The following is a 57,671-nucleotide window of genomic DNA, read 5'->3' as shown; positions in this document are numbered from 1 at the left end:
GACCGCGAATGGCGCCCATAGCAATGGTTTGCGCACCGTCGAACAGTTCGAACCACGCGGCCACCGCCAACAGGCTCATGGCTAGTTCAAACACCGGGCGGAACGCCAGATTGTCGTAATCGAGCAACAAACCGACCAACTCTTTAGGCCACACCAGAAACACAAACGAAAAGCACAACATGGTCGCCGCGCCAAAACCGATGCCCACCCGGCCTGCGAGTCGCGCCCGTAGCAAGTCGCCACCCCCATAATGCTGGCCAATGCGCATGGTGATGGCATACGACATGCCCGCCGGGACCATGAACGCCGCTGACACGATCTGCAACGCGATTTGATGCGCTGCCAGTTGCGTGCTGCCCATCGTGCCCATGCACAACGCTGCGAAGGCAAACAGGCCGACTTCGACGGCGTAGGTGCCGCCAATCGGTAAACCCAGGCGCCACAGCTCGCGCAGGTAGGTCAGGTTAATACGCGACAACCCCTTGCGAAGGGGATACGCGTCGTAGGCCGGATGCCGGTGAATATGCCAGGCAAGGCCCAGCGCCATGCAAGTCGCCACAATGGCCGTGACCAGCCCGATGCCCATCAAACCCAACTTGGGCAAGCCGAACATCCCGGTGATCAGCGCGTAGTTGAGTAAAAAGTTCGCCACCGTGCCGATTACGCTGATGACCATGACCGGCATCGGCCGACCCATCGCGCTGGTGAAGCCGCGCAAGGCCATGAATGTCATGTAGCCGGGCAGGGCGAAGGGCAGCAGCAACAGAAACTGCCCGGCCATCTCGACGTTGCTCGGGGTTTGCCCGAATAACAGCAACACCGGCTTGATGTTCCACAGGATCAGCGCCGCGCCCAGCGCCAGCCCCCACGCCAGCCACACACCGGCCTGGGTCAGACGGGTAGCGCCCTCGATATCTCCCGCGCCCTGGCGGATCGACACCAGCGTGCCCACCGCCGCAATCACCCCCAGGCAGAAGATCGACACAAACGAGTAGCTGGCCGCCCCCAGACTGCCGCCTGCCAAAGCCTCGGGGCTCAGGCGCGCCATCATCAGCGTGTCGGTGAGCACCATCAACATGTGCGCCAACTGCGAGGCGATCAGCGGCCCGGCCAACCGCATGATGGCCTTGAGTTCAATAGCGGCAGAATGCTGTTTGGTCATCGGTTCGATTTCTTAAGATACGTTCAAAGGCTGGATTCTCGGCGCCTTGCGTGTTTTAAGCAAAGGGATAAAAACGATCCATAACATGATAAAAACTCATACCTGATGCCGTCATATAAGTCCTGATCCGGTGTATTCAAGGAATATTCCTCATGTCGCGTAGCCTTCCTCCTCTGTATGCCTTGCGCGCCTTCGAAGCGGCAGCCCGCCACAGTTCGTTTACCCGTGCGGCAGACGAATTGTCGATCACACAAAGTGCGGTAAGCCGCCATATCAAAACCCTCGAAGCGCACTTTGCCTGTCGGTTGTTTCAGCGCAATGGCCGCCACTTGCAACTGACCGAAGCCGCCCGTTTGCTGGTGCCGGGGGTGCGTGAAGGGTTTATCGCGCTGGAACGCGCCTGCACCACGTTGCGCGCCGAAGATGACATCTTGCGCATGAAGGCGCCTTCGACCCTGACCATGCGCTGGTTACTGGCGCGGCTGAGCCGCTTTCGGCACTTGCAGGCGGGCAATGAAGTGCAACTGACCAGCGCGTGGATGGACATCGACCACGTCGACTTCAATCAGGAACCGTTCGACTGCGCCGTGCTGCTGAGCAACGGGCATTTCCCGCCTGACTGGGAAGCAACGTTGCTGTTTCCTGAAATGTTGATTCCGGTGGGCGCGCCCCATTTGCTCACAGATCAGCCCTGGAATATTCAACGTCTGGCCACCACCGAGTTGCTGCACCCGACCCCCGACCGGCGTGACTGGCGCCGCTGGCTCGACTGCCAGGGCTTGACCGGGCAGGTATCGCTCAAAGGCGGACAGGTGTTCGACACCCTGGAACTGGGCATGATCGCGGCCGCACGCGGGTACGGCATTTCGATGGGCGACTTGCTGATGGTGGCCGAAGACGTGGCGCAGGGCCGTCTGAGTTTGCCGTTCCGCACGGCGGTGGCCAGTGGCGAAAATTACTACTTGGTGTGGCCAAAAACCCGCCCCGGCGGTGAGCGCTTGCGCCGCCTGAGTGACTTTTTGCAACAGGAAGTCCAGGCCATGCACCTGCCTGAGGTACAGCGCTTAACGTAACCGCCGCTGGCGCTGGCTGCGAACGTTTAAATCAAACGCTCGCAGTGGGCGGCAGCGCCTGCGCGTTAATCACATTCTGAAACGGCCTCGGTCGCGTTTTTCAGGGCGTTGGCCAAGTCGCTGGCGTTGCGGCTGGAGTAGATGCTGCCACCGGTGTTTTCTGCAATGCAGTTGGACAACGAGCTGTCGCCGATATTGACCACGTTGACCCGCAGACGAGGTTGTTCGATGGCAATGTTTTGCGCCACTTTGCAGACGTTTTCGTTGCAGCCATCGTCGCCGTCGACAAACATCACGATCACCGCATCGCGGTCTCGGCCATTGACCTGCCTGGCGGCTTTTTTCAGGCTCGACGCCAACGGCGTGCCTTCATTGGCGGTCAATCCTTGAATGCCCGCGATCAGTTGCGGGCGCTGCGCGGCGTTAAATACGCCGTGATCCGGTTGACGGAAACACCCGGCAAACGTCATCAACCGCGTGTCGATGTCCGGGTGCAAGTTGTTGATCATCCCGGTCAGCGACGCCTTGGCCACATCCAGACGGGTTTGCGCCGCGAAAATTTTGACCGTGCGCGGGTCATCGTCTTCGGGTTGCGGACGGCTCTTGAAGTACCAGTCCTCATCGTCCTTGGTGGCGTCGATGTTGAGGTTCATCGACCCCGAAGTGTCGAGGATGACCACAAACTCTGGCGGCAACTCGCTGCCCACCGGCGTTTTGGCGCGGCAAACGTGGTTGTTCTGGCTCGGCAACAGGTTCATCGCCGGCAGACGCCAATGCCATAACGCCCACAGCAACAGGCCCAGCAACAACAACCCGAGCAGCAACCACAGCCAGCCGCGCCACACGCGGCGCACCACCACCGGGCGCGGCACAGGCGGCGGGGTGGGCGCGGGCGGCGGCGCGACCACCGGCTCCGGCGCCAGGCCCCAGCGCACCACCACCGGATCGCCATTGATGCTGTAAAGATTGTTGAGGTCTGGCGGGCCAATCAGCGTGCGCAAACTGGCCGCCTGCTCCGACTGGCCACGGGTGACCAACTCATCGGCCAACAGCCCCAGGGTTTCCTGGCGCTGGTGGTAACGCTCCAGCAACGCGACCTGCCGGTCTTCGTCCAGCTCATGAAAGCGCGTGGGCTGGCCGCCCAACTCGGTCCACCACTCCACCACATCGCCGCTGCCCAGCCGCGGGATCGCGTAGACACTCGCCACCGAAGGTGGAAAGTGCTTGAGGATCAAGGCGATCTTGGCTTTGAGCGCGTCCAGCCCTGCTGAGGTGGCGTGCTCGTCCCGGGTAATGCGCTGCATGCAGTGAGTTCCTGAAAATGACGTCGGCGGCGCAAGGCCGCCGACTGAATGCACCCGAAGGGGTTATTCGTAACCGAGGCTAAATTGCAGCTGGTTAACCTTCTTTTGCAGCGCTTTGAGTTCTGCCTGCTTGGCCGCCAATTGCTTGGGGTTAGTGCTGCTGGCAGGTTTGGCTTGCGCGGCCTTGAGCTGCTGTTCAAGGCTGGCGATCTGCTGCTGAACCTGCGCCTTGTTACCTTTGCGGGCCTTGAGCGAGCCGAGCAATTGGCTCAGCGACTGGTTCAACGCCGCCTGAGATTTTTGCTGCGCTTGCAGGTCAGTGCGCGAGGCCGCTTGTTGCGCGGCAATGTCTTGATAGACCTGATGGAACATCGCGTTTTCTTGCTGCGACTTGGCCAGCTCCGTTTCGTTTTGGCGAATCTGCTCGCTGTAACCGCCGCCCGCGTCGCAGTTCACTTTGGTGAACAGGCTCGCGTCTCGGTTGTTGGCGTCACATTCACCCGGTTGGGTGGCGCAGCCAGACAGCGCCAATAAAGCAGCAAAACCCAGAATCAATCGTGTATTCATGGTCTTAACCCAACGTGATCGCGGAGCGCTGGCTGTACAAACCATCGACTTCTTTTTGCAGGCTGGCCACTTTCTGGTTCATCTTCGAAATGTTGGCATCCATTTGCTTAAGCTCAGGCGCATTGCCCTGGGCGCGCTCGACTTTCACCACGTCGTTGTAGCCTGCGACTTTGGTCTTCATGTTGTTCACTTCGTTACGCAACTGCGCGATGTTGCTGTCGATGACCGCAATCTGCTGCTGTGCCTGGGCCTTGTCGATTTTCTTGCTGGCCAGGTCGCGTTTGATCTGAGCGATCTGCTGCTTGTCATCGTTGATCACTTGCTGGGCCGTGGCGGTACGGGTCACGACTTTTTGCGTGTCCAGTTGTACGTCGCTGTTGTACTTCTGCAAACGCTGCGAGGTGTTGGCGTATTCGCTGCGACGCTGATCCACGTAATAGTTGGCGCCCATCGCCACACCACACGCTGCCACACCGGCGGCCACCATGCACACCGCTTTGTTGCCGGAGTTAGACAGAGTGCAGGCCAGAATTGCCGCGCCCGCGCCCATCGCGCACGCCTGATAACCCGACTTGCTGAAGAACTCGGCATCGGTGCCCTGAGTCAGGCGTGGGTCCGGTGCCGGAGCGCCCGCCCCCAACATGCCGCTGCCGGTGCTGGCGCAACCCCCCAGCAGCAGGCTGCCTGTGAGTACAAAACTGATCAGTAATTTGGATGAGGACCACAGGCTGCGCATCATCGTATTGCTCCTTGTTGAAACAGGTGTTGGGCTTATTGGGTGACCGACTTGCAGCTTTTCAGCCAGGCGTCAGTGTCGATCTTCTGCTTTTGCAGGTAGGTCTTCTGATTCGCCCAGTGGGTGCGCAGGTAAGGTTTGAGTTCTTGCAGTTGTTTGTTCTGGCTGATGATTTCTTCCATCACCGGCACTTGTGGCTCCAGCAGCGGCTGGCCATACAACGAGGCGGATTCCACCAGGCTGCTGGCGTAGTAGCGGCTGAGTTTGTGCAGACGGTCTTTTTGCTCCTCCAGCTTGCCTTTACGCATGTCGCAGCTGGGGTCTTTGTCTTCGGATTCGCAGTTAAGCGCGTAGTTTTTCTGCAAGAAGTCCAGGTACTGGCCGTCGTCGAGCATCTTGGTGCACAAAAAGGCGCCCAGATTGAGGCTGGCGCGAATCGCCTGATCGCGGGTTTCTTCCTGCTGCTGGTTGCTGGCACGCAGCTGGTTCTCCAAGGCTTGCAGCTTCTCTTTGAGGGCTTTGTCTTCGACCGCCGACGCCAGGTTGTTCAATTCTTGAACAGCGCCTTTGTCTTTGGCTTGATCGCCTTCTTGAGTCCCGGTGCCGAGTTTTTTCCAGCTCTTCTCGATGCTGCCCACGCGTTCGCGCGAGGTCAGCGTGGGCGAGACCAGCACCAGCCGCAGGCCGGTGGTTTTGTTTTTAACCTGGCCGTCAGCGTTGTAGTACGGCTCTTCCTTGCGCAGCGCTGTGCGCAGGTCCGCTTGCGGCGTCAGGTAGTTGCCGCCGCGCACCACGTAGCCGCCAGCCTGACCGTGCTGGCGGTCGAGTTTATTCAGGCGGAACGGTTCAAACATCATTTCATCGGCGTTGCCGAGCATGTCATGCAGGCCCAGCGGGTTGGGCTCTTGCAGGCCCGTGAGTTGCAACTTGCCGTTGGACGATTGCGCGCCGCCGAACCATTCGTAGGCGTTCAGGCCCTCGGGCATCGGGTAGCGCGTGTCGCTGAACTCAGCCGCGCCGACTTCCAGCCCGCCACGGGCAGCAAACTCCCACTCGGTTTCAGTCGGCAGGCGCAAAAAGCCCAGCGCGCCGTCTTCTTTGGGCAACTTGTCGGCCGCATGTTTGCGCAACCACAGGTTGTATTTGTCGCTGGCGTCGATGGCTTGCACCCAGCTCACGGCCACTTGCGCCAAGCGCAGTTTGTTGGACGGTGCGGGGCAGGTCTCGGCGGTCAGTGCCTGGTATTGCAACTGACTCATTTCGTACTTGGCCATCAAGTAGTAACGCGACTTGTCGCTCTTGGCGCCGGTAAAGCTACCCGCAATGAACGAGGGGCGCTTTTGCTCGACGTAACCCCACTCCGGGCTGTCCTGACCAATGTTGATCGGGTAGTCGTCCAGCGGACCGGTCACCGGGATGAACACCTTGCGAAACACCATTGCACCGTCGCACGGCATTGGCAGCACCACGTCATTGGCGTCGGGCGCGGGGTTGTAATACTTCTCGTCCCAGCCCGCCGCCGAGGCGTTGAGCAGGTAGCCAAGGCTTAAGGATGCGATCAACACAACACGTTTATAGCTCACGCAGACTCTCCGCAGGTTGGATGCTGATGGCCCGTAGCGCGCCGATAATGGCGACCAGTGCTGCGACCAATAAAGCAATCAGCAGGGCTGCCAGCCCGTGCCAGACAGTGATGTGACAAACAAAGGTGCCAGTGGCCTGACTGCTGCCGAGCAAGTGGTCGAACAGCAGGCTGCCGACCCCATAAAATGCGAGACCGCCGACATAGCCCACCAGGCTCAACAACAACGCTTGGGCGATGACGAATCCGGCCACCGCCGGGCTGGTAAAACCGAGCAAGCGCAGCACCGCGAGGCTTTTGCGCTTGCGGTCGATGTTGGCCAAAAAGGCGCCGATCATCGAGGCAATACAGCCGATCAGCGCCGCCGCGGCAATCACGCCGAAGATCAGGCCCAGCACATGGTTGATGGCTTTAACGTTGTCGATATCGGCCAAACGGCTGGCGGTTTCGATGTTTTGTTGGTTGAGCCAGCGCTCCAGCGGCGCGACCGCATCGATGTCGCGGGCATACACGCGAGCACGGGCGTAAAGCGGTTGCAGCTCCCCCTGCGGCTTACCGGTGTCAAGGCCAAACGCGGGCACCTGATAGCCGTCGCGAAAACGCTCAAGTTGCAGCAGCAACGGCGGCGCGACAAAACCTGCGGCGCGGCCAAAGCGTGCGGCATCGAGCACGGCCACCACCTGCACATTCAGTTCGCCGCGCTCATTGATCCCGTCTAGACGCCGTGAGACGCGCAAACGCACGTTATCACCGACCTTGGCCTGCAAACGCTGGGCGGCGCGATCACTGAGAATCACTTGTTGGCCGTCGAGGCGGATCTGCGGCAGGTTAAGCAGCGGGTCGCCCGCATCGCTGGGAATGATTTCGGCGTTTTCGACAAAACGCTGCATGCCCACCAACAGGTCAGCCTGCGTATTAAGCGAGCGGGTCTGGCCGATGGCAAAACCGACCTCAGGTTGCAGGCGCAAACGCTCGATCCACGCCGTGTCGTAATTGCCGCTGCTGAGCATTTTCACTTCAAGGTTGCGCGGATCGCTCAGCAGTTCGTTCTGCAACTGGCTGACCACCCCGTGTTTGAGTCCGAACAGCAGCAACAGCGGCGCGATCACCGCCACCAGCGAGGCGGCGATACAGAATGACACTTTGCGGTCGTGCCAGAGGTCCTGGACCGCCAGCGAACCGAGCAGGCCGAGGCGGCTAATCCATCGCTTCAAACAGTGTTTCTCCCTGACGGCTGACCGCGCCCAGGCGCGGCAAGCCAAAGTCGCGCACCAGCGCCCAGTCGTGGGACACCACCAGCGCGCTCAAGCCCAACTCGTTAACCAGGCTGAGCAACAACTCAAACAGACGCTTGGCGCTGTGCGGATCGAGTGAAGCCGTGGGTTCGTCAGCCAGCAGCAATTGCGGTTCATGGGCGATGGCCCGCACACACGCCACACGCTGGCGCTCACCGATGGACAAGGCCTGCGGCAGTTTGCCGAGCAAGCCGTCGAGGCGCAGGGCGTGGACCGCGCGATCTACCTGCGCACTCTCTGCTGGCATGCCCAACAAACGCCGGGGCAGGCTGATGTTGTCGCGCACGCTCAAAAACGGCAGCAGGCCGCCACTCTGCAAGATGAAACCCAAGTGCCGCGAACGCACCTGCGACAGCGCCGGTTGGTCGTTGCCCGCCAGCATCTGCGCGATGTCCAGCGAGGCGCGCGGCGGGCCGAGGCTGAAACGCCCCAGCTCAACCGGTTGCAGCAACAGGCCGATGGCTTCGAGCAAGGTGCTTTTGCCGCAGCCACTTTCACCGGTGATGGCCAGAATTTCTCCGGGCTTCACCTGCAAGGTCGCCAAGCGCACGCTGTGCGCCTGCGCGCCGCTGCCACGGCGCACGAGCATGTCTTGAATGTCGAGCATGCGCGCCCCGTTACGGCATCATTTCCAGCGGCACCGGGTACACGTTGTCCCGTGCATCGCTGTCTTTGGCCAAGGCCACCCAACGGTCCACGTCCGCGTTGTAACGCTGGTAGTGGCGCAGCTTGGTGCTCAGGTTACGAATGAAGCGCTCTTGGGCCAGACCGTCCCAGCTCTTCCAGGTTTCTTCGTCCAGGTTGAGCACTTCGCTCTGGTAGGGCAGGTCTTCGAGGTATTCGCCGAGCACGCCCATGTCAGCCAGTTTGGCGTTGCCGTTTTGCTTGAGCTGATTAGGATCGGCGCCCATCGTCGCGGCCACCGAACGCAAGCGATCAAACATCTCGGTGGGAGAGATCAGACCTTCGTTGGCGGCGTCGAGAATCTGTTTCATCACGTCGCTCAAGTCGCTGAGCTGGGCCTTGGTCAGCAGCACCCGCACATCGGTGGTGGGGATGTTTTGCTTGATCAAGTCACGGTCGGTGATCCACGCCTTAAACACCGGCGGTGCCTGGCTGTTGGTTTTTTCACCCAGATACGCCAACTGCATGGCGTGGCCGATCAGCGCTGCGTCAGCGAGCATTTTCTGTTCAGCCGGGTCTTTTTTGGCGACCACGTCCTGCTTGGCATTCAGCGCGCTGCCGATAGCGTCGTCGCCCATGTAAGCGGCTTTCACCTGCGCGGTGATAGCGCCTGCCAGCGCATCGACTTTCTGCCCGAACGCTTGCACGTCACCGGCATTGACCGGGTAGTACAGCGAGGTGTTGGTGCCGGGGTAAGTCGACAGGTTCTGGTACTGCGCCTCGGCTTTGCCGTGGTCTTTGATACCGGCCGGGGTTTTGAGGTGCAGGGTGTAAATCGCCACGCCAGGGTTGGCCGCTTCGAGCCGCACCTGATCGGCGCTCAGGCCGGTGCTGCTGAGTTTGTCGTCCCCCTCAAGGGCGCCCGCGTCGGTGATCAGCACCACGTAACGGGCACCGAACTGCGACCAGTCCACCTTCTCGATGCTGTGCATCACGCCCGCATACGAGTCTTCGTCGAAGCTTTTGCTGGAGACTTTGGCTTGTTTGAGGTCAGCCACTTTGGCCAAAAAATCGTCACTGCCCGTGACCTTGTTCGGGTCTGCGTACATTTTGGTCACGTACTCAAGCCCCGGCACCGCCTGGGTGTTGGAGCGAAACGCGACCAGACCGAACTTGACCTGATTGCCCAGGTTCTCACTTTCGATTTGCTTGTAGACCTTGCGAATCGCTTCGCGGGTGCGGTCGATGTACGGGTCCATCGAGATGGTGGAGTCGATGACGAACACCACCGCCGCGCTGAATTCCTTCAACTGACTGGTTTTCACCGCGCCAGCATCGGGCGCATTGGCTGCGCCGGCCTGCACCGGCTTGTCTTCGGCTTTACTCACCGAGGCCACGTTGAGCAGGCGGGTGCGAAAGCCTTCTTCGGTCATGACTTCTTCGCCGCTGAGCACCGGCAGCAGGTAGAACTGCTTGTGCAGGTCGACGAAGTATTCCGGCTCTTGCGCCAACACGCCTGGCGCCAGCGTGCCTTGCTTGAGCTTGGCGCGCAGCGGGGCGACCTGGCTCACCGGGTCCGGGGCATCAAGGATGCCTTCGAGGGTGGCGCGGTCTTTGAAGAACATCAGCCGGTCGCGGTTGGCCGGGTTGGTGAAGGCCAGCGTGAGCTGCATCTTCCAGTCGGTGGTGCAGCTGGCCGGTAGCCAGCCGATGGTTTTGCCGTAGCTGTCGGGGCCGACTTTGAGCCATTGCGCATTCGCCGCCTGCGCCCGCTCGTACACGTAAAAGCGGCTGAAGGTTGGCTGCGCGGCGCCGGGTTCGCCACCGGCGCTGCTGCTGAGTGTGCAACCGGGCGTGGTCAGGACCCGTTGAAACAGGGTTTTCTTGCCTTCCTGAATCAGTGGCTTGTCGGCTGCGTGGGCCAGCGAGCTGCCGATGCACAAAGCCAACACCGCGCTGGCAGCCAGAGCAAAACGACTCATGGTTTCAATTCCTCAAAACGGGCCTTGGCTTCAGCATTCTCAGGCTCTTGGCTGAGGATGGTTTCGTACCAGTACGCGGCGGTGGCTTTGTCCGGCTCAGCGAAACAGGTGCTGGTCTGATGGAATTTTGGGTCGTATTCGTGGGCATACGCGGCGGCGATTTGCAGGTCGCCCGCTTGTGCACGGTTGGCATACAAACGCTGGGCCACGCCACAGTGGTTGTTGGCTTTGGCCACCTTGATGATTTCCAGCAGTTCGGCGCTGCCGGGTGCTTTTTTGATGCATGCCTGCACGAAGGCCAGCTCAGGCAGGGTGCTCATGCTGTCCAGAGTGCAAGCCTGGTTATCGCCAGGTGGCTCGGGCTTGGGTTCTGGCATCTGTGTCTTGTCGCCCACCGGTGCATCCACTGCCGGCGTTTTGTTCAGCCAAAACCAGGCACCCACGGCGATCGCCGCCAGCACCAGCAAGGCGATGATCAATGCAATCAGCCAGCCTTTCTTTTTGGCAGCCGCGGGCGCAGGGGGTGGCGCTGGCACAGGTTCAGGCGCCACGGGTTCCACGACCGGCTCAGGGACTGGCTCAGGCTCAGGTTCTGGCTCGGGTTCTGGCGCAACCACTGCCGGTGGCGCCACCGGCGTTTTCAACTGACCGGTGTCTTCGTGCGCAACCTGTTTTTCATCACTGGCCGCAACGGACGATTGCAGGTTGGGCGCAGGGCTTAACATGCCGACTTGGATATGCCCCTCGCCGCCTTGCTCGCGCAAGACAATACGAAACGTGGCCATGCCGCCCACGTCGAGCAACGGGTCGACCAACTGCGGGCCGACCACGGTTTCCAGCTCGTCGCCGTTGGCGGCGACGCTGAAATGCGCGACCTTGAACCAGTACTGGCTGTTGCTCCAGTGCTGGTCGCCTTGCAGGAAGTAGCCGTCCTGATTGCGCTGGATAGAGAACTCCAGACGCTCGTGACCACCGGTCCAGTTCTTGACGATCAGGCATCCCTGACCGGCAATGTGGGGTTGCAGGGTGACCAGCTCGACGAAAATTGACATGTCTTATCTCGCTTCAAACGCGCTGAGCACGTGGCCCAGGCGTTCATTTTGTTCAGGGGTAATTTCGCTGCCGGTGCCGTGGCTGGCGTTGTCCATGGTGATGTACGCCACACCGGACAACCAATCGCCGAGGAACTGCTGCGCCTGATTGATCGGCTGCGCCGGCAGTTGCGGCAAGGCATCGCGGGCGACGTCGCCGTAGAACGAAAACAGCGCTTCACGGTTGCCTGTATGGCTTTTTGGCCGCGTCTCGACCGGCGCGGCGGTGTAGCCGAACCACGCCACAAAATCGCTGAGCACGCGCTGCACTTCGAGCACTTGGCGTTCAACCATTTGGTCGCGGCGCGAGCCGCTTTGCGCGCGCTTGAGCACGACGCGGATCAACTGGTCTTGCAGGCCAAGGCGATCGCCACTGACGATCAACTCCTGAATCAGCGCCTCAATCGACGCTTTATCCAGCTCCAGCGCGCGCATCAGGCCGTCGCGCTCAGGCACTGCCCGCAGGTAGGTCACCCAGTTGCGAAACACCGCACGGGCAAACTTGTGCTCATTGCTTTGCAGCGCCGGGGCCGCGGTCGGGGCAAGGGAAGACGCGCTGGGCGGCGCATCGAAGTTCAGCGACAAGTCGCCAAAGTCATCGCCAAAATCGAATTCGTTGCTGGAGGCATAAACGATGGACTGCTGGGTGCCGTCCTGCGCGGTGTCACCGGGCGCGGCGTCGGTGTCTTCTTCGTACACGCCGTTGAGGTACAGCTCGCGAATCTCCTCGCTGGGCAGTTGCAACGCGTTGATCAACTCGCCCAACGCCGAACCCCGGCGCTTGAGCTGGCCCAGAATCATCTGCGCCTGCGCACGTTTGATCGCCACCATGTCGGCGCCATCTGCCACGTACAGGCTGCTCAAGGTGTTTTTGGCTTTGCCGTTCAAGACTTTATCGAGCTGTTCACGGATGCGCTTGAGCTTGAAGTCCACGCTGGCCAGCGCCGTGAAGCTCTCGCTGAAACGGGTGATACCGCCATCGTCGAGGGTGAGCATGGCATCCCATGCCTGCTGCGCATCCTTGATGTGTTTTTTGACCGTGGGCCGCTCGACAAAGGTGCTGGCCATCATCTCCAGCGTGTCGAGGCTGTCGTCGGTGAAGTGAGTTTCGCTGCCGTCGGTGCGCCCGATGAAGGCCGTCTGATGACGCGGCTTGCGCACCAGATACGTGTTGTTGAACGGCTGCGAAGCTTGCCAGTTCGACATCCACGGGTAGTCCTTGAAGCGCTCCAGCATAGTGCGCGTCATCATGCCGTCCCACTCTTCCTCCAGCGCCAGTCGCGACTGCTTGTTCAGCGACTGGGAGATGCACAGGTCGAACATGGTCAGGGTCCAGATCAGGCCCGTGGCACGGCCACCGCGTTCTTGCGGGGTGTCGCCCTGCGTGGCGTTGATCCAGCGCGTCAGCACCGGGCCGACATCGTTGACGTCGCTCTGCTTGGTGCTGTTGGTGCAGATCACCAACGCGTTCATTTCCTGATCTTCGACATAACGCTCGAACAGGTACGCCACCTTGCCGCGACGGATCAACTGGGAGATGGAGTTGGTCTGACCGCTTTCTTTGGCGATGGCCGTCACGTTCAACCGCCCGCGATAACCGGGGAAGTCCAGCAGGTCCATTTGTTCAACGATCTGGGCAGCGGGCACTTCGACCAGGCGGAAGGTCATTTCGGCCGTCAGCGCCGCCAATTGCACCAGTGAAATGCTGCTGGCGTTGTGCAATTTGCCGTCGATCCACGGGCGCACCGACACGGGCACGTCAATGGCCGAGCCATAACGCTCCAGAATGTCGACGTTCATGATGCTGTTGCGGCGGTCGTATTCGGTGCCGACCCGCTCAGCCAGCACCGACAGCGGCGCGAACACGGTGTCGGGCATGCCCAAGCGATTGAGCGAGGCGCCCAACTGTTGGTAAACCTGGGTCAGGCCGTCTTGCTTGCCCCACAGGATCGAGAACACTTCGCCGCGCTCTTGCGCCGTCAGGCGCGGCGCCAGTTCGATTACTTTGGGCCAATAATGGTGAGTCAGAATTTTCAGTGATTTTTCAAAACTCTGGTTCAGGTAATCCATCAGCGAGACGACGTCTTCGGCGCTGAAGCCCGACTGAACCGGGCCTGACTCACGGCCTTCAAAAGGCTGCAACACCTGGCGCACCATCGCCTCGTCGATCTCAAAGGCGATTTTTTCCTGATCGAAGTCCTTGAACCAGGTATTGCCAAAGATCTTGGCCAGCTCGACCTCACGGAACAACTTGAGCTCAACCGGATAAGCGGGGTCTTCACTGGGCTTGGCCAAACGGCTGAAACGCGTCACCAGACCCGTGGCTTCGGTACCGCCGCCACTGGGGTTGATGTCTTGAATGAAGTCCAGGCGCTCTTCACCGAACTTAGTTTCGAGTGCGCCATTGACACCGGCTGCCAGCGCCGAAATCAGGTACGACTTGCCCGCTTGCGACAGGCCGAAAAAACCGGTGGTCATCGGTGTGCCTGCCACACGCCCCAGGTTGCGGGCCAGGTTGCGCGCCTGATACAAACCCAGCTTCAAGTCGTAGGCATCGCGCTCCAGCTTGGGCGCGGTGACGCGGGTTTTGTCGACCCACTCAAGGGCCTGACCGGCACCGTCGTAGACTGCGTTCCACCCGTGGGTGAGGGCGATTTGTTCTGGGGTCTGGTTGCTCATTTGCGTTTTACGCTCCCGCTGTCCAGCCAATATTTGTTGCCGCTCAAGCCCTCGACCAAGGTGGTGTTGAGTTGCAGCGAGAGGTCTTTTTTGCTGAAGGTTTTGTCCGTGTTGGACTCCACCTGATCGATCTCCAGCAGGTCGCTCAGTTGACCTTGGCGCTTCATCTTCTCGGTGGCTTCGAGGACCTTGAAGTACACGTTGACCACGGGCATTTCGTTGTTCTCAGACTTGGCTTCGGTAAAGCGCTGGCGCCCCTGCGGGGTGAAGTGCAAGGTGTACAGCGGCGTGGCAGACCAACGCTCGGCGGCCAACTGGCGAAAGCCCAGGCGCATGTCACCGCGCATTTGCAGCGCCGGTGGGCGAGCGTCCAGCCCTTCGCCAATTTCAGGCAGCACGATGCGGCCGTTGTCCGAGGTCAGGTCGCGGTACAGCACGTCCGAGTCGGTGATGATGTTGGCCTGGTCGATCTTGCCGATGTGCTTGATGGTCGAGTACGGCTTGAGCGCCGAGGTGCGGAAATAGAAGTTCGGCACGCTGTGGTTGGCGCACAGCAGGCACAGCATGGCGCCCACCGAAGCGGTGCTTTTCGGGTCGTCGATCAAGCCGTTTTTATGGAACGGGTACCAGTTGCCGGTGCGGTAGTTTTGCAACGCCAGAATGCGCCCCGGCGGCAGCGGCAGCATTTTGCGGATAAACGCCTGAATACCCGGCAGGCGCGAAGGACGCCCGGTCAGCAGCAGCATGTCGCACGGGTAATGGGCGATGACTTCGCACAGCCCGGACAAGATTTTGGTGATGTTGATGCGCCCACTGGTGAACGCTACATGCAGGGCTTGCAGGTCGAATGTGATGGCGGTTTTGAGCAGATCGAAATCGGTCTGCATCCCAAGCTCACGGCGCACGGCGCTGTTCACATAGTCCAGCACGTTGCTGCTCACGGTCTCGTTGCCCAGCAACTCCAGGTACGTGTGGTCGGTGGCGGCCCCGGCGAACTCGGGGTTGAACAGCTCGTAGCGGCGTAACAGCTCCAGCGCCAGCGGGGTGAACACTTGCAGGTTCAGTTGCTGGCGCAGCACCTGGTCTTGCGCGCTGCCCGACTCGGCGCCGCACAAACGCGACATCAATGAGGCCGGCACGTTAACCCCGGTGTGCAGCAAGGCACTGTCGAAGCTGGGCAGGATGAAGTCTTGAATCACGTCCAGCAGGATGTCATCGCCCGCCACCTTGAAGCCGTCACGGAAGCGTTGCTCCGGCACGATGTGCACGTTGCTGCCGCTGGTGGCATTGCCAGCACGGTCGAGGCGGTAGTCGGTGATCACCAGGTCTGTGGTGCCGCCACCAATGTCGATGGTGGCCAGCGTGATGCGTTCACGGTCGGTCTTGCCGGGGCGCGAAATGGCATCGAAGAATTCTTCCGGGTGACCGGCAAAGTTTTCGTTCACTTCGGTGTAGAGGTACACCAACTGCCCGCACGATGCCTCGTCCCATTCCACACGCACGTTGGGCAGCGGGGTGGTGGCCGGGGCCGAGTCCGGATCGAACGGGTCTTTTTTGTCGACCTGCCAGCCCAACGCTTTCCACACCAGGCCAATGGCGTGGCGCATGCGTTTTTCGAGGATGCTGCGCTCGGCTTGCGGCATGCCTGGCGGCACGGTCAGGGTGATGCTGTTCAGGCGGCGCGGCACACGGGTATGGCCTTGGCGCGAACGCTGCGCGGGGCTGTTGATTTGCATCAGCGCATGCGTCAGCACTTCGGCGAGCATGAAGGTCATCAGTGAGCTGCGCGAATAGCGCGGGACGAATACCGGCAGCTCCATCCACTCAAAACTGTGCAGCGCGTCGCCGGTTTCGTTGATTAACAGCGAAAAGGGCGGGGCGGTTGCAAACGGCTCTTTATCGGTTTTGACGTAGGCGTGACTGAAACGCCAGCCGTGATCGTAGGGGTTTTCGTCCCACAGATAGCGCTTGGGGCTGGACAGCCCGGTGGAGCCTTCGGTACCGCGACGGCGGCTGGCCAGACGGCCTGCTTCGCGACCCACGCGCGCCATCGTCGGCCACTGGAAGGCATCGGCGCGACCACTTTTGGTCGAGCTTTCGTCCTTGCCGAAGGCGGCCTGGGCGAACTCGACGCGGCTTTCAAAGGCATCGTTGTACACGTGCTCGGGGGTCATCAAGTCCCGCAGCTCAAGCACGTAATTGTCTTTAAGCCCGGAGCCGGACTGGCCGTGGTTCTCGATCAAGATCCCGCAGGTGCGCGAGTTGCCGACATCGAGCACCAAGTCGACCGGAATCGGCGGGGTGACGCCGCTGCCGTGGCTGGCCACGATTTTCATTTCCGGCAGTTTGACTTGCGGCGGCGGGGTGGTGCTGTCGCGCGTGGTGCACGGCTCCATAAACAGACTGAGCAGGTTCAAGTAGTGGGCTTCGGGATGGCCCTCCTTGATGTCCTTGTCCAGCTCATCGCGCGGGGTTTTGGGATGGCCTTCCTTGAAGACCTCCAGCAGCCACTCCTTGACCCAGATCTGATCCAGAAACCAGCGCGCCTGTTGCGGCTTGCAGGCCAGCTTGAATGACACGCCGGAGCTGGCATCGGTGTCCATCGGCCCCAAGTAGAGGCAGCCCCTGTTCTCTTCCTCAGTGCGCGTGCGGGTGTCGAATGCAACGGTCAGGCGATGGGTGTTGCCATCGATGTCCGGCTCGGCCAGCCGTACCAGGCGCATCCGCGACCAGTTGATCGGGCCTTGGTCAAAGCTGAACGGGGGGCGATGACGGAACACCGGCAGTGGCAGCCAAAGCCCGTCAAACAGCTTGAGGCTGGCATCCATGCCGATGTTGAGCGTGCTGCGTGCTTCAACGGTTTTGCCTGGCTCACTTTCGTAAAAGTAACTGGTCATGCCGTTGCGCTCGCCTTCTTCAAGGCGGCACAGCAAGCCGTTGGTCAGCGGCGCAAAGTCGCCCGCAGGCAACTTGCGCGGGTCCAGACGCAGGGCGAAATCCATGAACTGGATGCCGGTGTCACCCACAAGGATGACGGTGTCTTCAAATTGGGTAACTTGAGGCAGCATGTCAGAGTCTTCCAGTCATTATTCGCCCGTCTGGCGCATGGAGATGGGGAATTTTTTGTCTTCATAAACGCCGGTGCAGTCAGCAATGCTCTGCGCACCCTGACGGCAATCGACTTGCGGCATGTCGTAACGGCTGCCATCGCTGCACGCCGCCTGGCCCTGGCTGGTGATCGCCAGGCTGCCACTCTGCATGGCGGCGGACACCGGGCCGGTGCAGTTGATGCCATTGGCCTTGCGCACAATCACCTCGCCTTTGCCATCCTTGAATTGATACTCAAGGCGCAGTGACTTGCCGGTGTTTTTGTCTTGAATACCTGCACCCGCACGGTAGTGCCCGTTCAGGAAGTCCGCCTGGCCGTCGGGGCTGTCCGCCGGAATGGTCAGAGGCTCGCCCGGTACCTGCGGCGTTGGCCCTGGCGCGGGCTGCGGCTCTTGCGGGATCTGTGGCGGTTCAGGCGGGGTTGTGTCGGGGTGTTCGCCCCCGTCCGGCGCAGGCGACTCATCGGGCACCGGTGGCTGCGCGCTACCAGGCTCGGGTTGTGGCTCAGTCGCAGGCGTCTGATTCGGCTGTGCGTCAGGTGGCAGGGCCGCGCCTGTGCCGGTAGTCGGCACTTGCGTGGTCGACGTGCCTTGGCCATTGCCGGGCACCGTCGTCGAGCCGTCGGCGTTGGGCAATTGCCAATCGGCATCGGGGTAAGGCTCGGTCACATCCGGCTTGGGGTCAACGTTGGGCCAGGTCGGCAGCGTCAAGCCCAACTGTGGCCCACAACCGCGCAAGCCGAACAACAGCAACAGCAGCAGTAAAAGCAGCAGCAACAGCCACCACCAACGGCGCCACCAAGGGCGCGCAACCACCGGCAACGGTGCAGGCACAGGCGCAGGCGGCACCGGCTCGGCAATTGGCGCGATGACTGGCGCGGGAGTCACGGGGGCGGGTTGCGGGCGCAGGCAATGCAGCGGGTCTGCGTTGTGATCGGCGCCAGGGCGGCGAAAGCCCCAGAACGTCAGGACTGGTTTGCCGTTGACCAGATAAACGTAGTTTTCATCCGGGAAGGGCAGCACGTGTGCCAGCAATTTGCCGAATACGGTGCGGTCGACCGACGGTTTACCGTTATGGTCCGGGTCCAGGTAAGTGACGCTCAACTGGTTGAGATCGGCCTGGAGCTTTTCCAGCTCAACGAGCGCGTTGGCCCGCTCTTGAGGGGTGGCACTGCACCAGGGGATCACATCGCCTGGCAGCTCGCTGTACCAGTCAATGTTATTGCCATGCTCATCGCTTTGCGCAATGGCCAGATGCAGGGCCATCTCAGGATTATTGCGCGCAATGGCTTCACGCAATTGCAGTGCGGCCCGGTAAACCGGTTGTCCGGTTTCGCCAAGGGCTGTGAAATCACCGCTTTTGCCACTGCGTAGAAGTGCGCCGCGCATCCGTTCTCCGTTTTATAAGTTCGCGCGGTTAAACCCGGACTTATGCCCGAACCGCTTCCCTGATGAACGTGCGACAGTAATGGCTAATAGACATCGGCGTCAATTAGCCATTGGCTGATGGGTGTCATTTTTGTGGCACATCCGGTGCGAACCACGTGACAGGGCCGCTCCGAATGAATCTGAATAATTCAGAAACAGCCTACAGACTACAGCGATAAGCGCTCCTAGACTGCGATCTTCATTCAAGATCTTCGACTATGAACGACCTCAGCTACGTCATTATCAAAGGCAAAAAGACCGGTTCCCTCCTGTCATCGGGCTGCTCCTCACAAGCCTCGATCGGCCATCTGTACCCGTCCACTCATCAAGACAAAATCATGGCGTTGTCGGTGTCCCACACCCCTTTTTCCGGTAACAGGGTCGGCTCCTCAGGCGACAATGAGCAGCACTTGCCGGTGGTCTTCACCAAGTACCTGGACAAATCAACCCCATTACTGGCCATAGCCCTCAATGAGGGCGAAGAGCTGGTATGCACGATCGAGTTCTATTACAGCGCCGATGCGAGTGGTCAAGATCACTATTACGCGATGTGCCTGGAGGGCGCGCGCATTGTGCAAATCTCCCTGCAAATGGCCCCTTCCTCGCGCTCATCGTTGGCCTTACCGATAGAGGCCGTGTCCATCCGCTATCGGCATATCAGCTGGCTGCACCATGCGGGGGGGCCCTACCCCAAGGACGCGAGGCAAACCGGCCGATGAACACCGTGCTTTGTGGTAACACGGACCTCGTTCACGCTGCCGACGAAGTGGTGGCGTTGGGGGGGTGCACAGCCAGTGCAGCCCATCTCAACGATGGTGTGGCACAGGGGCCTATGCACGGCATGTATGCGTCTATTTTTAGGGAACCTGTAAAAGGCGACCCACTTTTAACATGAGGCCTTCAATGATAAAAATTCAGTGATAAACCACACCACAAGCCCGCTATAGACGAGTGAACAACTACCGACCAAGACGGTGACGGCGGTCATAACAGCGAAAGTCTTCAAACTTCCTATTTAATTGCCTTAATCAAATACCTCTGTCGCCAGTCACTGTATCGACTGCGCTGATGCCTTCCTATACCCCGCCAGGTAATGCCGCTCTTTTACTACGCGCACTCCTTGTCGCGCCTATAAATCCGTCACTTAACAAGCAATACCCTCCGCGCGTAACCGCAGCCCAGTCCTTCACCCACTCGCCGGCCGATACTGCAACGCCTCCGCCAAGTGCCGCCGTGCGATGTCTACATCGCCTTCCAGATCCGCCAGTGTGCGTGCCACTTTCAGTAGGCGGTGTGCCGCGCGTAACGACAGCGTCATCCGTTCGCAGGCGTTTTCCAGCCAACGGTTGTCGACCGCGCTCAATTGGCAATGGCTGCGTACACCAGGCAAATCGAGAAAGGCATTGGCGCAGCCCTGACGCTGCAACTGCCGCTCACGCGCCAAGGCGACCCACGCCGCCGCCTTGGCCGTGGTACCACCGTCTTGAGGGGGAGGGTTGAGCAAGGTGGTTTCTCGTGCCACGGTCAGGTGCAGGTCAATGCGATCGAGCAAGGGGCCGGAGAGTTTGTTGCGATAGCGCTGGATTTGCTCCGGTGTGCAACGGCAGCGGCCCGTAGGTTCGCCAAGGTAGCCACAGGGGCACGGGTTCATGGCCGCCACCAGTTGAAAGCGGGCCGGGAAGCGCATGCGATCCCGCGCGCGGGCTATCACGATAAAACCCGACTCCATCGGTTCTCTTAACACTTCGAGTACTTTGCGATCGAATTCGGGCAGTTCATCAAGGAACAGCACCCCGTGGTGAGCCAGCGTAATCTCTCCAGGCTGCGGTTTGGACCCACCCCCCACCAGCGCAGGCCCGGAAGCGGAATGGTGGGGTTGACGAAACGGGCGCTGCGGCCAACACCTCAACGGCATGTGACTGGCCACCGATTGTATGGCCGCCACTTCCAGTGCTTCTTGTTCATCCAGCGGCGGTAGCAAACCGGGCAAGCGACTGGCCAACAACGTTTTGCCGGTGCCAGGCGGGCCTGTGAACAGTAGGTTATGCCTGCCCGCCGCCGCCACCAACAACGCGCGTTTGGCTGACAGTTGGCCTTGCACGTCGCTCAAGTCCGGGTAGGGTTGGCTCTCGTGCAACAGACCACTGGCAACGTAAGGCGCCATCACTGCACGATCCGCAAAATGTGCCACCACCTGCAACAAGTGCTCCACCGCAATCACCGTCAACCCGCAGGCCATGCACGCTTCCTCGGCGTTGATGAGCGGCACCATCAATGCGCGACCGGCAGCCCGCGCCGCCAATGCCGCCGGCAATACGCCTTGTACCGGGCGAATCGCGCCGGATAACGCCAGCTCCCCCAGCACTTCAACGTGCTCCAACGCCCCCGCTGGCAACTGCCCGCTGGCGGCCAAAATGCCCAATGCGATGGCCAAATCAAAACGCCCGCCGTCCTTGGGCAGGTCAGCGGGCGCCAGATTTAAGGTGATGCGACGCGCCGGGAATTCAAAACCTGAATTAAGGATCGCGCTGCGCACTCGGTCTTTGCTTTCCTTGACGGCTGTTTCTGGCAGCCCGACCAAGGTCAGCGCCGGTAATCCATTGGCCAAATGCGCTTCCACCGTCACAACGGGTGCCTCGACGCCCACTTGGGCGCGGCTGTGAACAATTGCCAGTGACATGACTCATTCCTTGAGTGCGCAAAAAACGCATCCTGCACGTGTTGAGGCGCAGGGGGAGCATTTGAATGGATACGGGATGTGAATATGCACCCGGATCCAACGGTGTCTAAGCGGCGGGCGCCAGTACCCGCGCATTCAGAATGCTCGCAGGAGTAAAAGCGACCGTAAACCCTGCACCTTCTTCCATAAACTGTTGCAGTCCACGCTGTCTTTGCACATCCAGCGTGTACACATTGGCTTTACCGGCCGTTGAAGGGCGGTTTTCTATGCCCCCCAAATACTTGTCCAATATATGTGAGTTGGAATGATACAAGTACGTCTGGTTATCACTGGCTTTGTGAAGATAGGCCATATGCGTGATCTTATCTTTGTTGTATCCATTTTTACTGACGAACGAGAGGAGGCCGGATTCATTGATGTCGCCAATATTAAAGGCGTTTTTCAACGTGCCTGAGTTAATATTCATGCGCTGATAAAACGCAGGGGACACACCATTCATAGTGTCCACGATCAGGGCATTGAAGACCGACGCTGTTATTTTTTTATCCGCTTGAGCGGTGAGCAATGCGGTGGCATAGCAAATATCAATCGGGGGCGTCGTTCCAAAACTTGAATATAACGTATCAATACTTTTTTTAAGCTCACTGCTGGAAAAGACGTTGGGTTTAAAGTTTTCCAGTGGCGGCCCAAACGGCGTTTTGGTACGGGGGTGGATGGCATACCAGCAGCCGGTTTTTTCATCGAGCTTTGCCAGCAGCTTTATCTCTTCGCTGGCACTGGCCGCCCTGTAGGCGCCTTGCGCAATTCCCGGCTTTCGTATAATTGAGGCGAGGTCGACACCCCGCATTTTATTTAGGCCGTGCCCGAGGGTCCTTAATGCTTTAGCGCCCCCTTTTATGATTCCACGCGCCAAATCATCGACCCCACTCAAGGGGTTTAGCGTACTGACGGCAACGCGGCCGAGCACTCTGACACTGTGCGCAACTTTACTGGCAGTGGAAAGACCCACATGAAGCGCCTTCGCACCTTTAGCCGCCACCCCAAGCCCCATTGCAAAGCAGAAGACGTCCAGTGTTAAATCAACCACCCCTTCTCCTATATTGCCTTGCCTGAAGTTCTGGATGGCAGACCGCAGCGGGATAAGATTTAGAAGGAACTCCCTCACTTTCTTGTGGAAAGGCACTTCAGTTTCGAACGTTGTAAGGCCCCGGGCTTCGGCAGCCAGGCGCCTGATGCCCACATTTTCTACCATGGCAGCAGCGATGTACTGCGCGCGCTCATGGGTAAACATGTTGACGAGCGCCGTGCCTTTCTTTTCATCGGTTAGCTTCGCTGACCAGGCACCCGAAGGTGTAACAGCATCTAGGGTAGGCGATGTGCGAACACGCCCACTGACACTGCCATGGCTATGGCTGGTAAATTGAGCGCCTAACGCCAGCGCATTTAACTCATTGCGTTTACTGACCGTATTGTCCCGTATCTTTATTTCATAGGTATGAGTAACGCCCTCGCGCAGAGTTCGAAGGAGTAATGCATTCGGTACCGTGGTTTCTTCCACCCTCCACCCCCCATGGGTGGTGCCTACCGTGGTTTCTTTAATGACTGTTAATTTTCCTGCTTCAATATTTTTTCGATCTTCAAGGGGCAGATTACTTATCAAACTTTTAACTTGAGCTGCAATCCCTTTCTCCATCGCTGTGAAAAAAGCGGCCAAATAAGCCGAGAAGTATTTATTGATGTCAGGCAGTTTTCCGCTATGGTGCTTGATCCCGCGGATTGGAACATCTTCGCTGGATGAGAACCAATGCGCTCCATTGAATCTTTCTTGTAAGTAGAGATCAAGGACCGAATAAGGCCCTGGAAAATTACGCTGAGGAGGAACGGTCGTGATGCATTTTTTCTCAAACGGAATGCGATCACCGAAGGCTAATGTTAATACCCGCAACGCCATTTTCTTGCGCTCGGGCAAAGGGGTCGCATACACCCAGGACGCAGCACTTAATTCCGTAACTTGGTTATTGAAGGCCTGAGAGACGTTACTCATTTGAACATCGGTATAAACATCCTCTGCACTTGCGGGCATAAAACCGTTGACCACCCCCCAATCAACCAGTGCATCACGCTGTGCGGCGTAGTCCATCATTTGTTCTCGAGCCGTGATCGGACTTGTTGTTGCGTGGGTTAGCACTTGGGCAAATGTCATGAGGGAGGATGCGCCTGGCGCTTGGGCTTCGATACGCGCAACGGCGGTGGTGAAGTTCATCCAGGTATGCGACCCATAAACCACTTGGGACGGAATGTCCCTGACCAAAAACTCCGGTGCCTTGCGAGACAGCAACAAGTGCGCGGCAGCGGGCGCCATGACAGCGCTTATGGACCTGTTGGCAATCAAGTGGTTAGTCAGACCTTTGACAACCGTCGCCGGGGGTTTGCCCCAGTGCTCCTCTGACGCCAGATTAAAACCCGCAACACCCGTCCTGACAGGGTTCAACGCGCTTATCGCGACGCTGGGCCGTTCAAGGGAGGCGCCCAGCGCGGCCAGCACCCAGTCATTAATACTGTCCGGGGTGCTGAAGCCTTTGAATTTTCTCTCCAGGGCCAACCCAAGCGCTTGAGCCTTGGGCGTGGCCAAAAGAGCCTGGATGACCGCTCGCGGATTTTGACGCTCGTCTGCCGTCAGTTCCAGGTTGCGCGTCAGATAGCTCAGTACACCTTGTTCATCGCTCGGCAGGCCCCCCAAACCCAGACCGTTCTGGGTAATGGCGGCCAGTACACGGCTTTGATCTTCGTCGCTCAACGGAATGGACCAGCACAATGCACCGCCGAAATTACCGTGTGGCGGTGTGGCGAGTAACGGCTGGGTCAGAACCTGAGCAAGGCTGGTCAGTGCATCGTGACTGCTGGGCGCTAACCAACCGTTCTCAGAAATGAATCTGTCCAGCGTCATGGTGGAGTCTGTGTGCAATGCCCGCCAAGGCGAATCGGGATGTAGTGTGATGCTCGCGCCGCTGACGTCGCTGAGAATGGCTTGCGAAAGTTGGTTTTCAAGCTGCGCTGGTGGAATGTGTTCACTGTCACTCACAGGCAATGCCGAACGCCGTTTGAACGCAGTGGCACGCTCCTCGCTTCGCTTGATGATGTCCGCCAATTGAACGTAGAGCTGGTGCGCGTCATGGTTTTCAATCAGTTTGCTGCGTGCCTCTTCAAGCGCCTTTTCGGATCGCGCCGCACTAGAGCGCATGGGATCTGTGGGCGGGAGATGCACAAACGCTTTGACCTGTTCGAGTTGTTCCGCGCGACTCCCCATGTCCTCTGGGGGTTGCGGGTCAATCCTTTCACTATAAAAGTTTGCCACGACCTTGTAGGGAGCTGACGTACTAAGAGTGGGTGACTCAAACAGATTCGTCGTACCCACGGTCGGGCTGATAATTCTAGCGGCTTGCAGAATAGGCTCCAGGGTCCATCGATTGCCACGGTCCGAGGCTACAAACAAGGTGCGCTCACCGGCGACCATGCCTGCTATGTAATCCTGTTGAGGCGGTTCGGTGTTGGGGTACAACTGAATGGGTTTTGACAAATCCAGCTTCTGCGCGGCGGCCCAATGCAAAAAAGCCGGAGACTGCACGGCCTGATGCAAATGCGCCCACCACTGACCAAATGTCGAGGTCGGCACAATATTGTCAATACGCTCTGGAAGGTGTCCGGTGCTTTCGCCAACGCGCAGCGCTTGCGCAACAAGGGCAGCCATTTGGCTGTCGCCACGCTTGCGGGGATCGTCCAGCGTGGCTTCAACCAATACCGGCGTGGTGCTCTGGGGATTGACCGCTCGAGGCCTGCGGACCAAAGGCCGTTGAGGTTCAGCCTCCTCTGACACCTGTGGAGTCACGCTTCGGGCTGTATCTGCTGAGCGTGGCGTTAGTACGTCAAACTCAACTTGACGACTGCTGCCACTTGTTCGAGTGCTACCAAACGTGGGTAAACGCGACACTGCCAAACCGCTCTTTACCTCGCCAGCACTTGGTTTACTCAGTTCAGGGCGCTTAGGAACCACATGTTCTGGCAACTGAGATGAGGGACGAAAGTGCGCGAAGGTGATAGTCATGAGTAGCTCTGAATGGGTTCACAGGACGCCGCGGTAATGGGCGCTAGCCCCTTGCGGTGTAATCCTGTGTACCCAATAGACTCACGACGGTTCCGAACCGCATGCCAGACAAACGCTACTGGCTTTTTCCTGACTCCGGGCTGACCTGCTTGAGAACAGGGACGGGCGTCACCTTTCTCGCTAAGCAGGGTTTAGAGCGTGCAGCGCGCAAGGATCCAATAGACCGCCTGCACCTGGGTGTTACTGCGCGGGTGGCAGCAAGCGGGCTTCCAGCTCTGCGACTTTCGCTTCCAGGCTTTCAAGACGCGCCCGAGTACGGGCCAAGACAACCATTTGGCTGTCAAATTCTTCACGGCTTACCAAGTCGAGTTTGCTGAAGCCACTTTGCAGCAGCGCTTTGAACTGGCTTTCGATTTCGTTGCGCGGCAGCGCGGTGTCGCCGCTGAATAAACGTGATGCATGGCCACTCAGGGCATCGAGAAAATCTTTGGGCGCGAGCATGGATAAGGTCCTTAAAACTGATGGCGGCGAGTGTATCACGGGGTTTCGACGCTCACGGCGCAGGGGCCGCTGCACATTTTTGAGCACTGGCTGCGCCGCACGCGCACTGTTTTTGTGCGCAAAACCCGCCTATAAACAGGCCAAACGCCACCTAGTGTCTCTAACCACCTGTAATTGCTGAAATTTCTAGACATGGCAAGGTTTCTGCTTAGACGCCTATGACTCATGCACTGATGCAGTCGCTGTGACGAAGGCAGTGCGCCAAGTGGTTCAAGGCATGTTTTCGTCGCCAGCGATTTACTCGCGCAGTGCGGCCTGAAGAAGGCTGACGGCGCGTTACAAAGCCAGACACTGCGCTTAGACTTGGCCCGGGTTTGTTTTCCTGGGGCAAGTCCACCAATTCGGGAGAAGTTTCATGAAGCTAGTCACCGCCATTATCAAACCGTTCAAGTTAGACGACGTGCGCGAGTCGCTGTCCGAGATCGGCGTACAGGGCATTACCGTTACTGAGGTCAAAGGCTTCGGCCGGCAGAAAGGCCACACCGAGCTGTACCGTGGCGCGGAGTACGTGGTCGATTTTCTGCCAAAGGTGAAGATTGATGTCGCCATCGACGACAAAGATCTTGACCGGGTTATCGAGGCGATAACCAAGGCTGCCAACACCGGCAAGATCGGTGATGGCAAGATTTTCGTGGTCAATCTGGAACAGGCTATCCGCATCCGTACCGGCGAAACCGATACCGACGCCATCTAAGCCGCCAAACCCAACGCCCCAGGAGAAAACACTATGACTCTGCGTAAATTCGCAGGGCTCGCAGCCCTGCTGTCTGTCGTAATGCCTGGCCTGGCCATGGCGGCAGACGAAGTGGCTGCGCCAGCCCTCAACTCCGGCGACACCGCCTGGATGCTGACTGCAACGGCTTTGGTGCTGTTTATGACCATTCCCGGCCTGGCGCTGTTCTACGGCGGCATGGTGCGCTCCAAAAACCTTCTTTCTGTGATGATGCAGTGCTTCGCCATTACCGGCCTGATCAGCATCCTGTGGGTCATTTATGGCTACAGCATCACGTTCGACACCACCGGTATGGAGCAGGGCGTCACCAACTTCAACTCGTTCATCGGCGGGTTCGGCAAAGCCTTCCTCGCGGGTGTCACGCCGGCCAGCCTGACCTCGCCCACCGCACTGTTTCCCGAAGCTGTGTTTATCACCTTCCAGATGACGTTCGCCATCATCACGCCAGCGCTGATCGTCGGGGCGTTTGCTGAGCGCATGAAGTTCTCGGCCATGCTGATTTTCATGGGTGTATGGTTCACCCTGGTGTATGCGCCCATTGCACACATGGTGTGGAGCGGCAACGGCGGCCTGATGTGGGATTGGGGTGTACTCGATTTCGCGGGTGGCACGGTGGTGCACATCAACGCAGGTGTTGCCGGCCTTGTAGCGTGCATCGTACTGGGCAAGCGTAAAGGCTACCCGACCACCCCAATGGCGCCGCACAACCTCGGTTACACCCTGGTCGGCGCTGCAATGTTGTGGATCGGCTGGTTCGGTTTCAACGCAGGCTCTGCTGCCGCAGCGAACGGCACGGCGGGCATGGCAATGCTCGTGACCCAAATCGCCACCGCCGCCGCCGCACTGGGCTGGATGTTTGCCGAGTGGATTACCCACGGCAAGCCAAGCGCACTGGGCATCGCGTCAGGCGTGGTCGCGGGCCTGGTGGCCATCACCCCGGCAGCGGGCACTGTCGGCCCAATGGGTTCAATCGTGATCGGCTTGGCCTCTGGTGTGATCTGCTTTTTCTGCGCCACTAGCCTCAAACGCAAGCTGGGTTATGACGATTCGCTGGACGCCTTTGGTGTCCACGGTGTGGGCGGTATTGTCGGCGCGATCCTTACGGGTGTGTTCGCAGCGCCCGCACTGGGCGGCTTCGGGGCCGTGACCGACATCGCAGCCCAAGTCTGGATCCAGTGCAAAGGGGTCGCCTTCACGGTGATCTACACCGCAATCGTCACCTTCGTCATTCTCAAAGTGCTGGATGCTGTGATGGGTCTGCGCGTAACGGAAGAAGAAGAGGCCGTTGGCCTCGACCTCGCGCAACACAACGAGCGTGGCTACAACTTGTAAAAATCTTTGAAAAAAATACCCGGCATGCCGGGTATTTTTTTGCCTGAAATGTGGCGGTATTCGCACCAAGAGAATGATTTTTCCTACACCGTTAAGGAGAGATCAGTTCTACGATGAAATAGGCGACGAAGACTTACAGCACAACTCGACTATTAGCTGCTTTGCTTTTTCCTTGAGCACGCTAGAATGCGCGCCGAAGGGCGAAGTAAAACGCCCCACGAACGACGAAGGCACGGAGCATCTCCACATGCCTTCAAGGCCAGTGTTGCAAGTTATTAATTGGACACTTGGCAAGGTGTTTATATAACGAGCGCCATGCTTACAACGGCACTTGTAAAGTCCTACCGCCGTCAAAGGCGTCGAGGCGTAAGCCCCGGGTAATCCAGGGCTACTTTTGCACCAGCGGCAGTCGACAGTGGCCGTAGCTGGTCTATAACTAATCTGCTTTACGTAAGTCATGGGGTAGAACATGAGCGACGATGATCTGGAAAATGATGACCTCGAAGTAGGTGACGAAGACGAAACCGAAGAAGGTCTGGAAGTTGCTGCGGATGACGTGGCTGACGACGACGGTGGCGAAGATGCACCGGTTCCGGCCGCCAAGGGTAAATCCAAGGCTGCGGTGTCCGTTGATGACCTGCCCAGCGTAGAAGCCAAAAATAAAGAGCGTGATGCTCTGGCTCGCGCCATGGAGGAGTTTCTTTCCCGTGGCGGCAAAGTGCAGGAAGTTGAGGCCAATGTGGTGGCAGACCCGCCCAAGAAGCCTGATAACAAGTACGGCAGCCGCCCTATCTAAGGGTGTGATGCTTGCTTGAAAAAAGCCCGCCGTCGCTGCGGGCTTTTTTGTGAGCGCGAGAAGCGTTGCCTGGCGGGCACCTGACATGTAGCCGCTGACGAGTGACGACAATAGCCTTGCAAGGCGTTCACTTCAGGTGGTTGAGCACCTGTGCCAACTCGCTCAAACAGCCAATTTCGGCATCCGGGCGCTTATCACCGTCCCACGACTTGCCGCCAGGGTTGAACCACACCGCGCGCAAACCTGCCTGCTGCGCACCGGCAATATCATCGCCCGGGTGATCACCCACGTGCACGGCCGCATGGGCTGCCACGCCGCCTCGCGACAATGCTTCATGGAACAACCGTGCATCGGGCTTGGCAATGCCAATGTCCTCGGCACAGAGCACAAATTTAAAGTGGTGCCCCAGGCCTATACGGCGGACGTCCGCATTGCCATTGGTGACCACGCCCAACGCGTAATCGCGGGCCAACGCGCTCAAGGTCGGTTCAACTTGGGCGAACACCTCAAGCGCATGCCGCGCCTCAAGGAAGACCTCAAAGGCTTGATCTGCCAACGCCTGCGCATCCGCTTGCGGGTAACCCGCCTCGTGCAACGCGTGAAACAACACCCGACGGCGCAGCGCACTGATACGGTGCTTTAACTGCGGCTGCGCGCCCAAAATCCGCTCCCGCAGGGCTTGAAAGTGCACAGCTTCAATGACGCCCAATTTTGGTGCATTGGCGGCGAGCCATTCACCCAATACCGTTTCGGCCCGTACGATCACCGGCGCGGTGTCCCACAAGGTGTCGTCAAGATCGAAGGTAACCAGTTCAATTGTCATTCACTGCCCTTACTGCGTTTGGCCCGCGGGTGGGCGCTGTCGTAGACCGAAGCCAGATGCTGGAAGTCCAGATGGGTATAGATCTGCGTCGTTTTGATGTCCGAATGCCCGAGCAGTTCTTGCACCGCCCGCAAATCCTGAGAGGACTCTAGCAAATGGCTGGCAAAGGAATGGCGCAGCATGTGCGGGTGCAGGTTTTGTCCCAACTCACGCTCACCCGCAGCCTTGACCCGCATTTGAATCGCGCGCGGCCCAAGCCGTCGACCACGCTGGCTGATAAACACCGCGTCGTCATGCGGGTTGGCCAAGGCCCGCAGGGGTAACCAGGCATGCAAGGCCTCGCGGGCCTTTTTACCGACCGGCAGCACACGCGTCTTGCTGCCCTTGCCCAACACTTGCACCAGCCCGTCAGCCAAATCCAGTTGATCCATATTCAGACCTGTCAGCTCCGACAAGCGCAGCCCGGAGGAGTAAAACAACTCCAGAATGGCCTGATCACGCAATGCCAGAAAATCCTCCTCCACCGCGCCTTCCAGCAGTTGCAAGGCACGATCGGTGTCGAGGGTTTTGGGCAGGCGGCGTTCACCCTTGGGCGGTGCCAAGCCATTGGCCGGGTCGTGGTCGCACAGGCCTTCGCGGTTGAGGTAGTGATAAAGCCCGCGCACCGCCGACAGCAGCCGCGCAATGCTGGGTGAAGACTGCCCTTGCTGATGCAGGCGGGACACCAACTGGCGCAGGCGCTGGATATCCAGTGCTGACCAACTGGAGATTGATTCTTTATTGCAAAACGCCAACACCTTGCCCAAGTCACGGCGGTAGGCTTCAAGCGTGTGAGGCGACACTTGGCGCTCACTGCGCAGGTGGGTGCAGTAAGCGTCCAGTTGCCGTTCCATGCCTAGCGCACCGAGCGCAGGGCGTTGGTAAAGCGCGGTAACACACGGCCGAGCACTTGCGCGACGTAGCTGAGGAACAAGGTGCCTACCGAGCTTTTGTAATGCTGCGGGTCGCGGCTGGCAACCGCCAGAACGCCATGCAAGCCCAGATGATTGAGTGCGACCACCGCGGTCGAGCCGATTTGTTTGCGCTGCTCTTCACCAAACAGGAAGTCCAGCTCGTGCTCACGCAAGCTGCCGCTCACCGCCTTACCTTCGGTCAGCAAGCCACCCAAGGCGCGCTGGGCGTCGGCACTGTTCACCCAACGGCCAACCGGCATCGGGTTGTCGCCAAACAGCACCAGGCTTACGAAAGGCACCTGAAAGTCCTGACGCAAACTGTCTTCGACGGCGATCACCAAGTCTTCAAGGCTGGTGGCATCCATCAACGCCAGGTTCAGGCGACGGGTTTTTTCGAAGAGCCGGTCGTTGTCGCGGGCCACGTCCATCAACTGCGATAAACGATGGCGCATCTCGATATTGCGACCGCGCAACAGTTCCAGTTGGCGCTCGACCAGCGACACCGTATCGCCGCGCTGGTGAGGAATGCGCTGCGTCAGCAACAACTCTTCACGCTGGCTGAAGAAGTCTGGATGCGCCTGGAGGTAGGCCGCCACGGCCGCAGCCTCAGGGCTTTGATCAAGAATGTCGAGGTCTGCTGGCTGTGGCTGGTCGGTCATCGTATGCGCTCGCTCATAAACGGACTTGTCCTTCGTAAACACGCATCGCCGGGCCGGTCATGATCACCGAGCGCCCCGGGCCTTCCCATTCAATGGTCAGGCGACCACCGGGCAGGTCCAGCGTCACGGGCGAATGCATCCAGCCCTGGCTGATCGCGGCCACCGCTGCCGCGCAGGCGCCGGTGCCGCAGGCCTGGGTTTCCCCGGCGCCACGTTCCCACACACGCAATTGCGCGCGATGACGATCAATGACGTGAAGAAAGCCGACGTTGACCCGGGCCGGGAAGCGCGGGTGATGTTCGATTTTGGGGCCCAATTCGTGCACGGGCGCGGCATTGATGTCGTCGACGCGCAACACCGCATGCGGGTTGCCCATTGAGACGGCGGCCAATTGCACGGTCTGGCCGTCAACGTCCACGTCATAGCTCAACGCCTGCGCATCGGCCACAAACGGGATGTCGGCCGGCACCAGACGCGGCGGGCCCATGTCGACGCTGATTTGCCCGTCACTGCGCACGTTCAGTTCAATGATGCCGCTTTTGGTTTCGACCTTGATCTGGCGCTTGGTGGTCAGGCGCTTGTCGAGCACGAAACGCGCAAAGCAGCGCGCACCGTTACCGCACTGCTCCACTTCGGAACCGTCGGAGTTGAAGATCCGATAACGGAAATCCACCTCCGGGTTGCTGGGCGCTTCAACGATCAGTAATTGATCGAAGCCGACGCCTGTGTGCCGGTCACCCCATTGCTTGGCGTGCTTGGGCAGGATGTGCGCGTGCTGGCTGACCAGGTCGAGAACCATGAAGTCATTGCCCAGGCCGTGCATTTTGGTAAAACGCAGCAACATGGGTTCACTCCGCCAGCAGGCTTTCGCCAGCAAACAACTCGGCAACGGTCTCGCGACGACGCACTTCCAACGCCTGATCGCCGTCCACCAGAACCTCGGCAGCACGACCACGGGTGTTGTAGTTCGAACTCATGACAAAGCCATAAGCCCCGGCCGAATGCACTGCCAGCAGGTCACCTTCGGCCAGCGCCAACGGGCGGTCTTTGGCCAGGAAGTCACCGGTCTCGCAGATCGGACCCACGATGTCGTAGGCGCGGGTTGCGGTGTCACGCGGGCGAACCGCGGTCACGTCCATCCAGGCTTGATACAGCGCCGGGCGGATCAAGTCGTTCATCGCCGCATCGACAATGGCGAAGTCTTTGTGTTCGGTGTGCTTGAGGTATTCGACCTGCGTTAACAGCACGCCTGCGTTAGCGACGATGAAACGCCCCGGCTCAAACACCAGCGCCAGCTCACGGCCTTCGATACGCTCGCGCACCGCCTTGATGTAATCGGCGGCCAACGGTGGCTCTTCGTCGCGATAACGCACGCCCAGGCCGCCACCCAGGTCAATGTGGCGCAGGTAAATGCCGCAATCGCTCAAGCGGTCGATCAGTGCCAGCAGGCGGTCGAGCGCGTCGATAAACGGATCGAGCGTGGTCAATTGCGAACCGATATGGCAATCGACGCCGATCACTTCAAGGTTGGGCAATTGCGCGGCGCGGATGTACACATCTTCGGCATCCGCAATGGCGATACCGAATTTGTTTTCTTTGAGGCCGGTGGAAATGTACGGGTGAGTGCCGGCATCGACATCCGGGTTAACGCGCAGCGAGATCGGCGCGCGCACGCCCATTTCGGCAGCAACCATTTGCAAACGTTCAAGCTCGTCGGTGGACTCGACATTGAAGCAGTGCACGCCCACTTCGAGCGCGCGGCGCATGTCATCGCGGGTCTTGCCGACACCCGAAAACACGATTTTGTCGGCCGAACCGCCCGCCGCCAGCACACGTTCCAGTTCGCCGCGGGACACGATGTCAAAACCAGCGCCCACACGCGCCAGGACATTGAGCACACCCAGGTTGGAGTTGGCTTTTACTGCAAAACACACCAAGTGCGGCATGCCCTGCAAAGCATCGGCGAAAGCGTTGTATTGCGCCTCGATGTGCGCCCGGGAATAGACGTAAGTCGGTGTACCAAAACGCTCGGCAATGGCCGTCAGCGCGACACCTTCGGCGAATAACTCGCCGTCCCGGTAGTTAAAAGCGTCCATGGTGTTCCCTTATTGGTGCTTGTGCGCTTGCGATTGCGACGACTTCGCTTGGTCATCAGGGGACTGGCTGTCGTCTGGCAGATACAGCGGGCCTTTTTGACCACAGGCAGAAACAAGGCAAGCAACCGCAACCAGCGCAGCAATAGAAGAGATCAGGCGCTTCATGGCGAAATCCTTTGAAAAGCATTAATTGCGCCCGAGTATACCGAGCACCTACCAGCTTGCCTATGCGCCAGAGCGGTCGGGCAAAACCGCCTGTGTAGATAATCAGTGGTGCTGTGACCCGCGCTCAGTTGGGGTTTGCAATCGGTCTGGAGCGCCCGTATCTTGCGAGCTCCGAGCATGACTAGACATTACGAGGTTCCACCATGAGTTTGACTGAAGCCCGTTTCCACGATCTGGTCGATGCAACCCAGCAAAACCTGGAAGACGTTTTTGATGAGAGCGGTCTGGACCTGGACCTTGAGAACTCGGCCGGTGTACTGACGGTCGAGTTTGAAGACGGCACGCAACTGATTTTCAGCCGCCAGGAACCGCTACGACAGCTCTGGCTGGCTGCACGCGCAGGAGGCTTTCACTTCGAGTACGACGAAGAAGAGTCACGCTGGAAATGCGACAGTTCTGATGAACTATTGAGTGAAATGGTTCAGCGCCTGACCAAGGAACACACCGGCGTCGAGCTGGATTTTGACGAGATCTAAACGTGACTGCTCCTGCTAAACCCGCAAAACCGCTCTACAGCAACGTCAGTCCGGCAGTGCCGTCGCCTTGCATCAGCACCTGCCGGCTGGATGAACAAAAAGTCTGCCTGGGCTGCTTTCGCCATGTCGAAGACATCCGTGAGTGGCGCTCGGCTGACGACCAGCGGCGCCGGGTCATCTGTGAACAGGCCCGGCAACGCCAAGACCACATTCAGCTATAGGTGCGAGCGAGTCTCAGCGACCCCCTCTGGCTTGTGTATTTATTTTGCTGTGGTAGTGTCCGGGTTCGCCTCGCACTAACGAGGTTGGTCAAAACCCCGCCATTTTCTGGCGGGGTTTTGCTTTTTCGTGCAGAAAAAAGGAGTCTGCCAGGTCATGACCACTTCACCCGCCATCACGCTCACTCGCCTGGACGTGCAACGTCTTGAGCAACTGATCGACAAACTGGATGACACGTTGCCGGGCGTTATTGCCCTGCAAGACGAACTTGATCGCGCCGAAACCCTCGTGGGCCACGATGAAGTGCCCGCCGATGTCGTCACCATGAACTCGCGCGTGCACTGCCGCGAACAGAGCAGCGGCAAGGATTACCACCTGACGCTGGTTTACCCCAAGGACGCCAACGCGGACGAAGGCAAAATTTCGATCCTCGCGCCGGTGGGCAGCGCCTTGCTGGGCTTGCAAGTCGGTCAGCACATCGATTGGCCAGCACCGGGCGGTAAAACCCTGAAGATGGAACTGCTGGCTGTTGAAGACCAGCCCAAAGACGGCGGCCCTTTCCCGGCCTAAGCCTCAGACCTGCGCCAGCGCCTCGTTGAGCGCCTGCTCCAGATCCGCCTTGTAGCGCAGGTATAGATGGCTCGGGCTGTGGCTTTCGCCCAACAGCCCCGACAAATCCAGATCAGTGATATAACAACGGTAGCGCTCGGTTTCGCGGCGCTGCCCGATAATCTCCCGCGCCACCGCGCCATACAGCTGATCGCCATGGTCCATTTGGCTGAACTCACGCTGATTGCAATACAACGTGACCCATTGCCCACCATGAGCGCCCTTGCCGATGATCGCCTGCACCTCGTAGTAGGCGCTGTTCGCCGGGCTGACCGGTGCGCGCCGGGCTTCGATGCTACGCGCACGGCCAGTGCCTGAAGGCAATAACTGGTAATACAACACTTCAAGTGCAGCAGCTGGGTTGTTGTCCTCAAGCGGTTGGCAGGCTTCACGGCGAAACAACAACGCTTGCACGAACCGTTGCAGCGGCACCAACAAGCTCAATTCGTCATGGAAAGGGACTGTTTGCTGCCACACCACATTGCACTCATCCAGCACGGTCAACTCGGCACGCCCGTCATTGAGCCGGTAAAACACCTGAATCGCGCCAGGTTTTGCTTTGGGCAGCATCAACCCAAGGTCATGCTCGCCCAACGCCATCGCATCCAGATGCACAGCCCGATAAGCCGGCACGCTCTGGCTCAAATACCCCACCAGCGCGGCGCTGTCGGCCAACGCCACATGCCGCACTTCGCCCCTCGCCAGCTCCATGACGTGAAAACGCTGCTCCACTTGCACCACATAACTCACGGCGCGCCCGCTCAAACGCAAGGCTTGCGCCGTGTTGAAGACGCCCTCCACCCGATGCGCGATAAATTGCGCACGGTTATGGCACACACAGCGCACCCGCAACTCAGGCGTCTCACGCCCGTGCGGCTGGGCGTTGAGGTAATCGGTCAGGCAGTCGAACAATGCATGCTCGCCGTCGAACCGGCTGACGATCACTTCATTCCAGCTGTTGAGCGTAACTTGATCCAGCGTCAGCACCAGGTTTTCGCGCACCCCGGCATAACTCAGCGAGTCGGTACGCTCGGTAGTCATCACGATGTTCATTTCCCGGTGGTGCTTGAGTGGGTCAATCCCGACGTTAACCACGATCAGCACCTGCGCCGGGATGCTGGGCCGCAGCAATTGCGTTTCATCGACCGCTGCCAGCGGTAAGGCGATCAACTGCTGCAAGCAGCCCAACAGGTTAAACAACTCATATTCAGTAACATCCGTACTGCCCGGGTTCAACGCCAAGCGGGTGCTGCTGTCGATCACCCCATTGCGATGGCACCAGGCAAGCAACTCCAGCAGAGCAGGGCTGCGCCTGATGACGGGCGTATGTTCCCACTCATGCACCGCCAGATTGCCGCGATACACCCCCCAATGGTGCTCACCGGGTTCTTTTTTATTGGGGGAGTGCACCAGCGTCAGCAGATCTTGCGCCAGGTTGGGCGCGATACCCGGGTTGATGTGATCAACCTTGCCCGCCTTACGCTCAAACGCGGCATACAACCGGCGGCCCAACACATTCAAGTCACGCTTATTGGTCAAGCCTGCCGCCTGTTCATCACGGGCAAACTGGCTTAAAAACCGATAGCTGTAATTCAACTCATGCACCAACGCCCGGCGCTCGTGAATGGCCTGCTCGGCCTTCCACAGGGGACGACTGTCGAGCCACGCCAATTGGCGCTGATCCCAGCCCCATTCTGTGGTCAATCGCGCCAGTAACTGGCGCTGCCACTGTGTGCCGCGCTGGGCGATGCTGGCGGTCAGCTTACGGTTCACTTTCAAGTACAGGCTGCGGCGCACCAGCTCCAGCCGATCCACATCGCCACGCGCCTTGAGGTACTGCTCAATGCGCCGGTACACCACCACGTAGGGGTCCAGCTCATCGAGGGCTAACTGATTGGCGTACACCGATTGTTTGAAACGCAGGCTCAGGCACTCAACCTTCGGGTGTTCGCTGGCATACACCTCAATCAGCAGCAGCTTGAGCACCGACTTGTAGGGTGACTCAATGCCTTTGAACAACTGCCACAAACCAGCACCGACGAACTCCCCCGGCGGAATGCGCGCCAAATGCCCAAGATCGACGGCCTCATCGGCTCGAATAAAGCGCTTGGAGAGCAGCGTGTGAGTGAATTGCGCGTAGTGTGATTCTTCACACGCGGGTACCCACCACCACATTGGCGTACGGCCCGCGAGCCAGATGGCGGTGCGATAAAACTCATCCAGCAGCAAGTAATGCTGCGTCGTACCGCAATCATCCGTGCTCAAGCGGGCATCACGCTCACCGAGCGCAAAGCGTGGCCCGTCAATCAAAAAGAAATGCGCATCCGCCCCCAGCCCCGCCGCCCATGCCTCCAGCAATTGGCATTTTTTACGCAACTCATCGAGCGCCGACTCGCCAAGGTCAGGCCCATGACAGACCCACACATCCATATCACTCTGATCGGTCTGGGCCAGCGTGCCGAGGCTGCCCATCAAAAACAGGCCATGAATCGGCAACGCCGTCGTGGGCGTACGCGCTTTATATGAAAAGGAGCGGGTCAGGCGCTGGGCTTCGGCCAGGCTGACTGTGTCTGGCTCATAACCGGCCACCCCGGCAGGGGTGCTACCGGACACATAACCGGGCAATAAGGGATGGTTCACATGGAAAAAAAGAGGCAGCAGGCTTAAAACCGTTTGCTGACGCGGGGTCAAACCTTCCAGTGCGCGCAGCAGTCGACCCTGATTGACGCGCAGAAACCTCTCGCGCAAATGAGTGAGTGTCTGCCGATCTATACCTTCATTCAGATTGATCTGAATTTCCTGGGTGCGCGTCATATCGAACTCAAACCGGCTCGCCAGGCGAGAAAGAGGAGGGAGGCAACGTAGGAAGGAGTCTACAGCGAGAGGGCGAAAAACCTTAGGAGGAAAGCTCTTTTGGCGTCAGATTTTTTGCTTACTCAGAAGGTATGCCCGCGGAATCATTCATGATCAGAGCAATTCCGTGGGCGATCAGTGGCGTCAGGCAAACTCTGCCAGTCGAACGGCAGCAAAAGGCTTGGAGGTCAGAATGGACAACAGCGTTTGTACATGCTCGACAGCATCACGCCCCAGACTGGTGAGGTAACCGCCGTCAGCTTGAGTGATGAGGTCTTTTTCGTGGAGGCGTTTGGCGGCTGCAATCAGGTTATTGTCAGCATCTTGATGGACTTTCAGACCCTCTTGAGTGCTGTTCAGATCAAACAGTGCAAGGACTTCCAGTTCGGCAACCAATTCAGGGGGAAACGTCATAAGGACTCCAGACTATGCAGGAAGAGACGACAACGGCTCTAAGGTGAGCTTACTTAGGCGGTCTGTCCAGTGGCAGTTCTCGCCATGGTGGACCTGCGGGGCATTGAGAGCCTAGACGCAACCTGTAGTCGCTGCCCAGGCACGCAGGCTGCGACACCGTGCCAAGTCTCACTTGACCCTGCTCTCTGAACCCCTCGCCCACTTCCCAACGGTTTGATTTACAACCGCTTTGCCGCCGATCGCAGCCTGCGCGCCTGGGCAGCGACGAGCGAGCCAGATGAAAAATGACATTTCAGTTATATAAACATTCTTAAATAGTATTTTTAAGAATAATCGCGCCTCACTACTATTGCCTTCATGCCCGCACCCCCTCGGCACCCCCTATTTTCAGGAGCACCACCATGAGCGCATCTCTGCGTAGCGTTGACGGCCAGGACGAAGCCACCATTCTGCGGGAAATCCAGAGCGCGCTACGAGACCTGCGCTTCGGTGCCGTTGAAATCACAGTGCACAACGCACAAGTGGTTCAGATCGAACGTAAAGAAAAATTCCGCCTGCAAAACCCCGGTCAAAAAAATAGCTGAACCCCATAGCGCTCATTTGAGCCGCCTATAACAACTAAAAACACACGCTGTTTTGGAGCCTCACCTATGTCCCTACGCCGTTACGCTTTGGCCGCGCTGGCCAGTGCCATTTTTGCTGGCTCCGCTGTGGCCAAAGATTACGAGTTGTTGAACGTCTCTTACGATCCAACCCGTGAGCTGTATCAGGATTACAACGCCGAATTCTCCAACTTCTGGAAGCAAAATCATCCGGGCGACACCGTCAAAATTCAGCAATCACACGGCGGTTCGGGCAAGCAAGCGCGTGGCGTGATTGATGGCCTGCGTGCTGATGTTGTGACCCTGGCGCTGGCCGGTGACATCGACGAAATCGCCAAACTGAACAAAGGCTCGCTCCCGGAAAACTGGCAAACCCGCCTGCCGGAGGCCAGCACCCCGTACACCTCAACCATCGTGTTCCTGGTGCGCAAGGGCAACCCCAAAGGCATCAAGGACTGGGGCGACCTGACCAAAGACGGCGTATCGGTGATTACCCCGAACCCCAAAACCAGCGGCGGCGCGCGCTGGAACTTCCTCGCGGCCTACGCTTATGGCCTCAAGGCTAACGGTGGCGACGAAGCCAAGGCCAAAGCCTACGTACAAACCCTGTTCAAACACGTCCCGGTGCTGGACACCGGCGCACGCGGTTCGACCATTACCTTCGTCAACAACGGTCAGGGGGACGTATTGCTCGCGTGGGAAAACGAAGCGTTCCTGGCGCTGAAAGAAGACGGCGGCGCTGACAAGTTCGACATTGTCGTGCCTTCACTGTCGATTCTGGCGGAGCCTCCTGTGGCCGTGGTCGACAAAAACGCCGACAAAAAGGGCAATGGCGAGATCGCTAAAGCGTACCTCGAACACCTGTACAGCCCGGCCGGACAAGAAATTGCTGCCAAAAATTTCTACCGCCCGCGTGATGAAAAGGTCGCGGCCAAATACGCACAACAGTTTCCCAAGCTGGACCTTGTCACTATCGACAAAGACTTCGGCGGCTGGAAGACTGCTCAACCGAAATTCTTCAATGACGGTGGCGTGTTCGACCAGATCTACCAGGCGCAATAACTTGTGGGGCGGGGCCATTAGGCATCGCTGAAAGCTAGAACATTGAGCCCGCAATTGGTTTGCGGGCTTCGTGCGTTAAACAAGGACTTTTATGTCGCGTCGTATCTCCCCCGTCATACCCGGCTTCGGGCTGACACTGGGCTACACCTTGGTGTACCTCAGTCTGATTGTGCTGATCCCGCTGGCCGCCATGTTCGTACATGCCGCGCAACTGACCTGGGACCAGTTTTGGGCCATCATCAGCGCACCTCGCGTGCTGGCCGCGCTCAAGTTGAGCTTCGGCACCGCCTTTGTCGCGGCGCTGATCAACGGCATCATCGGCACCGTGCTGGCCTGGGTCCTGGTGCGTTACACCTTCCCAGGGCGCAAAGTGATCGACGCGATGATCGACCTTCCTTTCGCCTTGCCGACCGCCGTGGCCGGGATTGCTTTGACGGCGCTCTACGCCCCCAATGGCTGGATCGGCCAGTTTGCTGCCGACCTGGGCTTTAAAATCGCCTACACCCCGATGGGTATCACCCTGGCGCTGACCTTCGTCACGCTGCCGTTTGTGGTGCGCACCGTGCAACCGGTACTGGCAGACATTCCGCGTGAAATCGAAGAAGCCGCCGCCTGCCTCGGCGCCAAGCCGCTGCAAGTGTTCCGCTACATTCTGGTGCCCGCCCTGCTACCTGCCTGGTTGACCGGTTTTGCGCTGGCCTTTGCCCGTGGCGTCGGCGAGTACGGCTCGGTAATTTTCATTGCGGGCAACATGCCAATGAAAACAGAAATCCTGCCGTTGCTGATCATGGTCAAACTCGACCAATACGACTACACCGGCGCTACCGCCATTGGCGTGATGATGCTGGTGGTTTCCTTCATTTTGCTGCTGCTGATCAACCTGATTCAGCGCCGCATCGAAAAACCGTGAAGGAGGCCTGACCATGTCCAACTCCATTTCGAGCACGTCCTCGGTCGCCAACGCGGCGCGCCGTGGCAGCCCGCGCTCACGCCGCCTGCTGATCGGTTTCGGCTGGTTGTTTTTCACCGTGTTTCTGCTGCTGCCGTTGCTGATCGTAGTGTCCCAAGGCCTGAAACTGGGTTTCGGGGCGTTCTTCGACGCGATCCTTGAACCCGATGCCCTGTCGGCCTTGAAGCTGACCATCATCGCCGTGGTCATTTCGGTGCCACTCAACGTGGTGTTCGGCGTCAGCGCGGCGTGGTGCGTGAGCAAATACAGCTTTCGCGGCAAAAGCATCCTCGTGACCCTGATCGACCTGCCATTTTCGGTGTCACCGGTGATTGCAGGTCTGGTCTACGTATTGATGTTTGGCGCGCAGGGTTTTATTGGCCCTTGGCTGCAAGACCACGACATTCAAATCGTCTTTGCGTTACCGGGCATCGTACTCGCCACGATCTTCGTCACCGTGCCTTTCGTGGCCCGTGAACTGATCCCGCTGATGCAAGAGCAGGGCACCCAGGAAGAAGAGGCTGCACGCCTGCTGGGTGCCAACGGTTGGCAGATGTTCTGGCACGTCACCGTGCCCAACATCAAATGGGGCCTGATCTACGGCGTCGTGCTGTGTACGGCGCGGGCGATGGGTGAATTCGGTGCAGTGTCGGTGGTGTCCGGGCACATTCGCGGGGTGACCAACACCCTGCCGCTGCACGTCGAGATCCTCTACAACGAATACAACCACGTCGCCGCCTTTGCTGTGGCCACCCTGTTGCTGATCCTGGCGCTCTTCATCCTGCTGCTCAAGCAGTGGAGCGAATCCCGTATTAACCGCCTGCGCGCCAGCGCCGCGGAGGAATAAACCATGTCGATCGAAGTCCGTAACGTCAGCAAGAACTTCAATGCCTTCAAGGCGCTGAACAGCATCAACCTGGACATCCAGAGCGGCGAGCTGGTGGCCCTGCTTGGCCCTTCGGGCTGTGGCAAAACCACCTTGCTGCGCATCATCGCCGGCCTCGAAACCCCGGACGAAGGCAACATCGTGTTCCACGGCGAAGACGTCTCCGGCCACGACGTGCGCGATCGCAACGTCGGTTTTGTGTTCCAGCATTACGCGCTGTTTCGCCACATGACGGTGTTTGACAACGTTGCGTTCGGCCTGCGCATGAAGCCGAAAAAAGAACGCCCAAGCGAAACGCGCATTGCCGAAAAAGTCCACGAACTGCTGAACATGGTGCAACTGGACTGGCTGTCGGATCGCTACCCCGAGCAGCTTTCGGGCGGGCAGCGCCAGCGTATTGCCCTGGCTCGCGCCTTGGCCGTAGAGCCTAAAGTGCTGCTGCTGGACGAACCGTTCGGCGCCCTCGATGCCAAGGTCCGTAAAGAGCTGCGCCGCTGGTTGGCGCGCCTGCACGAAGACATCAACCTGACCTCAGTGTTCGTGACCCACGACCAGGAGGAGGCGATGGAAGTGGCCGACCGCATCGTGGTGATGAACAAGGGCGTGATCGAGCAAATCGGCTCACCGGGGGATGTGTACGAACATCCGGCCAGCGATTTTGTGTACCACTTCCTGGGTGACTCTAACCGCCTGCACATTGGTGAGGACCAACATGTGCTGTTCCGTCCGCATGAGGTGTCGTTGTCACGTCATGAGATAGAGGACCACCACGCCGCGCAGGTACGCGACATTCGCCCATTGGGCGCGACCACCCGGGTGACGTTGAAAGTTGAGGGTCAGAGCGAGCTGATCGAAGTGGAAGTGGTTAAAGACCACGACAGCCTCACCGACTTGGTGCGGGGCGAGACGTTGTTCTTCAAGCCTAAGGTGTGGCAAAAACACGCCAGCGTGTAATCGTCGACAGTGACAAACAGGCCTGACGTCTTACGACGCTCAGGCCTTTTTATTGAACAGCTCGCCGGTGAACAGACGTCATTCACTGTTTAAACCCGTGCACTTATCACCCTTTGGTCATCACGCCTTAGCCCCTGTCAATATTGACAGTAGGCAAAGCGGCGCTCTGTTAATACCCTGTGGTCATCGCGCTGTTATCCGCGTGCCTACTCATTGACTGTCACAAAGGCGCCACTTGATGAACACTGAGCAAGATGATGATTCAACGGTTCGTCTACCTGCCACTGGCAGTGTAAAGGCCAACATGACCGTGGACGGCACCTCTTACACCTTTAGTTCGGATTCAGTCACGCACTTCTATAACCCCAGCTTCTCGCACTACCGTATGTCTGGCGTGAGCAGCAAACCCGATAGCACCATTTTTCTGTGGATAAAAAAGGGCATATCGAATGGCGTTTATGACTTGGGCCAGGCGAATCGGGATGTCTACATGGACATTCGGTATGCGCAGGTAACAACAAGGGCCACCGAAGGTAAAGTCGATATCAAGGTGGTTATCACGCCTGAACGGCACCATTTCCAGGCGACCTTCAATTTTGTTGCTGGCCAACAAAATGAATACAAAGTGACAAATGGGGAGCTTGATATTTCAAGGGTTTTCGAACTGGCCAAATAATTGATCATGCTCACGCAGAGGAAATAAACCATGTCCGAACACATTGTTTTAATTCCAAAAACGTCCCACTCCCATACCCTTAAAGGTAATTTTGAATGGGTGTTTGATGAGGGGAACTTTCGCGCCACGGCCAACACTTTCTATTTGAGTGACTGGAGCATGGGAGACAAACCGCAGTGGGTGTTCTCCGGTTCAATAGGCCAAGTCGTCACCGATAACTATGTCGGCTTCTTATTCATGATTCCGTATATAAACAATGAACCACTGGACCGCAGTTACCAACTCAGTGACGGGTTGTATGCCACCTATTCTTACTCGATACCACCGCCACCGCAGTACCACACTGTTCGCCAACACAAGGCCGACAGTGCCACGCTGAAAGTGAAGCTTGACCCCTCGGCAGGCACTGTAGAAGCCACCTTCGAAGCAACGTTCACGATCGACAGCACTGAGAAAAAAGCAACAGGTCAATTTAATCTCTTGCGGGACGATTTGGCATCAGAGCCAGGCCACCACACTCACACCTCATGAGGGTGATGCGGTGTCTGTGCAACACCGCATCACTGTGCTTAATGGGCGGAGGAACTAAGGCTTTTTCAGCTTCGGGTTCGGGTAAAACTGCACCGCCTGCACTTTAGGGTCCGGGGTTTTTTTCAGCGCTGAAACATTCACCCGCGTACCCAGTTCTTTGGGTATCGACAAACCTTGCTCATTCAACGTGTCCGAGTAGCCACACGCCACGCACTCGCGGTGCGGCACCTCATCTTCATTCCACATCATCAGCTTGTCAGGCTCGCTGCACGCCGGGCACACAGCCCCGGCGATAAAGCGTTTTTTGGTCACGTTCACCGGTGCATCACTCATGCTGCCGCGCCTTCGGTCAGGCCGCTGTGACGCAACAATGCGTCAATCGACGGCTCACGGCCACGGAAGTCCTTGAACAGCTCCATGGGTGCCTTTGAGCCACCACGGGCCAGAATAGCCTGACGGAATGCCTTGCCGGTGTGCGGGTTGAACACACCTTCTTCTTCAAAACGCGAGAACGCGTCCGCCGACAGCACTTCGGCCCACTTGTAGCTGTAGTAACCGGCCGCGTAACCCCCGGCAAAGATGTGCGCGAAGCTGTTAGGGAAGCGGTTGTAGGACGGTGGACGCATCACCGACACTTCGTCGCGAATGCCTTCAAGCACCTGCGCCACAGTGCGGCCATCACCGTGGGTGGCGTGCAGTTCGAAGTCGAACAGCGAAAACTCCAGTTGGCGAACCATCATCAGCCCGGACTGGAAGTTTTTGGCGGCGAGCATTTTTTGCAGCAAGTCTTGTGGCAACGCTTCACCGGTTTCGTAATGACCGGAAATCAGCGCCAGACCTTCAGGCTCCCAGCACCAGTTTTCCATGAACTGGCTCGGCAACTCGACCGCGTCCCACGCCACGCCATTGATGCCCGACACGCCCGCGTGTTCGATTTCGGTGAGCATGTGGTGCAAGCCGTGCCCGAACTCATGGAACAGGGTGGTCACTTCGTCGTGCGTCAACAGTGCAGGTTTACCGGAAACTGCAGGCGTGAAGTTGCACACCAGGTTGGCCACCGGGCTTTGCAGCACACCCGCCGCCGTGCGACGACGGTCGCGGGCGCCGTCCATCCACGCACCGCCACGCTTGTTGGCGCGGGCGTACAAGTCAAAGAAGAAGCGCCCGATGTGCTGGCCGTTTTCTTTGATTTCGAACAGCCGTACATCCGGGTGCCAGGTGTCGAAGCCCTTGGTTTCAACAATGTCGATGCCGTACAACGTATGCACGATGTCGAACAGGCCTTTGAGCACGGTGTCGATGGGGAAGTAAGCACGTAGGGCCTCTTGCGACACGCTGTAACGCTGCTCGCGCAGTTTCTCGCCATAAAAGCCGCTGTCCCAGCTTTTAAGCTGCGGGCAGCCTTGTTCGGCGGCATAGGCTTGCAACTGCTCAAGGTCGCGCTCGGCGAACGGCTTGCTGCGCTTGGCCAGATCGCGCAGGAAGGTCAGAACCTGATCCGGCGTCTCGGCCATTTTGGTGGCCAGGCTCAGCTCGGCAAAGCTGCCGAAGCCCAGCAATTGAGCCAGTTCCTGACGCAGGTCGAGGATTTGTTCCATCACCGGGCCGTTATCGAACTGACCGGCATTCGGGCCTTGGTCCGACGCACGGGTGCAATACGCCGCGTAGACTTCTTCGCGCAGGGCGCGGTCCTCGGCGTAGGTCATCACCGGGTAGTAGCTGGGGAATTCGAGGGTAATCAGCCAGCCATCGAGGCCTTTGGCCTGGGCTGCTGCGGCCATTTGCGCCTTGGCCGACTCTGTCAGGCCAGCCAGTGCGGCTTCGTCCGTAATGTGCTTGGTCCACGCTTGGGTGGCGTCGAGCAATTGGTTGGAGAACGTACTGCCCAGCTCGGACAGTTTGCTCTGCACCTCGGCGTAGCGTTTTTGCTTCTCGGCGGGCAGGTCGATGCCCGACAGACGGAAGTCACGCAGCGAGTGCTCAAGAATGGTTTTTTGCGCGTGATCAAACTCGGCCACCTGCGGGCTGTGCGCCAACGCGTCGAAAGCCTGGAACAGCGCACGGTTCTGGCCCATTTCGGTGGAATAGGCGCTCAATGCAGGCAAGCACGCCTCGTAGGCGGCACGCAGTTCAGCGTTGTTACACACTGCGTTGAGGTGGCTGACCGGGCTCCAGGCGGCGCCCAGGCGGTCGTTCAGCTCATCCATCGCCAACACCAGGCCTTCCCAGGTCGGGTTGTGGCCTTGTTGTTTAAGAATTGCTTCAATGCCGGCGCGGTTGTCGGCGAGGATCTGCTCGATGGCCGGCTGTACGTGCTCAGGACGGATCGCCGAGAACGGCGGCAGGTCGTAGGGCTGCAATAGAGGGTTGTTCTCGCTCACGTTTGGCACCTTGGCTGGAAGAAACATTGGGCCATCTTAATTACAATCGACGCTCTGCGCAGCACTCTGCCCCGCTATTACTGCTAAAGAAGGAAGCTATTTGTGTCCATCCGTCCGTTCCAGCAGCACACACCTTCATTGGGCGAGCGCGCCTTCGTCGACCGTTCGGCCGTGGTCATCGGCGATGTCGAGATCGGTGCCGACAGCTCCGTCTGGCCGTTGACCGTGATCCGTGGCGACATGCACCGCATCCGCATCGGGGCGCGCACCAGCGTGCAGGACGGCTGCGTGTTGCACATCACCCACGCCGGGCCGTTCAACCCCCAGGGCTTCCCCTTGCTGATGGGTGACGATGTGACCATCGCGCACAAAGTCATGCTGCATGGCTGTACCGTGGGCAGCCGCGTTTTGATCGGCATGGGCAGCATCGTGATGGACGGCGCCGTGATTGAAGACAACGTGATTGTCGGCGCGGGCAGCCTGGTACCACCGGGCAAGCGTCTGGCCAGTGGCTTTCTGTATGTCGGCAGCCCGGTCAGGCAGGTGCGCGAACTGACCGAAAAAGAGCAAGCCTTCTTCACCTACAGCGCGGGTAACTACGTAAAACTCAAAGACCAGCACTTGGCCGAAGGCTACCACCTGCCGCTTTAAGCCCACTTTTTAGGAGCCTTGCATGCATTACCCAAACGTATTGTTCGACCTCGACGGCACCCTGACTGACCCGCGCGAAGGCATCACCCGCTCGATCCAGTATGGCCTGAGCAAAATGGGGATCGACGAACCTGACCTGACCCAACTCGAACACTTCATCGGCCCGCCATTGCTGCAACAGTTCATGGCCACCTATGGTTTTAACGAGGCACAAGCGTGGGAAGCGATGGGGTTCTACCGCGAGCGTTTCGCGGTGACCGGGCTGTATGAAAACGAAGTGTTCGAGGGCGTCACGCCGTTGCTGCAAGAGCTGGTGGCGCAGGGTCGGCAGCTCTTTATCGCCACCTCGAAGCCGCACGTCTATGCCCGTGAAATCGCCCGTCACTTTGGCTTCGCACAGCACTTCAAGGTGATTTACGGCAGCGAACTGGACGGCACCCGCACCAACAAGGTCGAGCTGATTGCTCATCTGATGCACGAACAGGGGCTGGACCCGGCGCAAACCTTGATGATCGGCGACCGCAAACACGACCTGATCGGGGCGCGGGACAACGGCCTGGATGCCGCCGCAGTGGGCTATGGTTTTGGCAGCTTTGAAGAGCTGAACGCGTTCGCCCCCAAATACCACTTCGACACGCTGGCGCAGTTGCACCAAGCCTTCAAGTGACACAACACCCCGCAGGCTGCGATCTTTTGATCGTTAAAGATCACAGCCTGCGAGACAGGTGTATCAGCACGCCATAAACGCCAGCGGCAAATTCCGGATCTGCTCACGCACCGGCGGCTGATAAGGCCCTTCGCAGGTCAATGATGCAGCAGCTCTTAGCGCACGCACCGCGCGTACCGCCAGCACAACCCCTGCGAAAACAAGCCCGCCCATTGCGGGCGGGCTTGTTTCAATCAGCGCACCAGATGCAGGAACTGCATGTGGCGTTCGTACTGGTCGAGGATGTCGTTGATGATTTGCTCTTTGGTATAGCCGGTCAGGTCGTAGTCCTGGCTGCCTTCACTCAAGTGCACTTCAGCGCGGTAGTAACGACGATTACGCAGTTGCTCTTTTTTGCCAAACCCGCCACGGGCGAAGGACGGCGTGAAATAGCCACGCATCTGCACCTGATAGATGAACGGGTGCTCTTCACCGTGACCGATCTCCAGGCTCACGTTGTCATTGGCCGGGTCCGGCTGGGTGACGACGTTCAGGCCTTTTTCACGGAACACCGCGCTCACTTCTTCAATCGCCGGGCGCACCGTGGAGTCCATAAAGCGGTACACCTCGTCACGCGACGGGAAGTGCACGGCTTGGCTGAGGCGTTGTCGCCAACCGCCACGCCCACGGCGCGAGGCCGAGACCGGTGCCAAGGAATGCATCTGTGCAATTTGCTTCTGCGATTCCAGATAGAACGCTTTGTGCAGGCCCCACATCATCAGCAACAAAATCAGCGAGAACGGCAACGATGTCAGCACCACCGCCGACTTGAGCGCATCAATGCTGCCCGAAAATAACAGCGCACTGGTGATCAGCGCCGTCATTGCACCCCAGAACACCCGCAGCCATTTCGGACCGTCTTCGTCAGCGTTATTACCTCGCGCCGAGAGGGTAGACAGCACCACGGTGCCGGAGTCGGCCGAGGTGACGAAGAACACAAAACTGATGAACACCGTCACGGCGATCACGGTTTTGCTCCACGGGTAAGTTTCCAACAGCAGGTACAAGGTCCGCGACGGGTCGTCGATGGCCGACTGACCGAGGGCAACCATGCCGTGGTTGAGCACTTGGTCGATGGCGCTGTTACCGAAAATCGACATCCACGCCAGGGTAAAGCCCAGCGGGATCAGCAGCACGCCGAACACGAACTCACGGATGGTGCGGCCCCGGGAAATACGCGCAATGAACAAACCTACAAACGGCGACCATGCGATCCACCAGGCCCAGTAAAACACGGTCCAGCCACCCAGCCAGTCGCTCGGTTTGTCGTAGGCGTACACATCGAAACTCTTGGTCGGCAATGCGCCCAGGTAGTCACCGATGTTTTGCACCAGGGTGTTGAGCAAATGTTGGGTCGGCCCTGCGAACAACACAAACAGCAGCAGCGCACAGGCCAGCAGCATGTTGATGTCCGACATCACCCGCACGCCTTTGTCGACCCCGGCGATGGCCACCAGAATGGCCGCGCCCATCATCAACGTGATCAGACCCACCTGCACCCATTGGGTATGCGGCATGCCGAACAGATAGTCGAGGCCGGAGTTGAGGTGCAACACCCCAAAGCCCATGTCGGCACCCAGACCGAACACGGTCGCGATGATGCCGAAGCCGTCTACCGCGTAGCCGATAGGGCCGTTGATTCGTTTACCGATCAGCGGGTACAGCGCCGAACGCAGCGCCAGCGGCAGGTTGTGGCGATACGCGAAGTACGCCAGCGCCATGCCGACAAACGCAAACACGCCCCAGCCATGCAAACCCCAGTGCAAGAACAGCAACTGCATGCCCTGGCGCGCGGCCTCGGCATTACCGGCCGGGCCTTGAGGCGGATTGAGCATGTGGGTCAGCGGTTCGGACACACAAAAGAAAAACAGCGTGATGCTGATCCCAGCGGCGAACAGCATCCCCGCCCAGGACAGGTAACTGAACTCAGGTTCGTCGTGGTCGGCACCGAGCTTGATCTTGCCGTAGCCGGACAAGGCGGTGACGACCACGAAGATCAGATACAGGGTCATCGCTAGCATGTAATACCAGCCGACCGTATTGGCCGCCCAGTTTTGCGCAGCCAGCAGCCATTTACCGGCCTCCACGGGCATGCAAATCACTACCACGCCAAAGATCAGAATAAAGATCGCTGCGAAGTAAAACACGGGCGGGTTCATGCGGATCGAGGACGTCTCAGACGTCATGGGTACACTCATTGGATGTGCACCTTATAGAGATAAAACGCGGGCAAAAAGAGCGGATTCGGCAAAGGTTAGCCTCCTGTTGTGAGCGGGCAGCGGACCACCGTTTTAAGTTGAACGAGTATTCAAGTTAAACATGGATGGCCTTTTAGAACTAATCGCTGCCCACGGCTTCACGTCTAATACGTTAGCTCATGGCATGGTATGACACATGGCCATGATCAACGTTCAGCCGTTGCCACAAGGGGCTATCAGCGCCATGAGGGCGCTGGGAGAAGCGGCTGGATTTCAGCGTTGAAAAAAAATTCAAAAAAAATCCTCACACCAAGAAACTGATCAAAAAACAGTCAATTTCGAAGCGTTTAATCAGGAATAGGTGCCGGTAGAAATCCGACGATCAACGCCACTATTTGAGGATGTAGACTCGTCTCGGTACCGACACCCACACAAGACCGATAACAAGCGCATAAAGCACAACGCCCACCACACTGAAAAATGTATCGAGCACATACCCAGCGATTATTAAAATACCCAGCAACGAAGCCAGCACCAGCCAGCTATTAAACATGATAAATACCGCTATTTTTAAACGGTAGGAGGACGTTGACAGCTGAGTGGAAATCAGCACTCCCACACCTGCCATCAACACCGCAAGAAGCCCGACGCCTAGCATTATTGCAACGTAAATTACTGGCGCAGGAACACCCGTCGTCTCTAACACATTCGAAGGATTCTCGGATATATCACCGCTGGCCAAGTGCAAACTAAAGCAGGCCAATATAAAAAAAACAATAGACGCCAACAAAAACTTGGAACGACTCATCGAACACCTCGATTTTTTTCAACGAGTTGCAGTCTGGCCTTTTGGTTGATTTACGACATGCTGCCTATTCAAATATTAGACTGACACCGCTCCACCCTTTCGCTAAAAATAAACGCCTTAAGCAAGGCATAACCGCTGAAACTATCCTCTCCAGCGTCACAGATATTAATCATTGACCCACCCTGTTTATGGGGATCTCGCCTGGCACTTCTATCGTGTCGTCATATCGCATTACCTTGCCAAGAATAGAAGCAAGCGTTTCGCCCACCCCATTACGAGGGTTCGACGGATTCGCATCATCTCTATCGTTGAGTGCGCAAATCTCTCCATTGAATAACCAACCAGCGCTGGATTTTTTGTTTACCTGTTGGCACACAGTTGATCAGCAGCAGCTCAAGCCTTTAATTCGATTTTTGAATAAACGCTCCAACCGTTGCGTTTCACAAACTCTTCAAAAGTAGCAATACAGTCAAACTTTGAAGAGTTTTGAATTCTAGACTCCAGCGACATAGCAACCGGATCTGACCTGCCTGGGGGAAACTTTGCCCACAATTTAGACGTGGGCCGACGGTGAATAGTGGCCTCCAGAATTACATTCAGGGTAAGCCGTAACATCGATAGCAGGCAATGTTGTGCGCATTTAATAACCGTATACATTCACCTAAGATTATTAAATCTAGACTCAACGACGAAATACAACCATAAGGAAGGAGCCCAACTTTATGTCAGACGCATCCCGATTTAAATAATCTACTCAAACTTATACGCCACAGGGCCTGCGTTCGCGTTCAAAAAACAGACAAATCCAGCGGCCGAATCGCCCCCATCCAGATCGCATGTTCCGTGTGATCCAGCAGGTCATTTCCAGTATCGGGGTGCAGAAAAACCACTAATCCACGCCGATTAAGCGCCAGCCACGGTAAGACCACGCCGATCAGTTCAGGGCCAAACGCAAGTTGGCAGCTCCAGTCCGGGTGCGGGCCAACCGGGCGTTGGTGGACCCGGCCCATCTGCACGTTAAATAGCTGGGTCGCTTCTTCGGCCAGGGCGCGTGCCTGATCGAGGGTCGAGGCATCGAAATATAGGTGAGCGTGGTAACCCTTGATGCGCTGCATAAAAACCTCCAACCGCCGTAACCGCAGGCTGCGTCCGGCGCCATAGCCGTCGTAATAAGCAAACGCCGCCTGCGCTGGCGGCTACCGGTTTAGTTGGCCAACAATTTGCGCAAGTGCGCCAACGCAGGTGCGGTGTCCGGGCGTACGCCACGCCACAGGTAAAAGGCCTCTGCCGCCTGCTCTGCCAACATGCCCAGTCCGTCCATGACCGTGCCCGCGCCGTGCGCGCTGGCCCACACACAGAAAGGTGTTGGCTCTTTGCCATACATCATGTCGTAGCACAGGGTTTTGCCTGGCTCGATCAAGCTGCTGGCAATGGGCGGCAACTCACCTGCCAGGCTGGCCGAAGTGGCATTGATGATCACGTCCACCGACTCAGCCAACCAGTCATAACCACTGGCCGAGACCGGTCCCAGGTCGCTGAACAGCTCGGCCAGCACTTCCGCTTTTTCGACGGTACGGTTGGCAATAATGAGCGAGGCCGGTTGTTCAGCCAGCAATGGCTCCAGCGCACCCCGCACCGCGCCACCCGCGCCCAATATCAGAATGCGTTTGCCTTTGAGGCTAAAGCCCGCGTTGACCGTCAGGTCGCGCACCAAGCCTGCGCCGTCGGTGTTGTCGCCCAACACGTTGCCATCGGCCAGCTTGCTCAAGGTATTCACCGCACCGGCCCGCTGCGCGCGCGCGGTCAGTTGCGTGGCCAGGCGGTAGGCCTCTTCCTTGAATGGCACCGTGATATTGGCGCCACGCCCATCTTTGAAAAACGCGGTGGCGCAGCCTGTGAAATCATCCAGCGGTGCGAGCAGGGTGTCGTACTGCATGGCCTGACCGGTTTGCTCGGCAAATAAGCGGTGCAGCACCGGCGATTTGCTATGGGCGATCGGGTTACCAAAAACGACGTAACGGTCCATCAGGCAAGCTCCTCGGGCAATGTCAGGCGTTGGCCAACCAATCGCGGTCTTGCAAAAAGTAATCGGTCAGACGCGCTTCGGGGCTGCCTGGCTCGGCCTTCCAGTCGTAGCCCCAGCGCACTTGAGGTGGCAACGACATCAGGATCGATTCGGTACGGCCACCGGACTGCAAGCCAAACAAGGTGCCACGGTCGTAGACCAGGTTGAACTCCACGTAGCGGCCGCGGCGGAACTCCTGGAATTCGCGCTGCTGGGCGGTGTATTCGTCGTTTTTGCGGCGCTGAATGATCGGCAGGTAGGCATCGATGTAGGCATCGCCGATGGCACGAATGAAAGCGAAGCAGGTGTCGAAATCCCACTCGTTCAAGTCATCAAAGAACAGGCCGCCGATGCCGCGCGGCTCGTTGCGGTGCTTGATGTGAAAGTAGGTGTCGCACCAGGCTTTGTAGCGCGGGTAGACATCGGCACCGAACGGCGCGCAAGCCTGCTCGGCAATGCGGTGCCAGTGCACGCAGTCTTCTTCAACGGCGTAGTAGGGCGTCAGATCGAAGCCACCGCCAAACCACCAGACCGGCTCTTCGCCTTCTTTTTCAGCGATGAAAAAACGCACGTTGGCGTGGGACGTTGGCACATGCGGGTTGTGCGGATGGATCACCAACGACACGCCCAGCGCTTCGAAACCACGGCCTGCCAGCTCAGGGCGGTGAGCGCTGGCCGAGGGTGGCAAGCCGCTGCCAAAGACGTGGGAAAAGTTGACGCCGCCTTTTTCGATCACATGGCCATTTTCAATCACACGGGTCCGACCGCCACCGCCTGCCGGACGCTGCCAAGCGTCTTCCACGAAGCGGGTGCCGCCGTCTTCGGTTTGCAGCGCGTTGCAAATGCGGTCTTGAAGGTCGAGCAAGTAGGCTTTTACAGCCTCGGTGCGGGTAGTCATGACATCACCTTGAATAGGTCAAAGCTACGCGGCACTTCGTCAGAGCGGGGCCGGCGGCAAAGGGCGGCTAGCATAACACCGCCCCCGGCCTCATCGCAGTTGACGAAGATCACGCTTAAGCGTTGGATGTAGCCTTCGTGAAATCAGCGAGGACAGTGCAGATGGCTAAACGTATTCAGTTTCGGGCCCACGGCGGCCCAGAAGTGCTTGAGTTTGTTGACTACTCACCCGCCGCGCCGGGCCCGCAACAGGTGCGGGTACGCAACCAGGCCATCGGTCTCAATTTCATCGATACCTATTACCGTGGCGGCCTCTACCCGCTGCCTGAACTGCCGTCCGGGCTGGGCAACGAGGGCGCAGGCGTTGTCGACGCGGTCGGCAGCGACGTGCACAACGTCAAAGTAGGCGACCGCGTGGCCTATGGCACCGGCCCACTGGGGGCGTACAGCGAATTGCACGTGCTGCCCGCCGCAAATGTGGTGAAGCTACCCGACGATATTTCGTTTGAGCACGCAGCAGCCGTAATGCTCAAGGGCCTGACGGTGCAGTACCTGCTGCGTCAGACCTATGAACTTAAAGGTGGCGAAACCATTCTGTTCCACGCGGCTGCCGGGGGCGTCGGTTCGATTGCCTGCCAATGGGCCAAGGCGCTGGGTGTGAAGTTGATCGGGACCGTCAGCTCGCCAGAAAAAGCCGCACTGGCCAAAAAGCTTGGCGCGTGGGAAACCATCGATTACAGCCATGAAGATGTCGCTCAACGCGTGCTGGAACTGACCGACGGCAAGAAATGCCCCGTGGTGTATGACGGCGTGGGCAAAGACACTTGGCTCACATCATTGGACTGCTTGTCGCTGCGTGGGCTGATGGTCAGCTTTGGCAATGCCTCCGGTGCAGTGACGGGTGTGAACTTGGGGATCTTGGCGCAGAAAGGCTCGTTGTACGTCACGCGCCCGACACTGGCGTCCTACGCCAACAGCCCACAAAACCTGCAAACGATGGCGGACGAGCTGTTCAACATGATCCGCAATGGCCACATCACCGTGGACATCAGCCAGCGCTTTGCCTTGAAAGACGCAGCCAAGGCGCAGACCGAACTGTCAGCCCGTCGCACCACCGGGTCGACCATCTTGGTGCCCTGATGTGCCAAACCACGTAGGAGCGAGCTTACTCGCTCCTACGTTTGTGTAAGGATTTACGCCGGGCGAACCACTTTGCCCGTCGCCAAATCACGAATCACGCTCGGGTTTTTACGCCCGCCCAGGTTGCCACCCAAAACGTGGTCGATTTGCCCACGGAAATACTGCTCCACCTTGAGTCGCGTGCGTGCCGCCGGCAGCCCGGCCGGGTTGGCAGACGTCGACACAATCGGCCCTACCAGCGAGCACAGCTCCCGCACCAGCGGGTGATCGCTCACACGCAAGGCCACCGAATCGTGCATGCCGGTGATCCACTCGGGCAACAACCCTTGGTGCGGCACCAACCAGGTGTTGGGCCCCGGCCAAGTGCTGGCCATGCGGTCGAGCCAGTCCTGCGGGAAGTCTTCAAACAAAAAGTCGAATTGGTGAATGTTGTCGGCCACCAAAATCAGGCCTTTTTCCACCGGCCGCGATTTGATTGCCAGCAACCGCTCGACGGCCTCTTCATCCCATGGGTCGCAACCCAATCCCCAAACAGCTTCGGTGGGGTAGGCAATTACCGCGCCCGCGCGAATGGCTGTTGCGGCTTGCTGTACGCGCCAGGTGCTGATCATTGAATGTCTCCAGATGTGTGCTGTGCGCAAGTGTACTTAGCTGGCGCGAGCAAACCAACGCCCGGCCTCCAGCACCACGTGGCCCTCCAGTTCCAGCTCGGTCAGGGCGGCCAGCAACGCGGGTAATTCCCAACCACTGGCACTGGCCAGTCCTTCGCTGGTGTAAGGCGATGCCTGCAACAATTGCACGAGCAGATGACAGCTTGGCGTAAACATTCCACCTGTCGATAAGGGCATGGATCGCCAGCCGTGTAACCCTTCCAGAATGTGTTCGACTGTTTCCACCAGCGTAGCCCCATCGCGGATCAATTGATGGCAACCCCGCGCACCGGGGTGGTGGATCGAGCCGGGTATGGCGTACACCTCACGCCCTTGTTCGGCCGCCAGCCTGGCCGTGATCAGCGAGCCGCTGGCCACACTGGCTTCCACCACCAGCACGCCGAGCGATAAACCGCTGATGATGCGGTTGCGCCGCGGGAAATTGCCCGGTAGCGGTCCGGCGTCCAGCGGGAACTCCGAAACCACTGCGCTGCCGCTGGCAATCATTGCGTCGGCCAGCGCGTGATGGCGCTGTGGATAAAGTTTTTGCAACCCGGTGCCCAACACGCCAATTGTTTGCCCGCCGATGTCCAGTGCAGCCTGATGCGCCGCGCCATCTATGCCCAACGCCAAGCCACTGGTGATCACAAAACCGGCACCCGCCAATGCGCGAGAAAAGGCCGTGGCGGTGTCCAGAGCGGGCCGTGAAGCGCGTCGGCTACCGACCATCGCCAACTGCGGTTTTTCCAGAATAGATGGCTCGCCCGCCACGAATAACAGCGGCGGCGCATCGTTGAGTTCAGACAATAACGCCGGGTAATTGCACTGATCATGCAGCAGCACATGGTGCTTGCAGCCCTCAAGCCAGCGCAATGCAGCGCTTGCACCGTCGCGAACTACGGCGCTGCGCCGAGCCTCGGCGCACACCGCTGGCAGCCCCAAAGCACGCCACGCGCTGGCCGGTGCGCTGAGCGCCGAACTGGCCGAACCAAAGGCACTGAAAAGCGTGGAGTAACGCCGGGGGCCAAGCTCGGGCAAGCCATGCAAGCGCAGTCGGGCTTCGAGCTCAGCAGGGGAAATACGGGAACAATCAGACAGCGACATAGGATCATCCTTGATCGGTTTCAGCAGCGTTACGCAATGAACAAGCTGTGGATAACTCTGTTAACAAGTTGTTGGGCAATCGCCGCAATCGCGACGGTTGAGCCTGCTCATTCACTTGAAAAACAGCGGGCACACCCCACCTTAGTTGAACGATTCAGCCAGGCAGGGAAGGGGCCAATGGCCACTTGGCAGAATCGCCAGGAAGTGGGCAATAAAACTCAGGCCCTGTAAGCATCCGACTCACATCTAACGCAGGCGGGGCCTGAGTTTCCAAGCCCAAAAGCGGGGGACAGAACGCCGCCACACATGTCATATCTGCTGACACAGTAGATGCCACGGGGTGGTTTCAAAGTGCTGCAAGCAGCGGCCAGCACGGCGCGCGCGCCATGCAGCCCGGCAGCTAGTCGTTTCATCCGCGGATGAATCCCTTTATTATGTTTCTTCGCGTAAAACGCCTGAACCCGAGCGGGTTCTCTCTGGAAGAGACGTTTTGCACAGGTTGCCCGAGTCCTCAGGACCACCTGACAACCGTTATCAATCTTTCATACAGTGCAGCAATTACGCCTATGGCCATCCTAAATATCCTCGAATTCCCAGACTCGCGACTGCGCACCATCGCCAAGCCCGTGGAGGTTGTGGACGACGAAGTGCGTCAGTTGATCGATGACATGTTTGAAACCATGTACGAAGCACCGGGCATTGGCCTGGCCGCCAGCCAGGTCAATGTGCACAAGCGCATCGTGGTCATGGACCTGAGCGAAGATCGCAGCGCGCCAATGGTGTTCATCAACCCGCAATTCGAAACCCTGACCGACGAGATGGACCAGTATCAAGAAGGTTGCCTGTCGGTACCGGGATTCTATGAAAACGTCGATCGCCCGCAGCGCGTCAAAATCAATGCGCTGGACCGCGACGGCAAACCGTTCGAAATGATCGCTGAAGGCCTGCTGGCCGTGTGTATCCAGCACGAATGCGATCACCTCAACGGCAAGCTGTTTGTCGATTACCTGTCTAATCTCAAGCGTGACCGGATCAAGAAGAAGCTGGAAAAGCTGCACCGCCAGAACACTTGATCGACCTTTAACGGGCACACGCGGCCTGACCCCGGGTTTCCAAGCCTCGTTGCAGGCGCTGGCTGCGAGCTTTTAAAGGCTTACGCTCGCAGCCTTCGGGGTTATTCGCCAGTCATCCAGGTGTGTATTTGCCGCCTCCCCCTATTCCAAGTGAGAACCCCATGACTGAGCCACTGC

General features: G+C 58.5%; 53 protein-coding genes (2 of these 53 only partly in view). 20 read left to right on the top strand and 33 right to left on the bottom strand.

The annotated features are described in order from the left end of the window. Positions 1 to 1,162: the 5' portion of a NorM family multidrug efflux MATE transporter gene (locus TU86_RS08360; RefSeq protein WP_048363835.1), read on the bottom strand. 224 nt of this gene lie to the left of the window's left edge; only the first 1,162 of its 1,386 coding nucleotides appear in the window; its start codon is at positions 1,160 to 1,162; the stop codon falls past the left edge of the window. 152 nt (positions 1,163 to 1,314) lie between these two features. Here TU86_RS08360 and TU86_RS08355 point away from each other — a divergent pair, with 152 nt between their 5' ends. Then, the gene (locus tag TU86_RS08355; RefSeq protein WP_048363834.1) at positions 1,315 to 2,235 is read left to right on the top strand and encodes a LysR substrate-binding domain-containing protein; all 921 of its coding nucleotides are present in this window, start codon (positions 1,315 to 1,317) and stop codon (positions 2,233 to 2,235) included. A 65-nt stretch (positions 2,236 to 2,300) separates the two neighbouring features. On the opposite strand, the gene TU86_RS08350 is transcribed toward TU86_RS08355, so the two are convergent. The 11 genes from TU86_RS08350 to TU86_RS08300 all read right to left on the bottom strand — a co-directional run bounded on the left by TU86_RS08350 (position 2,301) and on the right by TU86_RS08300 (position 18,591). After that, positions 2,301 to 3,539, bottom strand: coding sequence for a vWA domain-containing protein (locus tag TU86_RS08350; RefSeq protein WP_048363833.1), 1,239 nt, complete (start codon positions 3,537 to 3,539; stop codon positions 2,301 to 2,303). A 63-nt stretch (positions 3,540 to 3,602) separates the two neighbouring features. Next, on the bottom strand, positions 3,603 to 4,106 hold the full coding sequence (locus tag TU86_RS08345; RefSeq protein ID WP_048363832.1) for a lipoprotein: 504 nt from the start codon (positions 4,104 to 4,106) through the stop codon (positions 3,603 to 3,605). Positions 4,107 to 4,110: 4 nt separating this feature from the next. Continuing rightward, positions 4,111 to 4,845, bottom strand: a complete 735-nt coding sequence (locus tag TU86_RS08340) for a hypothetical protein (protein ID WP_048363831.1) — start codon at positions 4,843 to 4,845, stop codon at positions 4,111 to 4,113. Positions 4,846 to 4,877: 32 nt separating this feature from the next. After that, a complete protein-coding gene (locus tag TU86_RS08335) occupies positions 4,878 to 6,425 on the bottom strand; it encodes a formylglycine-generating enzyme family protein (protein WP_048363830.1) in 1,548 nt (515 codons plus the stop codon). After that, the gene (locus TU86_RS08330; protein ID WP_048363829.1) at positions 6,415 to 7,638 is read right to left on the bottom strand and encodes an ABC transporter permease; all 1,224 of its coding nucleotides are present in this window, start codon (positions 7,636 to 7,638) and stop codon (positions 6,415 to 6,417) included. Before TU86_RS08330 ends, TU86_RS08335 begins: the two co-directional genes overlap by 11 nt. Beyond that, complete coding sequence (locus TU86_RS08325) at positions 7,622 to 8,326, bottom strand: ABC transporter ATP-binding protein (protein ID WP_048363828.1); 705 nt, start codon at positions 8,324 to 8,326, stop codon at positions 7,622 to 7,624. The genes TU86_RS08330 and TU86_RS08325 overlap by 17 nt, the downstream gene beginning before the upstream one ends. A gap of 10 nt (positions 8,327 to 8,336) precedes the next feature. Continuing rightward, positions 8,337 to 10,325, bottom strand: coding sequence for a vWA domain-containing protein (locus tag TU86_RS08320; RefSeq protein ID WP_048363827.1), 1,989 nt, complete (start codon positions 10,323 to 10,325; stop codon positions 8,337 to 8,339). Continuing rightward, on the bottom strand, positions 10,322 to 11,377 hold the full coding sequence (locus tag TU86_RS08315) for a flagellar basal body-associated FliL family protein (protein WP_048363826.1): 1,056 nt from the start codon (positions 11,375 to 11,377) through the stop codon (positions 10,322 to 10,324). Before TU86_RS08315 ends, TU86_RS08320 begins: the two co-directional genes overlap by 4 nt. 3 nt (positions 11,378 to 11,380) lie before the next feature. Then, the gene (locus tag TU86_RS08310; protein WP_048363825.1) at positions 11,381 to 14,095 is read right to left on the bottom strand and encodes a putative virulence factor; all 2,715 of its coding nucleotides are present in this window, start codon (positions 14,093 to 14,095) and stop codon (positions 11,381 to 11,383) included. Then, a complete protein-coding gene (locus TU86_RS08305; RefSeq protein WP_048363824.1) occupies positions 14,092 to 17,163 on the bottom strand; it encodes a virulence factor SrfB in 3,072 nt (1,023 codons plus the stop codon). Before TU86_RS08305 ends, TU86_RS08310 begins: the two co-directional genes overlap by 4 nt. 18 nt (positions 17,164 to 17,181) lie before the next feature. Further along, positions 17,182 to 18,591, bottom strand: a complete 1,410-nt coding sequence (locus tag TU86_RS08300; RefSeq protein ID WP_048363823.1) for an SrfA family protein — start codon at positions 18,589 to 18,591, stop codon at positions 17,182 to 17,184. 257 nt (positions 18,592 to 18,848) lie between these two features. Between TU86_RS08300 and tssD the strand changes: the two genes are divergently transcribed. Further along, the gene (gene tssD, locus TU86_RS08295) at positions 18,849 to 19,349 is read left to right on the top strand and encodes a type VI secretion system tube protein TssD (RefSeq protein WP_048363822.1); all 501 of its coding nucleotides are present in this window, start codon (positions 18,849 to 18,851) and stop codon (positions 19,347 to 19,349) included. 467 nt (positions 19,350 to 19,816) lie between these two features. On the opposite strand, the gene TU86_RS08285 is transcribed toward tssD, so the two are convergent. From TU86_RS08285 to TU86_RS08275, 3 genes are all read right to left on the bottom strand, one after another. Then, a complete protein-coding gene (locus tag TU86_RS08285) occupies positions 19,817 to 21,310 on the bottom strand; it encodes a YifB family Mg chelatase-like AAA ATPase (protein ID WP_048363820.1) in 1,494 nt (497 codons plus the stop codon). Positions 21,311 to 21,416: 106 nt separating this feature from the next. Beyond that, positions 21,417 to 25,412, bottom strand: a complete 3,996-nt coding sequence (locus TU86_RS08280) for a DUF8038 domain-containing protein (protein WP_157395886.1) — start codon at positions 25,410 to 25,412, stop codon at positions 21,417 to 21,419. A gap of 240 nt (positions 25,413 to 25,652) precedes the next feature. Next, complete coding sequence (locus tag TU86_RS08275; protein ID WP_048363818.1) at positions 25,653 to 25,913, bottom strand: accessory factor UbiK family protein; 261 nt, start codon at positions 25,911 to 25,913, stop codon at positions 25,653 to 25,655. Positions 25,914 to 26,328: 415 nt separating this feature from the next. Here TU86_RS08275 and glnK point away from each other — a divergent pair, with 415 nt between their 5' ends. The 3 genes from glnK to sutA all read left to right on the top strand — a co-directional run bounded on the left by glnK (position 26,329) and on the right by sutA (position 28,834). After that, a complete protein-coding gene (gene glnK, locus TU86_RS08270) occupies positions 26,329 to 26,667 on the top strand; it encodes a P-II family nitrogen regulator (RefSeq protein WP_002555808.1) in 339 nt (112 codons plus the stop codon). A gap of 33 nt (positions 26,668 to 26,700) precedes the next feature. Further along, a complete protein-coding gene (locus TU86_RS08265) occupies positions 26,701 to 28,038 on the top strand; it encodes an ammonium transporter (protein WP_048363817.1) in 1,338 nt (445 codons plus the stop codon). Between the two features lie 469 nt (positions 28,039 to 28,507). Beyond that, positions 28,508 to 28,834 carry a transcriptional regulator SutA gene (gene sutA / locus TU86_RS08260; RefSeq protein WP_048363816.1) on the top strand — a complete coding sequence of 109 codons (327 nt, stop codon included), beginning with the start codon at positions 28,508 to 28,510 and terminating at the stop codon, positions 28,832 to 28,834. Between the two features lie 127 nt (positions 28,835 to 28,961). On the opposite strand, the gene TU86_RS08255 is transcribed toward sutA, so the two are convergent. Genes TU86_RS08255 through lptM form a run of 6 tightly spaced genes read right to left on the bottom strand, consistent with a single transcriptional unit; the run spans position 28,962 to position 33,530 of the window. Continuing rightward, positions 28,962 to 29,657, bottom strand: a complete 696-nt coding sequence (locus tag TU86_RS08255; RefSeq protein WP_048363815.1) for an HAD family hydrolase — start codon at positions 29,655 to 29,657, stop codon at positions 28,962 to 28,964. Beyond that, the gene (gene xerC / locus TU86_RS08250) at positions 29,654 to 30,550 is read right to left on the bottom strand and encodes a tyrosine recombinase XerC (RefSeq protein WP_048363814.1); all 897 of its coding nucleotides are present in this window, start codon (positions 30,548 to 30,550) and stop codon (positions 29,654 to 29,656) included. Before xerC ends, TU86_RS08255 begins: the two co-directional genes overlap by 4 nt. Before the next feature lie 2 nt (positions 30,551 to 30,552). Beyond that, positions 30,553 to 31,269 carry a DUF484 family protein gene (locus TU86_RS08245; protein ID WP_048363813.1) on the bottom strand — a complete coding sequence of 239 codons (717 nt, stop codon included), beginning with the start codon at positions 31,267 to 31,269 and terminating at the stop codon, positions 30,553 to 30,555. A 13-nt stretch (positions 31,270 to 31,282) separates the two neighbouring features. Beyond that, positions 31,283 to 32,113 carry a diaminopimelate epimerase gene (dapF, locus tag TU86_RS08240; protein WP_048363812.1) on the bottom strand — a complete coding sequence of 277 codons (831 nt, stop codon included), beginning with the start codon at positions 32,111 to 32,113 and terminating at the stop codon, positions 31,283 to 31,285. A 4-nt stretch (positions 32,114 to 32,117) separates the two neighbouring features. Further along, the gene (gene lysA, locus TU86_RS08235; RefSeq protein WP_048363811.1) at positions 32,118 to 33,365 is read right to left on the bottom strand and encodes a diaminopimelate decarboxylase; all 1,248 of its coding nucleotides are present in this window, start codon (positions 33,363 to 33,365) and stop codon (positions 32,118 to 32,120) included. A gap of 9 nt (positions 33,366 to 33,374) precedes the next feature. After that, positions 33,375 to 33,530 carry an LPS translocon maturation chaperone LptM gene (lptM, locus tag TU86_RS22385; RefSeq protein ID WP_048363810.1) on the bottom strand — a complete coding sequence of 52 codons (156 nt, stop codon included), beginning with the start codon at positions 33,528 to 33,530 and terminating at the stop codon, positions 33,375 to 33,377. Positions 33,531 to 33,733: 203 nt separating this feature from the next. On the opposite strand from lptM, the gene cyaY reads away from it, so the two are divergent. The 3 genes from cyaY to rnk all read left to right on the top strand — a co-directional run bounded on the left by cyaY (position 33,734) and on the right by rnk (position 34,855). Continuing rightward, entirely contained in the window at positions 33,734 to 34,066 is a 333-nt protein-coding gene (gene cyaY, locus TU86_RS08225; protein ID WP_048363809.1) for an iron donor protein CyaY, read from the top strand. Positions 34,067 to 34,068: 2 nt separating this feature from the next. Then, positions 34,069 to 34,287: a DUF1289 domain-containing protein gene (locus TU86_RS08220; protein WP_048363808.1), complete on the top strand. Its 219-nt coding sequence runs from the start codon at positions 34,069 to 34,071 to the stop codon at positions 34,285 to 34,287. 154 nt (positions 34,288 to 34,441) lie between these two features. Then, a complete protein-coding gene (gene rnk / locus TU86_RS08215; protein WP_048363807.1) occupies positions 34,442 to 34,855 on the top strand; it encodes a nucleoside diphosphate kinase regulator in 414 nt (137 codons plus the stop codon). Positions 34,856 to 34,858: 3 nt separating this feature from the next. Here the strand turns inward: rnk and TU86_RS08210 are convergent, their stop codons facing one another. Together TU86_RS08210 and TU86_RS08205 are read right to left on the bottom strand one after the other, a co-directional pair. Next, positions 34,859 to 37,708 (bottom strand): class I adenylate cyclase, encoded by a 2,850-nt coding sequence (locus TU86_RS08210; RefSeq protein WP_048363806.1) that lies wholly within the window; start codon positions 37,706 to 37,708, stop codon positions 34,859 to 34,861. 183 nt (positions 37,709 to 37,891) lie between these two features. After that, positions 37,892 to 38,161, bottom strand: a complete 270-nt coding sequence (locus TU86_RS08205; protein ID WP_048363805.1) for a TIGR02647 family protein — start codon at positions 38,159 to 38,161, stop codon at positions 37,892 to 37,894. Positions 38,162 to 38,562: 401 nt separating this feature from the next. Here TU86_RS08205 and oscA point away from each other — a divergent pair, with 401 nt between their 5' ends. From oscA to TU86_RS08170, 7 genes are all read left to right on the top strand, one after another. Continuing rightward, positions 38,563 to 38,745: a sulfur starvation response protein OscA gene (gene oscA / locus TU86_RS08200; protein ID WP_047278876.1), complete on the top strand. Its 183-nt coding sequence runs from the start codon at positions 38,563 to 38,565 to the stop codon at positions 38,743 to 38,745. A gap of 66 nt (positions 38,746 to 38,811) precedes the next feature. After that, complete coding sequence (locus tag TU86_RS08195) at positions 38,812 to 39,825, top strand: sulfate ABC transporter substrate-binding protein (protein WP_048363804.1); 1,014 nt, start codon at positions 38,812 to 38,814, stop codon at positions 39,823 to 39,825. A gap of 91 nt (positions 39,826 to 39,916) precedes the next feature. After that, a complete protein-coding gene (cysT, locus tag TU86_RS08190; protein WP_048363803.1) occupies positions 39,917 to 40,735 on the top strand; it encodes a sulfate ABC transporter permease subunit CysT in 819 nt (272 codons plus the stop codon). A 13-nt stretch (positions 40,736 to 40,748) separates the two neighbouring features. Further along, positions 40,749 to 41,621, top strand: a complete 873-nt coding sequence (cysW, locus tag TU86_RS08185) for a sulfate ABC transporter permease subunit CysW (protein WP_048363802.1) — start codon at positions 40,749 to 40,751, stop codon at positions 41,619 to 41,621. A gap of 3 nt (positions 41,622 to 41,624) precedes the next feature. Then, complete coding sequence (locus tag TU86_RS08180; protein ID WP_048363801.1) at positions 41,625 to 42,614, top strand: sulfate/molybdate ABC transporter ATP-binding protein; 990 nt, start codon at positions 41,625 to 41,627, stop codon at positions 42,612 to 42,614. A 238-nt stretch (positions 42,615 to 42,852) separates the two neighbouring features. After that, complete coding sequence (locus TU86_RS08175; RefSeq protein ID WP_048363800.1) at positions 42,853 to 43,290, top strand: hypothetical protein; 438 nt, start codon at positions 42,853 to 42,855, stop codon at positions 43,288 to 43,290. A 30-nt stretch (positions 43,291 to 43,320) separates the two neighbouring features. After that, complete coding sequence (locus tag TU86_RS08170) at positions 43,321 to 43,821, top strand: hypothetical protein (protein WP_048363799.1); 501 nt, start codon at positions 43,321 to 43,323, stop codon at positions 43,819 to 43,821. Positions 43,822 to 43,875: 54 nt separating this feature from the next. Here the strand turns inward: TU86_RS08170 and TU86_RS08165 are convergent, their stop codons facing one another. Continuing rightward, entirely contained in the window at positions 43,876 to 44,154 is a 279-nt protein-coding gene (locus TU86_RS08165; protein ID WP_048363798.1) for a YheV family putative zinc ribbon protein, read from the bottom strand. Beyond that, entirely contained in the window at positions 44,151 to 46,229 is a 2,079-nt protein-coding gene (gene prlC, locus TU86_RS08160; protein WP_162207800.1) for an oligopeptidase A, read from the bottom strand. The genes TU86_RS08165 and prlC overlap by 4 nt, the downstream gene beginning before the upstream one ends. Before the next feature lie 75 nt (positions 46,230 to 46,304). Here prlC and TU86_RS08155 point away from each other — a divergent pair, with 75 nt between their 5' ends. Together TU86_RS08155 and TU86_RS08150 are read left to right on the top strand one after the other, a co-directional pair. After that, entirely contained in the window at positions 46,305 to 46,853 is a 549-nt protein-coding gene (locus tag TU86_RS08155; protein ID WP_048363797.1) for a gamma carbonic anhydrase family protein, read from the top strand. Positions 46,854 to 46,875: 22 nt separating this feature from the next. Next, positions 46,876 to 47,520: an HAD family hydrolase gene (locus TU86_RS08150; RefSeq protein ID WP_048363796.1), complete on the top strand. Its 645-nt coding sequence runs from the start codon at positions 46,876 to 46,878 to the stop codon at positions 47,518 to 47,520. Between the two features lie 233 nt (positions 47,521 to 47,753). Here TU86_RS08150 and betT read toward each other — a convergent pair whose 3' ends face one another. From betT to hemF, 6 genes are all read right to left on the bottom strand, one after another. Next, positions 47,754 to 49,757, bottom strand: coding sequence for a choline transporter BetT (gene betT / locus TU86_RS08145; protein WP_048363795.1), 2,004 nt, complete (start codon positions 49,755 to 49,757; stop codon positions 47,754 to 47,756). Between the two features lie 391 nt (positions 49,758 to 50,148). Continuing rightward, complete coding sequence (locus TU86_RS08140) at positions 50,149 to 50,565, bottom strand: hypothetical protein (RefSeq protein ID WP_048363794.1); 417 nt, start codon at positions 50,563 to 50,565, stop codon at positions 50,149 to 50,151. A 169-nt stretch (positions 50,566 to 50,734) separates the two neighbouring features. Continuing rightward, positions 50,735 to 50,941: a lipid II-degrading bacteriocin gene (locus TU86_RS23650; RefSeq protein ID WP_157395885.1), complete on the bottom strand. Its 207-nt coding sequence runs from the start codon at positions 50,939 to 50,941 to the stop codon at positions 50,735 to 50,737. Between the two features lie 412 nt (positions 50,942 to 51,353). Continuing rightward, positions 51,354 to 51,680, bottom strand: coding sequence for a DOPA 4,5-dioxygenase family protein (locus tag TU86_RS08135; protein ID WP_048363793.1), 327 nt, complete (start codon positions 51,678 to 51,680; stop codon positions 51,354 to 51,356). An 89-nt stretch (positions 51,681 to 51,769) separates the two neighbouring features. After that, entirely contained in the window at positions 51,770 to 52,591 is an 822-nt protein-coding gene (aroE, locus tag TU86_RS08130; RefSeq protein ID WP_048363792.1) for a shikimate dehydrogenase, read from the bottom strand. Positions 52,592 to 52,613: 22 nt separating this feature from the next. Then, positions 52,614 to 53,528, bottom strand: a complete 915-nt coding sequence (gene hemF / locus TU86_RS08125) for an oxygen-dependent coproporphyrinogen oxidase (RefSeq protein WP_048363791.1) — start codon at positions 53,526 to 53,528, stop codon at positions 52,614 to 52,616. A gap of 161 nt (positions 53,529 to 53,689) precedes the next feature. On the opposite strand from hemF, the gene TU86_RS08120 reads away from it, so the two are divergent. Continuing rightward, the gene (locus TU86_RS08120; protein WP_048363790.1) at positions 53,690 to 54,667 is read left to right on the top strand and encodes an NADPH:quinone reductase; all 978 of its coding nucleotides are present in this window, start codon (positions 53,690 to 53,692) and stop codon (positions 54,665 to 54,667) included. A 53-nt stretch (positions 54,668 to 54,720) separates the two neighbouring features. Here the strand turns inward: TU86_RS08120 and tsaC are convergent, their stop codons facing one another. Further along, on the bottom strand, positions 54,721 to 55,278 hold the full coding sequence (gene tsaC, locus TU86_RS08115) for an L-threonylcarbamoyladenylate synthase type 1 TsaC (protein ID WP_048363789.1): 558 nt from the start codon (positions 55,276 to 55,278) through the stop codon (positions 54,721 to 54,723). 36 nt (positions 55,279 to 55,314) lie between these two features. Further along, complete coding sequence (dprA, locus tag TU86_RS08110) at positions 55,315 to 56,421, bottom strand: DNA-processing protein DprA (RefSeq protein WP_048363788.1); 1,107 nt, start codon at positions 56,419 to 56,421, stop codon at positions 55,315 to 55,317. 566 nt (positions 56,422 to 56,987) lie between these two features. On the opposite strand from dprA, the gene def reads away from it, so the two are divergent. Both def and fmt read left to right on the top strand, forming a co-directional pair. Beyond that, positions 56,988 to 57,494: a peptide deformylase gene (def, locus tag TU86_RS08105; protein ID WP_048363787.1), complete on the top strand. Its 507-nt coding sequence runs from the start codon at positions 56,988 to 56,990 to the stop codon at positions 57,492 to 57,494. 161 nt (positions 57,495 to 57,655) lie between these two features. Next, positions 57,656 to 57,671, top strand: the 5' end (the start) of a protein-coding gene (gene fmt / locus TU86_RS08100; protein WP_048363786.1) for a methionyl-tRNA formyltransferase. The gene runs 950 nt beyond the window's last position; 16 of the gene's 966 nt are visible here — the first part of the coding sequence; it begins with the start codon at positions 57,656 to 57,658; the stop codon falls past the right edge of the window.

Origin of the sequence: Pseudomonas weihenstephanensis (assembly GCF_001043055.1) — a bacterium.
GTDB classification, from domain to species: domain Bacteria; phylum Pseudomonadota; class Gammaproteobacteria; order Pseudomonadales; family Pseudomonadaceae; genus Aquipseudomonas; species Aquipseudomonas weihenstephanensis.
The sequence above is the reverse complement of the archived record's forward strand: the minus strand, read 5'-3'. Positions and strand labels throughout refer to the sequence as shown.

Coding starts and splice junctions, on each gene's coding strand:
- oscA (WP_047278876.1), top strand. CDS start 38,563: ATGAGCGCATCTCTGCGTAGCGTTGACGGCCAGGACGAAGCCACCATT.
- TU86_RS08325 (WP_048363828.1), bottom strand. CDS start 8,326: ATGCTCGACATTCAAGACATGCTCGTGCGCCGTGGCAGCGGCGCGCAG.
- TU86_RS08350 (WP_048363833.1), bottom strand. CDS start 3,539: ATGCAGCGCATTACCCGGGACGAGCACGCCACCTCAGCAGGGCTGGAC.
- TU86_RS08140 (WP_048363794.1), bottom strand. CDS start 50,565: ATGAGTCGTTCCAAGTTTTTGTTGGCGTCTATTGTTTTTTTTATATTG.
- TU86_RS08170 (WP_048363799.1), top strand. CDS start 43,321: ATGTCCGAACACATTGTTTTAATTCCAAAAACGTCCCACTCCCATACC.
- TU86_RS08355 (WP_048363834.1), top strand. CDS start 1,315: ATGTCGCGTAGCCTTCCTCCTCTGTATGCCTTGCGCGCCTTCGAAGCG.
- TU86_RS08280 (WP_157395886.1), bottom strand. CDS start 25,412: ATGACTATCACCTTCGCGCACTTTCGTCCCTCATCTCAGTTGCCAGAA.
- TU86_RS08315 (WP_048363826.1), bottom strand. CDS start 11,377: ATGTCAATTTTCGTCGAGCTGGTCACCCTGCAACCCCACATTGCCGGT.
- TU86_RS08285 (WP_048363820.1), bottom strand. CDS start 21,310: ATGTCACTGGCAATTGTTCACAGCCGCGCCCAAGTGGGCGTCGAGGCA.
- dprA (WP_048363788.1), bottom strand. CDS start 56,421: ATGTCGCTGTCTGATTGTTCCCGTATTTCCCCTGCTGAGCTCGAAGCC.
- def (WP_048363787.1), top strand. CDS start 56,988: ATGGCCATCCTAAATATCCTCGAATTCCCAGACTCGCGACTGCGCACC.
- TU86_RS08150 (WP_048363796.1), top strand. CDS start 46,876: ATGCATTACCCAAACGTATTGTTCGACCTCGACGGCACCCTGACTGAC.
- TU86_RS08195 (WP_048363804.1), top strand. CDS start 38,812: ATGTCCCTACGCCGTTACGCTTTGGCCGCGCTGGCCAGTGCCATTTTT.
- sutA (WP_048363816.1), top strand. CDS start 28,508: ATGAGCGACGATGATCTGGAAAATGATGACCTCGAAGTAGGTGACGAA.
- TU86_RS08305 (WP_048363824.1), bottom strand. CDS start 17,163: ATGCTGCCTCAAGTTACCCAATTTGAAGACACCGTCATCCTTGTGGGT.
- tsaC (WP_048363789.1), bottom strand. CDS start 55,278: ATGATCAGCACCTGGCGCGTACAGCAAGCCGCAACAGCCATTCGCGCG.
- hemF (WP_048363791.1), bottom strand. CDS start 53,528: ATGACTACCCGCACCGAGGCTGTAAAAGCCTACTTGCTCGACCTTCAA.
- TU86_RS08275 (WP_048363818.1), bottom strand. CDS start 25,913: ATGCTCGCGCCCAAAGATTTTCTCGATGCCCTGAGTGGCCATGCATCA.
- aroE (WP_048363792.1), bottom strand. CDS start 52,591: ATGGACCGTTACGTCGTTTTTGGTAACCCGATCGCCCATAGCAAATCG.
- TU86_RS08320 (WP_048363827.1), bottom strand. CDS start 10,325: ATGAGTCGTTTTGCTCTGGCTGCCAGCGCGGTGTTGGCTTTGTGCATC.
- tssD (WP_048363822.1), top strand. CDS start 18,849: ATGAACGACCTCAGCTACGTCATTATCAAAGGCAAAAAGACCGGTTCC.
- TU86_RS08255 (WP_048363815.1), bottom strand. CDS start 29,657: ATGACAATTGAACTGGTTACCTTCGATCTTGACGACACCTTGTGGGAC.
- TU86_RS08175 (WP_048363800.1), top strand. CDS start 42,853: ATGAACACTGAGCAAGATGATGATTCAACGGTTCGTCTACCTGCCACT.
- cysW (WP_048363802.1), top strand. CDS start 40,749: ATGTCCAACTCCATTTCGAGCACGTCCTCGGTCGCCAACGCGGCGCGC.
- cysT (WP_048363803.1), top strand. CDS start 39,917: ATGTCGCGTCGTATCTCCCCCGTCATACCCGGCTTCGGGCTGACACTG.
- TU86_RS08205 (WP_048363805.1), bottom strand. CDS start 38,161: ATGACGTTTCCCCCTGAATTGGTTGCCGAACTGGAAGTCCTTGCACTG.
- TU86_RS08345 (WP_048363832.1), bottom strand. CDS start 4,106: ATGAATACACGATTGATTCTGGGTTTTGCTGCTTTATTGGCGCTGTCT.
- lysA (WP_048363811.1), bottom strand. CDS start 33,365: ATGGACGCTTTTAACTACCGGGACGGCGAGTTATTCGCCGAAGGTGTC.
- TU86_RS08245 (WP_048363813.1), bottom strand. CDS start 31,269: ATGACCGACCAGCCACAGCCAGCAGACCTCGACATTCTTGATCAAAGC.
- glnK (WP_002555808.1), top strand. CDS start 26,329: ATGAAGCTAGTCACCGCCATTATCAAACCGTTCAAGTTAGACGACGTG.
- TU86_RS08310 (WP_048363825.1), bottom strand. CDS start 14,095: ATGAGCAACCAGACCCCAGAACAAATCGCCCTCACCCACGGGTGGAAC.
- TU86_RS08180 (WP_048363801.1), top strand. CDS start 41,625: ATGTCGATCGAAGTCCGTAACGTCAGCAAGAACTTCAATGCCTTCAAG.
- TU86_RS08265 (WP_048363817.1), top strand. CDS start 26,701: ATGACTCTGCGTAAATTCGCAGGGCTCGCAGCCCTGCTGTCTGTCGTA.
- lptM (WP_048363810.1), bottom strand. CDS start 33,530: ATGAAGCGCCTGATCTCTTCTATTGCTGCGCTGGTTGCGGTTGCTTGC.
- prlC (WP_162207800.1), bottom strand. CDS start 46,229: ATGTTTCTTCCAGCCAAGGTGCCAAACGTGAGCGAGAACAACCCTCTA.
- TU86_RS08120 (WP_048363790.1), top strand. CDS start 53,690: ATGGCTAAACGTATTCAGTTTCGGGCCCACGGCGGCCCAGAAGTGCTT.
- xerC (WP_048363814.1), bottom strand. CDS start 30,550: ATGGAACGGCAACTGGACGCTTACTGCACCCACCTGCGCAGTGAGCGC.
- betT (WP_048363795.1), bottom strand. CDS start 49,757: ATGAGTGTACCCATGACGTCTGAGACGTCCTCGATCCGCATGAACCCG.
- cyaY (WP_048363809.1), top strand. CDS start 33,734: ATGAGTTTGACTGAAGCCCGTTTCCACGATCTGGTCGATGCAACCCAG.
- TU86_RS08210 (WP_048363806.1), bottom strand. CDS start 37,708: ATGACGCGCACCCAGGAAATTCAGATCAATCTGAATGAAGGTATAGAT.
- TU86_RS08300 (WP_048363823.1), bottom strand. CDS start 18,591: ATGCGCGGCGCACTTCTACGCAGTGGCAAAAGCGGTGATTTCACAGCC.
- rnk (WP_048363807.1), top strand. CDS start 34,442: ATGACCACTTCACCCGCCATCACGCTCACTCGCCTGGACGTGCAACGT.
- TU86_RS08165 (WP_048363798.1), bottom strand. CDS start 44,154: ATGAGTGATGCACCGGTGAACGTGACCAAAAAACGCTTTATCGCCGGG.
- TU86_RS08340 (WP_048363831.1), bottom strand. CDS start 4,845: ATGATGCGCAGCCTGTGGTCCTCATCCAAATTACTGATCAGTTTTGTA.
- dapF (WP_048363812.1), bottom strand. CDS start 32,113: ATGTTGCTGCGTTTTACCAAAATGCACGGCCTGGGCAATGACTTCATG.
- TU86_RS08135 (WP_048363793.1), bottom strand. CDS start 51,680: ATGCAGCGCATCAAGGGTTACCACGCTCACCTATATTTCGATGCCTCG.